This window comes from Halomonas gemina, assembly GCF_023554995.1.
In the GTDB taxonomy this organism is placed as follows: Bacteria; Pseudomonadota; Gammaproteobacteria; order Pseudomonadales; family Halomonadaceae; genus Halomonas; species Halomonas gemina.
The window spans coordinates 505063-561538 of record NZ_JAMJPK010000002.1; the positions used below are offsets into that span (position 1 = coordinate 505063).

General features: G+C 65.9%; 49 protein-coding genes and 4 pseudogenes (2 of these 53 running past the window's edge). 32 read left to right on the forward strand and 21 right to left on the reverse strand.

The window, feature by feature from the left end; translation table 11 throughout:
* Together M8009_RS06425 and M8009_RS06430 are read left to right on the forward strand one after the other, a co-directional pair.
* A protein-coding gene (locus tag M8009_RS06425; RefSeq protein WP_250059991.1) for a proton-conducting transporter transmembrane domain-containing protein crosses the window boundary here: on the forward strand, nt 1-86 show its 3' end. 1420 nt of this gene lie to the left of the window's left edge; the window shows 86 of its 1506 coding nt (coding positions 1421-1506); its start codon lies beyond the left edge, outside the window; its stop codon occupies nt 84-86.
* Complete coding sequence (locus M8009_RS06430) at nt 83-1912, forward strand: complex I subunit 5 family protein (protein ID WP_250059992.1); 1830 nt, start codon at nt 83-85, stop codon at nt 1910-1912. Before M8009_RS06425 ends, M8009_RS06430 begins: the two co-directional genes overlap by 4 nt.
* A 47-nt stretch (nt 1913-1959) precedes the next feature.
* Here M8009_RS06430 and M8009_RS06435 read toward each other — a convergent pair whose 3' ends face one another.
* Both M8009_RS06435 and M8009_RS06440 read right to left on the reverse strand, forming a co-directional pair.
* The gene (locus M8009_RS06435; protein WP_250059993.1) at nt 1960-3372 is read right to left on the reverse strand and encodes a PhoH family protein; all 1413 of its coding nucleotides are present in this window, start codon (nt 3370-3372) and stop codon (nt 1960-1962) included.
* A 226-nt stretch (nt 3373-3598) separates the two neighbouring features.
* A complete protein-coding gene (locus M8009_RS06440) occupies nt 3599-4633 on the reverse strand; it encodes a patatin-like phospholipase family protein (RefSeq protein WP_250059994.1) in 1035 nt (344 codons plus the stop codon).
* A 473-nt stretch (nt 4634-5106) separates the two neighbouring features.
* Between M8009_RS06440 and M8009_RS06445 the strand changes: the two genes are divergently transcribed.
* The 4 genes from M8009_RS06445 to M8009_RS06460 all read left to right on the forward strand — a co-directional run bounded on the left by M8009_RS06445 (nt 5107) and on the right by M8009_RS06460 (nt 8270).
* Nucleotides 5107-6261 (forward strand): hypothetical protein, encoded by a 1155-nt coding sequence (locus M8009_RS06445; protein WP_250060063.1) that lies wholly within the window; start codon nt 5107-5109, stop codon nt 6259-6261.
* Between the two features lie 108 nt (nt 6262-6369).
* Complete coding sequence (locus M8009_RS06450; RefSeq protein ID WP_250059995.1) at nt 6370-6798, forward strand: hypothetical protein; 429 nt, start codon at nt 6370-6372, stop codon at nt 6796-6798.
* A gap of 110 nt (nt 6799-6908) precedes the next feature.
* Nucleotides 6909-7553 (forward strand): C39 family peptidase, encoded by a 645-nt coding sequence (locus M8009_RS06455; protein WP_250059996.1) that lies wholly within the window; start codon nt 6909-6911, stop codon nt 7551-7553.
* Between the two features lie 15 nt (nt 7554-7568).
* On the forward strand, nt 7569-8270 hold the full coding sequence (locus M8009_RS06460; RefSeq protein ID WP_250059997.1) for a hypothetical protein: 702 nt from the start codon (nt 7569-7571) through the stop codon (nt 8268-8270).
* Between the two features lie 102 nt (nt 8271-8372).
* Here M8009_RS06460 and M8009_RS06465 read toward each other — a convergent pair whose 3' ends face one another.
* From M8009_RS06465 to M8009_RS06485, 5 genes are all read right to left on the reverse strand, one after another.
* Nucleotides 8373-9476, reverse strand: coding sequence for a transporter (locus M8009_RS06465; RefSeq protein WP_250059998.1), 1104 nt, complete (start codon nt 9474-9476; stop codon nt 8373-8375).
* Nucleotides 9477-9610: 134 nt separating this feature from the next.
* The gene (locus M8009_RS06470) at nt 9611-11026 is read right to left on the reverse strand and encodes a sigma-54 dependent transcriptional regulator (protein ID WP_250059999.1); all 1416 of its coding nucleotides are present in this window, start codon (nt 11024-11026) and stop codon (nt 9611-9613) included.
* A 454-nt stretch (nt 11027-11480) separates the two neighbouring features.
* Entirely contained in the window at nt 11481-11966 is a 486-nt protein-coding gene (locus tag M8009_RS06475; protein ID WP_250060000.1) for a peroxiredoxin, read from the reverse strand.
* 50 nt (nt 11967-12016) lie between these two features.
* Nucleotides 12017-12703 (reverse strand): SDR family oxidoreductase, encoded by a 687-nt coding sequence (locus tag M8009_RS06480; RefSeq protein ID WP_250060001.1) that lies wholly within the window; start codon nt 12701-12703, stop codon nt 12017-12019.
* A 190-nt stretch (nt 12704-12893) separates the two neighbouring features.
* A complete protein-coding gene (locus tag M8009_RS06485) occupies nt 12894-13628 on the reverse strand; it encodes a murein L,D-transpeptidase catalytic domain family protein (RefSeq protein WP_250060002.1) in 735 nt (244 codons plus the stop codon).
* Nucleotides 13629-13795: 167 nt separating this feature from the next.
* On the opposite strand from M8009_RS06485, the gene M8009_RS06490 reads away from it, so the two are divergent.
* A complete protein-coding gene (locus tag M8009_RS06490) occupies nt 13796-15409 on the forward strand; it encodes a L,D-transpeptidase family protein (protein WP_250060003.1) in 1614 nt (537 codons plus the stop codon).
* Nucleotides 15410-15431: 22 nt separating this feature from the next.
* On the opposite strand, the gene M8009_RS06495 is transcribed toward M8009_RS06490, so the two are convergent.
* From M8009_RS06495 to M8009_RS06505, 3 genes are all read right to left on the reverse strand, one after another.
* Nucleotides 15432-17285 carry an ABC transporter ATP-binding protein gene (locus M8009_RS06495; protein WP_250060004.1) on the reverse strand — a complete coding sequence of 618 codons (1854 nt, stop codon included), beginning with the start codon at nt 17283-17285 and terminating at the stop codon, nt 15432-15434.
* A 123-nt stretch (nt 17286-17408) separates the two neighbouring features.
* The gene (locus M8009_RS06500; RefSeq protein WP_250060005.1) at nt 17409-19142 is read right to left on the reverse strand and encodes a peptidoglycan DD-metalloendopeptidase family protein; all 1734 of its coding nucleotides are present in this window, start codon (nt 19140-19142) and stop codon (nt 17409-17411) included.
* Between the two features lie 236 nt (nt 19143-19378).
* The gene (locus M8009_RS06505) at nt 19379-20227 is read right to left on the reverse strand and encodes a pirin family protein (RefSeq protein WP_250060006.1); all 849 of its coding nucleotides are present in this window, start codon (nt 20225-20227) and stop codon (nt 19379-19381) included.
* A 98-nt stretch (nt 20228-20325) separates the two neighbouring features.
* Between M8009_RS06505 and M8009_RS06510 the strand changes: the two genes are divergently transcribed.
* Together M8009_RS06510 and M8009_RS06515 are read left to right on the forward strand one after the other, a co-directional pair.
* Nucleotides 20326-21240 (forward strand): LysR family transcriptional regulator, encoded by a 915-nt coding sequence (locus tag M8009_RS06510; RefSeq protein WP_250060007.1) that lies wholly within the window; start codon nt 20326-20328, stop codon nt 21238-21240.
* A gap of 100 nt (nt 21241-21340) precedes the next feature.
* Nucleotides 21341-22345 carry a glutathione S-transferase family protein gene (locus tag M8009_RS06515; RefSeq protein ID WP_250060008.1) on the forward strand — a complete coding sequence of 335 codons (1005 nt, stop codon included), beginning with the start codon at nt 21341-21343 and terminating at the stop codon, nt 22343-22345.
* A gap of 142 nt (nt 22346-22487) precedes the next feature.
* Here M8009_RS06515 and M8009_RS06520 read toward each other — a convergent pair whose 3' ends face one another.
* Together M8009_RS06520 and M8009_RS06525 are read right to left on the reverse strand one after the other, a co-directional pair.
* Nucleotides 22488-22607 carry a DUF188 domain-containing protein gene (locus M8009_RS06520; protein WP_430886893.1) on the reverse strand — a complete coding sequence of 40 codons (120 nt, stop codon included), beginning with the start codon at nt 22605-22607 and terminating at the stop codon, nt 22488-22490.
* 51 nt (nt 22608-22658) lie between these two features.
* Nucleotides 22659-23108, reverse strand: a complete 450-nt coding sequence (locus M8009_RS06525; RefSeq protein WP_250060009.1) for a YaiI/YqxD family protein — start codon at nt 23106-23108, stop codon at nt 22659-22661.
* A 423-nt stretch (nt 23109-23531) separates the two neighbouring features.
* Between M8009_RS06525 and M8009_RS06530 the strand changes: the two genes are divergently transcribed.
* On the forward strand, nt 23532-25235 hold the full coding sequence (locus tag M8009_RS06530) for a DEAD/DEAH box helicase (RefSeq protein ID WP_250060010.1): 1704 nt from the start codon (nt 23532-23534) through the stop codon (nt 25233-25235).
* A gap of 90 nt (nt 25236-25325) precedes the next feature.
* Here M8009_RS06530 and M8009_RS06535 read toward each other — a convergent pair whose 3' ends face one another.
* Both M8009_RS06535 and argE read right to left on the reverse strand, forming a co-directional pair.
* Nucleotides 25326-26069 carry a glutamine amidotransferase gene (locus M8009_RS06535; RefSeq protein ID WP_250060011.1) on the reverse strand — a complete coding sequence of 248 codons (744 nt, stop codon included), beginning with the start codon at nt 26067-26069 and terminating at the stop codon, nt 25326-25328.
* A 37-nt stretch (nt 26070-26106) separates the two neighbouring features.
* Complete coding sequence (gene argE, locus M8009_RS06540; RefSeq protein ID WP_250060012.1) at nt 26107-27261, reverse strand: acetylornithine deacetylase; 1155 nt, start codon at nt 27259-27261, stop codon at nt 26107-26109.
* A 117-nt stretch (nt 27262-27378) separates the two neighbouring features.
* Here argE and M8009_RS06545 point away from each other — a divergent pair, with 117 nt between their 5' ends.
* The gene (locus M8009_RS06545) at nt 27379-28116 is read left to right on the forward strand and encodes a FadR/GntR family transcriptional regulator (protein ID WP_250060013.1); all 738 of its coding nucleotides are present in this window, start codon (nt 27379-27381) and stop codon (nt 28114-28116) included.
* Between the two features lie 282 nt (nt 28117-28398).
* Here M8009_RS06545 and M8009_RS06550 read toward each other — a convergent pair whose 3' ends face one another.
* Together M8009_RS06550 and M8009_RS06555 are read right to left on the reverse strand one after the other, a co-directional pair.
* Nucleotides 28399-29358, reverse strand: a complete 960-nt coding sequence (locus M8009_RS06550; protein WP_347709833.1) for a homocysteine S-methyltransferase family protein — start codon at nt 29356-29358, stop codon at nt 28399-28401.
* A gap of 185 nt (nt 29359-29543) precedes the next feature.
* A pseudogene (locus M8009_RS06555) lies at nt 29544-29630 on the reverse strand (antibiotic biosynthesis monooxygenase); the annotation flags it as partial.
* Nucleotides 29631-29728: 98 nt separating this feature from the next.
* On the opposite strand from M8009_RS06555, the gene mntR reads away from it, so the two are divergent.
* From mntR to M8009_RS06590, 7 genes are all read left to right on the forward strand, one after another.
* The gene (gene mntR / locus M8009_RS06560) at nt 29729-30175 is read left to right on the forward strand and encodes a manganese-binding transcriptional regulator MntR (protein ID WP_250060015.1); all 447 of its coding nucleotides are present in this window, start codon (nt 29729-29731) and stop codon (nt 30173-30175) included.
* Between the two features lie 185 nt (nt 30176-30360).
* Nucleotides 30361-31335: a metal ABC transporter solute-binding protein, Zn/Mn family gene (locus tag M8009_RS06565; RefSeq protein ID WP_250060016.1), complete on the forward strand. Its 975-nt coding sequence runs from the start codon at nt 30361-30363 to the stop codon at nt 31333-31335.
* Nucleotides 31336-31369: 34 nt separating this feature from the next.
* Nucleotides 31370-32164, forward strand: a complete 795-nt coding sequence (locus tag M8009_RS06570; RefSeq protein WP_250060017.1) for a metal ABC transporter ATP-binding protein — start codon at nt 31370-31372, stop codon at nt 32162-32164.
* Entirely contained in the window at nt 32161-33306 is a 1146-nt protein-coding gene (locus tag M8009_RS06575; protein ID WP_250060018.1) for a metal ABC transporter permease, read from the forward strand. Before M8009_RS06570 ends, M8009_RS06575 begins: the two co-directional genes overlap by 4 nt.
* On the forward strand, nt 33306-34445 hold the full coding sequence (locus M8009_RS06580; RefSeq protein WP_250060019.1) for a metal ABC transporter permease: 1140 nt from the start codon (nt 33306-33308) through the stop codon (nt 34443-34445). The genes M8009_RS06575 and M8009_RS06580 overlap by 1 nt, the downstream gene beginning before the upstream one ends.
* Nucleotides 34446-34700: 255 nt before the next feature.
* Complete coding sequence (locus M8009_RS06585) at nt 34701-35120, forward strand: SpoIIAA family protein (protein ID WP_250060020.1); 420 nt, start codon at nt 34701-34703, stop codon at nt 35118-35120.
* Nucleotides 35121-35351: 231 nt separating this feature from the next.
* Entirely contained in the window at nt 35352-36212 is an 861-nt protein-coding gene (locus M8009_RS06590) for a TIGR02452 family protein (protein ID WP_250060021.1), read from the forward strand.
* A gap of 262 nt (nt 36213-36474) precedes the next feature.
* Here M8009_RS06590 and M8009_RS06595 read toward each other — a convergent pair whose 3' ends face one another.
* Both M8009_RS06595 and M8009_RS06600 read right to left on the reverse strand, forming a co-directional pair.
* Entirely contained in the window at nt 36475-39801 is a 3327-nt protein-coding gene (locus tag M8009_RS06595) for an AAA family ATPase (protein ID WP_250060022.1), read from the reverse strand.
* The gene (locus tag M8009_RS06600; protein ID WP_250060023.1) at nt 39798-41075 is read right to left on the reverse strand and encodes an exonuclease SbcCD subunit D; all 1278 of its coding nucleotides are present in this window, start codon (nt 41073-41075) and stop codon (nt 39798-39800) included. The genes M8009_RS06595 and M8009_RS06600 overlap by 4 nt, the downstream gene beginning before the upstream one ends.
* A gap of 75 nt (nt 41076-41150) precedes the next feature.
* Here M8009_RS06600 and nfi point away from each other — a divergent pair, with 75 nt between their 5' ends.
* Nucleotides 41151-41855 (forward strand): deoxyribonuclease V, encoded by a 705-nt coding sequence (gene nfi / locus M8009_RS06605; protein WP_250060024.1) that lies wholly within the window; start codon nt 41151-41153, stop codon nt 41853-41855.
* Nucleotides 41856-41925: 70 nt separating this feature from the next.
* Nucleotides 41926-42477, forward strand: a complete 552-nt coding sequence (locus M8009_RS06610) for a DUF1415 domain-containing protein (RefSeq protein WP_250060025.1) — start codon at nt 41926-41928, stop codon at nt 42475-42477.
* Here the strand turns inward: M8009_RS06610 and M8009_RS06615 are convergent.
* Nucleotides 42474-42782 (reverse strand): aldo/keto reductase, encoded by a 309-nt coding sequence (locus M8009_RS06615; protein WP_250060026.1) that lies wholly within the window; start codon nt 42780-42782, stop codon nt 42474-42476. The genes M8009_RS06610 and M8009_RS06615 overlap by 4 nt on opposite strands.
* Before the next feature lie 154 nt (nt 42783-42936).
* Here M8009_RS06615 and M8009_RS06620 point away from each other — a divergent pair, with 154 nt between their 5' ends.
* A complete protein-coding gene (locus M8009_RS06620) occupies nt 42937-43368 on the forward strand; it encodes an OsmC family protein (protein ID WP_250060027.1) in 432 nt (143 codons plus the stop codon).
* Nucleotides 43369-43491: 123 nt separating this feature from the next.
* On the opposite strand, the gene M8009_RS06625 is transcribed toward M8009_RS06620, so the two are convergent.
* Nucleotides 43492-44187, reverse strand: a complete 696-nt coding sequence (locus tag M8009_RS06625; RefSeq protein WP_250060028.1) for a gamma-glutamyl-gamma-aminobutyrate hydrolase family protein — start codon at nt 44185-44187, stop codon at nt 43492-43494.
* Nucleotides 44184-45179 carry an amidoligase family protein gene (locus M8009_RS06630; protein WP_250060029.1) on the reverse strand — a complete coding sequence of 332 codons (996 nt, stop codon included), beginning with the start codon at nt 45177-45179 and terminating at the stop codon, nt 44184-44186. The genes M8009_RS06625 and M8009_RS06630 overlap by 4 nt, the downstream gene beginning before the upstream one ends.
* Before the next feature lie 162 nt (nt 45180-45341).
* On the opposite strand from M8009_RS06630, the gene M8009_RS06635 reads away from it, so the two are divergent.
* From M8009_RS06635 to M8009_RS06685, 11 genes and pseudogenes are all read left to right on the forward strand, one after another.
* Nucleotides 45342-47630: a mechanosensitive ion channel family protein gene (locus M8009_RS06635; RefSeq protein ID WP_250060030.1), complete on the forward strand. Its 2289-nt coding sequence runs from the start codon at nt 45342-45344 to the stop codon at nt 47628-47630.
* 5 nt (nt 47631-47635) lie between these two features.
* Nucleotides 47636-49120, forward strand: a complete 1485-nt coding sequence (locus M8009_RS06640) for a hypothetical protein (RefSeq protein WP_250060031.1) — start codon at nt 47636-47638, stop codon at nt 49118-49120.
* Between the two features lie 122 nt (nt 49121-49242).
* Complete coding sequence (locus tag M8009_RS06645) at nt 49243-50268, forward strand: nuclease-related domain-containing protein (RefSeq protein ID WP_250060032.1); 1026 nt, start codon at nt 49243-49245, stop codon at nt 50266-50268.
* A gap of 902 nt (nt 50269-51170) precedes the next feature.
* Nucleotides 51171-51908, forward strand: a complete 738-nt coding sequence (locus tag M8009_RS06650; protein ID WP_488592965.1) for a hypothetical protein — start codon at nt 51171-51173, stop codon at nt 51906-51908.
* 599 nt (nt 51909-52507) lie between these two features.
* The gene (locus M8009_RS06655; protein WP_250060034.1) at nt 52508-52717 is read left to right on the forward strand and encodes a hypothetical protein; all 210 of its coding nucleotides are present in this window, start codon (nt 52508-52510) and stop codon (nt 52715-52717) included.
* The gene (tnpB, locus tag M8009_RS06660; RefSeq protein ID WP_250060035.1) at nt 52714-53070 is read left to right on the forward strand and encodes an IS66 family insertion sequence element accessory protein TnpB; all 357 of its coding nucleotides are present in this window, start codon (nt 52714-52716) and stop codon (nt 53068-53070) included. Before M8009_RS06655 ends, tnpB begins: the two co-directional genes overlap by 4 nt.
* A 76-nt stretch (nt 53071-53146) precedes the next feature.
* Nucleotides 53147-53533: pseudogene (locus tag M8009_RS06665) on the forward strand (IS66 family transposase); the annotation flags it as partial.
* A 40-nt stretch (nt 53534-53573) separates the two neighbouring features.
* Nucleotides 53574-53816 (forward strand): annotated as a pseudogene (locus M8009_RS06670) (transposase); the annotation flags it as partial.
* A 198-nt stretch (nt 53817-54014) separates the two neighbouring features.
* Nucleotides 54015-55337, forward strand: coding sequence for a tetratricopeptide repeat protein (locus tag M8009_RS06675; RefSeq protein WP_250060036.1), 1323 nt, complete (start codon nt 54015-54017; stop codon nt 55335-55337).
* 229 nt (nt 55338-55566) lie between these two features.
* Nucleotides 55567-56024: pseudogene (locus M8009_RS06680) on the forward strand (IS5 family transposase); the annotation flags it as partial.
* Nucleotides 56025-56153: 129 nt separating this feature from the next.
* Nucleotides 56154-56476, forward strand: the 5' portion of a protein-coding gene (locus M8009_RS06685) for a YybH family protein (protein WP_250060037.1). 112 nt of this gene lie beyond the right edge of the window; only the first 323 of its 435 coding nucleotides appear in the window; it begins with the start codon at nt 56154-56156; the stop codon falls past the right edge of the window.

Below are 56476 nucleotides of genomic sequence, written 5' to 3' on the forward strand. Positions count from 1 at the left end.
GCCTGCTGGCCGGCATGCTGGCGGGCATGCCCTTCAGTCCGCTGGAGTGGGCGAGCCGGGTGGTCAACGCGGAGTATCTGCCATGAGCGATGCACTCTTTACCTTCGCGCTGCCGGCAGCGCTGCTCTGGCCGCTGCTGCTGATGCTGTGGGTACCGCTGATGGCAGCCCTGGCCGATCGCGGCCAGCCGCGCACCCCGCTGGATGGGCTCTGGTGCAGCGCGCCGCTGCCGGCCTTGGCGCTGGCCCTGGGCGTCGAAGAGAGGTCGCTGGCGCTCGACTGGTGGCTGCTCGGCGGGCATTGGGCGCTGGACGGTACGCGGGGCCCGCTGGTGGCTGTCACGGCACTGCTGTGGCTGTTGGCGGGGGTCTATGCCCGGGACTATCTAGCCGGCGAGCAGGCCAGGGCGGTGACCGGCGATGGCGCCGCCGAGGCCCGGCTGAGACGTTTCGCGCTGCTCTGGCCGCTGACGCTCTCCGGGAACCTGCTGCTGCTGGTCGCCGAGGACATCGCCAGCTTCTACCTGGGCTTCGCCGTGATGACCTTCGCCGCCTACGGCCTGGTGGTGCATGCGCAGACCCGGGATGCCCGCACCGGCGGCCTGGCCTACCTGGTGATGGCGGTGCTGGGCGAGGGCTTGATCCTGGCCGGGCTGCTATGGGGCGCGGGCAGTGCCGGCACCACCACGCTGGGCGGCCTGCGCGAGGGGATGCTCGAAGCGCCGGGTGGCGTCTGGATGGGCCTGCTGCTGTGGCTGGGCTTCGGGGTCAAGGCGGGGGTGGTGGGGCTGCACCTCTGGTTGCCCCTGGCCCACCCGGTGGCACCGACGCCGGCCAGCGCGGTGCTCAGTGGGGCCATGATCAAGGCGGGCCTGGTCGGCTGGCTTGTCACCCTGCCGCTGGGGGAAACGGCCGCCGGCGAGGCCTTCGCCTGGTTGGGGCGGGCCATGCTGGTGGCCGGCCTGGCGGCCGCCATCGGGGCGGCCCTCTACGGGGTCTGCCAGCGTCACCCCAAGGCGGTGCTGGCCTACTCCAGCGTCAGCCAGATGGGCATGGTCACCGTGCTGGTGGCCATGGGCCTGGTCGCCCCGGCGCTGTGGCCGGCGCTGTCGGCAGCGGTAGTGCTGTTCGCCGCCCATCACGCCCTGACCAAGGGGGCGCTGTTCCTCGGGGTGGGCATCGGCGAGCACCCGCCGCGCCTGCCGGCCTGGCTGCTCTGGACCCTGCTGGCGCTGCCGGCGCTGTCGCTCACCGGCGCCCTGGCCTCGGGGCTGGCCGGCAAGTGGGCCTTCAAGGCGGTGCTCGACGACGGCGGCTACAAGGTGGTGGTGACCTGGCTCTCCCTGGCGGCGGTGGGCACCACCGCGCTGATGGCCCGCACCCTGTGGTGCCAGTGGCAGGGCGAGCGACAGGCGCGTGAGGACGGCCTGGCGCCGCTGGTATCGCCCATGCCGCTGGCCTGGCTGGGGGCCCTGCTGGCCGCGCTGACGCTGCCCTGGTGGCTGGGCGGAGAGCTCGTCGACCGGGGCTGGCCACCGCTGGCTAAGCTCCCCGGGCTGCTGTGGCCGTTGGCCCTGGGCCTCGCGGTCTCGGTCATGGCCTGGGCCGTGGCGCGTCGTCGACCGCCGAGGGCCAGTTGGCGGTTGCCGCCCGGGGATCTCTGGTGGCCACTGGTGAGTGGCGGGCAGCGGCTGCGTGTCTGGGGGCAGGGGAGCCTGGCCCGGCTCGGCAGCGCTCAGCACGCCTGGGTGGCCTGGTGGGTGGCACGCGAGCGCGACGCCATCCGGGCGCTGGACGGCATGACCCGCGGCGAGGGGTGGTTGCGCCACCATGCGGCGGTGCTGATGATCGGCGTGGCCGTGGGGCTGGCCCTGCTGATGCTGTTCGGCATGGCCTCTATTGGCCCGGCCTGACCGTCGGCACGAGGCTCGGGTCAGGCCGGGGCGGGAGGATCAAGGGGTCAGAGCAGCTCCTCGCCGGCCAGGGCCAGGCGCGAGCGCTCCACGCTCTTGAGGGTCACGTGGCCGGCATGGGGCCAGTCGCGGAAGTGCTGGACCACCGCCGCCATGCCACAGGTGTTGGCGGTCAGATATGGCGTGTCGATCTGACCGACGTTGCCCAGGCAGACGATCTTGGTGTTGCGCCCGGCTCGGGTGATCAAGGACTTGAGCTGCTTGGGGGTGAAGTTCTGCGCCTCATCGATGATCAGGAAGGTGTCATTCAGTGTGCGCCCGCGCATGAAGCCCGGGGCGCGGATCTGCACCCGCGAGCCGAGCAGCTGGCGGGTGGCGTCCTGGTTCCAGGTGCTGCTGCCGTCGTGCTCGTCGCGCAGCAGGTTGTCCATGTTGTCGTGGAAGGCCCCCATCCAGGGTGACATCTTCTCCTCCTCGGTGCCCGGAAGGAAGCCGATGTCCTCGCTCATCGTGATGGGGGCCCGGGTGAAGACGATGCGCTCGAAGCGCTTGGTATCCAGGGTCTGCTGGAAGGCCGCGGCCAGGGTCATGAAGGTCTTGCCGGTGCCCGCGCTGCCGGCGATGGTCACCAGGTCGATGTCGTCGTCCATCAGCAGGTTGAGGGTGAAGTTCTGCCGGCTGTCGTGGGCGTGGACCCCCCAGACGCTGGTGCCGTGCCGGTAGTTGGTGAGCAGCTCGAGGTGGGCATGCTTGGGGCCCGACTCGCGCACGATGGCCTCGAAGCTGGCGCCGTTGTCGCTGTCGGAGACCAGCATGCCCAGGTGCCACTCGCGGGGGATGTCGCCGGCCAGGCGGTAGACGACCCTGTGATCCCGGCGCTCGACCTTGACGTCCACCGCCAGGCTGTCCCAGAGTCCGCTGCCGTCGTGGCCGGCATCGGGATAGATGCGGGCGCCATCGATCATGGCGTCGCTGTCGTCGAAGGCGCGATCGGTGAGGTAGTCCTCCACCGGCACCCCCAGCGCGGCCGCCTTGACCCGCAGGTTGATGTCCTTGGTGACGAGTATCACCGAGGCATCCGGTCGCTCGTCGCGCAGCCGGCAGGTCTCGGCCAGCAGGCGATTGTCGGGGCTCTCCTCCAGCGGATCCAGCGGTTTCAGGTCGGTGTAGCAGAGCAGGCGCAGGCGGCCCTCGGGGCCGGTGAGTCGGGGAATGGGAATGCCGTCGCGGATCTGGTCGATATCGACGTTGGCGGTGAGGTCGGACAGGGTGCGGCTGACCTGGCGGGCGGTGCGGGCGATCTCGCGGATGCCGTTCTTGTGCTTGTCGAGCTCCTCGAGCACGGTCATGGGGATGACCACCTCGTGCTCGTCGAACTGGTAGAGGGCGGCAGGGTCGTGGATCAGGACATTGGTGTCCAGCACGTAGAGCCGGGTGGCCTTCTTGTCGATGCGTACCATCGGCGCAGTTCTCCTTGTCGTCATAGTGTCGACACTGCCGGCGCACGATGTCAGCGACGTGACAGCAGCCCCGCGGTGTCGTCCCGCTCGGTATGACGTTCACCTCCTTTGCTGTGGCCCTGCCTGGTTGGATGCCTGTCGGATGGCGAGGTGCCCTCCTGCTTGGAGCATGGACGGTGCCCGGGCATGCTGCAAAGCAATATTGCGGCGCACACTCAACGCTGACTCATCGAGTCGCCTCGATCTCCTGGTAGAGGCCTTCCACGTCCAGGGTGGAGCGCTGGCCCAGGTCATCGAAGTGCTCGGTGAGCCAGGCCTCGGTGGTCGCCCGCCCCAGCTCATGCAGGTGGCAGAGGAAGGCCCATTCGGCATTCAGCTTGCTGGAGACGGAGAGGTGCGAGAGGGGCTCGTCGCCGCTCAGGTGGTGGAGCCGGGCATTCCGGTAGCAGCCGATGTCGATGTCATGCTCGCCGAGCAGTTTCTGCAGCATCACGATCATGCGGACCTCCTTGATCAGCGCGGCGTTGAAGGTGATCTCGTTGAGGCGGTTCAGGATGTCCGCGGCGCTGGTCGGCACCTCCTGGCGATGCATGGGGGTGATCTGCACCACCAGGATGTCGCCCGCCGTGCAGTCGTGCAGCAATGGCGAGAGCGAGGGATTGCCCATGTAGCCGCCGTCCCAGTAGGCCTCGCCGTCGATCTCCACCGCCTGGAAGACGGTGGGCAGACAGGCCGAGGCCATCACCGCATCGAGGCTCATCTCCTCGCGGTTAAAGATTCGCTGCTTGCCGCTGCGCACATTGGTGGCGGTGACGAAGAGCTTGAGCTCCTCGCAGGCCCGGACCCGCTCGAAATCGACCCGTTCGGCGACGATCTGGCGCAGCGGATTGAAGTTGAAGGGATTGAAGTGGTAGGGCGAGACCAGCCGGCTCATCAGGTCCAGGGCGATGTAGCCGGGGGAATGGTCGAGGCTCCAGTTGCCGGTGAGCACGTCCAGCGGGGTGCGGCGTACGGGGCTCGCCATGCCCGCCCGGCTGACGGCCCGCCAGAAGTCACGCAGGGCCGCGCGGGCGGTGGACTCGTCGCCACGGGTCAGGGCATCGGCCATCACCACGCCGTTCATGGCGCCGGCACTGGTCCCGCTGATGCCCTCGATCTCGATCCGCTCGTCCTCCAACAGGTGGTCCATCACGCCCCAGGTGAAGGCGCCGTGGGCGCCGCCACCCTGCAGCGCCAGGTCGATCCGTCGTCTCTCGCTCATCTTCGCTCCTAGGCTCGTTGCAGCCCGCCCAGGCCGCCGCTGCAGTGCATCAACTCCAGCATAACGGCAGCAATGGGGAGCGGCCAGCCGACTGCCGGTCGGTCTGGTGTTTTTTCGATGGCTGACTGTAACGCTGCCGAGTCACATCTCGTGAGACCAGTAATCCTCTGTTTCTGATAAGAATGTACGCTACGCCAGGCTTTATTAGCGATTAAGTGTTTCATGAATGAATCACTAACCGTTCAGTTACAAAGTTCAGCGGCAATGTTTCCGCTGGTTTGGAAGTGTCTGGCATTTATAAATTTTCTGTTTTTACAGTCTATTACATACAGGGTTTTCTGAACTGGCATGGATCATGCCTCTTGGTTGGTGACTGCGAGCAGGATGCGTCATTCAAGGGTCCAGAATTGAACATTAGGGACGATGGCGCAGGTTCGCAGGCTGCAGCAGACACAACACATGGAGACATGATCATGAAAAAGTATCTCGTAATTGCAGGTACCCCTCTGCTGGCGATGGTGATGGCCATCTCCACGGCGCATGCCAACCCGAGCGCTGGTTATGCCGACGACGTTGACCAGGACGTGGATTCCAAGGCCATGGCGACCGGCGGCAATAGCGGCAACGCCGATGGTGGCAATGGCTATGGCAAAGCCCACGGTGGCAACGTCTATGCCAATATCGACGGAGACTTCGACGAGAGCTCCGACGACAACCAGCTTACCAGCGGGAATGGCACTGGCGGTGCCGCTACCGGAACTGGTACGGGTGGAGCCGGGGGCACTACCGGGCGTGGTGGTGATGCCTGGGCCATGAGCGAGTCCTACAACACCTCCACCAACGTCATTTCAATGCAGGAGATGAGCTCCAAAGTCAGTGGCGCTCACATCCACATCAATGGCGGCTATGGCGCCGCCGGGGCTGAAGGCGGTGCCGGTGGTGAAGCCTATGCTGGCAGCTATGGCAAGGGTATCGGCGGCGCAGGCGGCGAAGGCGATGGCGGCGATGGCGGCCTCGCTGAAGCTGATGGTGGCTATGGCGATGATGGTGGCAATGGCAAGGGCTACGGCAAGGGCTATGGCAAAGGCTATGGCGAAGGTGGTGACGCCGATGCCACCAACGACGATACCGATGCCCAGGGTGGCACTGCTCAAGGCTATGCATCGGTGACTGCCGATGACTTCGACGACGACAACGCTAACACGGCCACCAACGGTGATAGCACCAATGGTGACGCCAACGCCAGCTCCGCAGTGGCGGGGGGAACCGCTGGTAACGGTTCCGGTTCTGGTTCCGGCAACGGTTCCGGCTCGGGTACCGGCGGTGACGGCGGTGACGGTGGCCTGGCCACGGCAGCCGGTGGTAACGGCGGCGCCGGTAACGGCGGCGGCGGCGGCGGCGGTCAAGGTACCGGCGGTGCTGCAACCGCGATGGCCGGTAACGGCGGTAACGGCGGCAACGGCGGTAACGGCGGGGCTGCAAGCCTGGCCACCGGCGCGGCCAACGTGGCCGTGGCGGCCGGGGTGTTCGGTGGTATCAACAACATGAACGTATCCACCGGCCTCTACAACTCCCAGGTGGCTGGCACCAACGTCGCGGCTCACAGCAACGTGAGCATCGGCAACTGATGATCCAGGGCGCATGATGCGCTCTTAAGACCCGGGAGCTGGTGGGGGCAACTTCACCGGCTCCCTTGATGAACTGCCACAACGGATCGGATACCGGGAGTCAAGGCCATGAAGGTGTCATCAGTCAGTTCAACTCTAACAAGATTGCCTCATCCACAGCTGAAGTTGATGGGTATCGCTTTCTCCGTGGTGCTCATCACGCTAGGGGCGTCGCAGAGCCAGGCAGAGGATCGCCACTTGCCCAAGGCGGAAGGCTTTGCCGCGATGGAAGGGATGGACATGGAGGCGATGGGCAAGGCTCGGGCCAGGGAGGGGGAGGCAATCGTCAACTTCAATTCGGTAAAGAGCGTCCAGAACATGAAGGCCTCAGTGACGGATACCTCCTTTGATATCGGGGGAGATATGACTTCGGGCAATATCAGCTTTGCCCCTGATGCGCTGGGAAGCTATAGCGGTACGGGAATCTTCAGCGCCGTGACCGGCAACGGGAATTCCATCAACAATGCGGTGGGCATCAGCGTGTTTATTTCCAACTGAGCCTTGATCGGGTCTACATACACGATTTTCCAGCCAAGGGAAGACTTGCCATGAAACTGACCAGGCAACTCTGCTGTGGCATGGCGTCACTCGTTCTCATAGGGAGCACTGTGGCAGCCCATGCCGGCCAGGTGGCCATTGCCAATCGTTTCGGCAGCTTTCAGGTCGAGGCCAAGAGCCTACAGGAAAAGAGCTGGGACAGGGTGGTCAGGCAGCAGTACGACTTCAGCTGCGGTTCTGCATCCGTCGCGACCCTGCTGACCTTCCACTATCAGCGTGAGACCACCGAGGCAGAGGTCTTCGAGAGCATGATCCGTGCCGGGGATGCCGAACAGATCCAGCGTCATGGCTTTTCCATGTTGGACATGAAGCGATACCTGGATGCCCAGGGGCTCAACGCCGATGGATTTAGGATCAGCCTGGATGACTTCATTCGAATCGGGGTGCCTGCCATTACCATGGTGGACACCGGGGGCTACAAGCATTTCGTCGTCGTCAAGGGCATCGATGACGACAATATCCTGGTGGGCGATCCCGCGGCAGGTACCCAGGTAGTGCCGAGAGAGCACTTCGAGTCCCTGTGGAACGGCACGGTTCTGGGGGCGCGCGAGGAGATCGAGATTGCCCGTAACCACTTCAACCATGAGCAGGACTGGGCCGTACGCCCGGATTCACCGCTGTCAAGAGGCGTGAATCGCTCCAGCATCGGTGCCAGTTTGCTCACCCTGCCCGCCAGAAATGAGATGGGCCGGTGATGAGGAGATATGACGATGCCATCTCGAGCCAGGATGATGCGTAGGCAAGGTGGGGTGCGATGGATCGGCGCACTGCTGGTGCTGGTAACTGCCGGAACTCAGGCGGCCTCCGTGGCAGAATACGACGCACCGCTCAATGGCCAATGGGTACAGTACGTGAGCGCTCAGGAACCAGCGAGGCTCTATCCGCCGGTGTCGTTACCGTCTTCGACGAGGGATGACTTCCATCGAGGGGAGGTCATCGCCGAGGCGGAACTCGATCAGATGCGGGCGGGCTTCAATATCGGTGGACTCGACGTGGATTTCGGGGCGAGACTGCAGACGATGATCGACAACAGTATCGAACTGGTGTCGGTGGTGAACTTCACGAAAGCGGGTGCCGATATCGTCTCGCAGACATTCCGCGATCCCACACGTTCAGCTAGTCAGGTAGGGCCCGGTACCGGGCTGTCTGTTACCGACATGACCCCCGGTAGCGTCGATCTCTCGGGACTGGCGGACTTTTCCGGTGTTGCCTTGAACGATACCAAGGGCTTCACGGCAGCCCTGCAGAATATCACGCGCAACGCCATTGTCAGTGGCGTGGTGAGCAATGCCTCAGGGCGGGATATCCAACAGCGGATCGATATCGATGTTCGGCTCAATAATGTTGGTGCTCTGAAAGCAGCCAAGCTGCGCGCATCTATTGTTGACTCTTTCTCGGGTATCCTGCGTTGATATAAATCAGCCATTTTCATGCTTTTTTGATGAAACTTAAATAACACGGCTGCCAATTGGCAGCCGTCTTATCTTGCATGATGTTTATTTCACATTTCTGGCTTAGAAGGCGTCCATGCCGATGGGCATGCGCAGGGTCAGGGTCGTGTCCGGGGCGTCATCGGTGATACCCAGCTCCAGCCCCAGGTTGACGGCGACATCCTGATTCAGCTGGTAGGACCATCCGAGCAGCAGGGAACCGACATTCAGGGTATTGGAGCTGACACGAGTGATGCTGCCAGTGTTGTTGTTGACATATTCGGTCTCGGTCTTGCCGATGAAGTCGTTCTTGTAGCCCAGCGTAAAGGAGGTCCTTGGGTTGATGGAGTAGGCCATGCCGAAGCTCAGTCGTACCGCATCTCCTGGATCCACATCGCCGATAAAAAGGTCCTGGTCATTATCGTCAGTCAGTCTCTGATTGACGCTATCTTTCAGATGAAAAACATAGCCGAGGTTGGCGAAGTAGACGGCCGGCGCAGAGGGGAGCAGCATGGTGATGCTGGGCTCGATGGAATGGAAGCCTGTGCCCGTAGAGAGTTCAAGTGGATTTCCGGCACTGTCGCGGCTTACATCAAACGGGCCCTCGCCGGTGGTGCTCTTGTAGCGCAGGTTGCCGATGAAGTAGGGCATCCCATCGAGCCCACGGTTGAACTGGTAGTGGGCGCCCAGTTCGATATCGCCTAGCGCATTATTGGATAGTTCACGGTCCAGAGTGAAAACATTATCCTCACTATCTTCAATCGGAACGTTGACCCTTTCCGATTCATCTCGATAGACATAGGGCACCTTCATCTCGAGTTCCAGGCGGTCGGTGAAGCCCAGCCGCCCCGTCAGGGAGGCCGTATAGTTGTCACGGTCGACATCCTGTGCCGTGAATACCCCGATCAGCAGGGTACTCAGAACGCTTACCCCCTCGAACGTCATGCGGTTGATGCTCTCGTGGGAGTACTGGAACTCCGGTTCCAGTACCAGCCTGCCCTTGGGCGTCAGCACCCCGCCATATTCGGCGAGGGCCTGCACTTCCGGCTGGACCTCCTGCTGCTCGGGCTCCTGGCCGACCGGTTGGATCTGTGCCGTCTGTGCTGCCTCCTGGGCCAGTGCCGGCGCGCAACCGATCAAGGATACCAGGCCAGCAGTGTAGAGGATGCTTGTGCCTCGTGGAGTCATGGTTCCCTTCCTTTTTTCTTGCTTAATTAAGTAGTGTCCCGTCCGCACCGGGAGAGACATGGACTGATCCGGATCACGACACCCCTATCGGATACGAAAAGACCCAGCTAGCAGGCGCCTGTGACCGTCTTCCATCATGTTGAGGTTAGTTGAATAAGTCCTGATGTCGATGGCTCATTCTTTTTTCCATCATCCGAATCTCCGTTCTTGTCGATACAGTGCTTATCGAGAAGCCGATACAGGGTGACGCGGGAGACGCCGAGCTCACGGGCTGCATGCAGCACCTTGTACTTGTTGCGTGCCAGGGCGCCCCTGATCGCCTCGTATTCTGCCATGTCGCGTACCTGCTGAAGGGTATCGGTGTCCCGGGAAAGGCTTTGGCGTCGTTCCAGCCCCATATCGGAGGGTGTGATGAGCCGTTGTTCGCACATGACCATGGAACGTCTGACTCGGTTGACCAGTTCGCGTATGTTCCCTGGCCAGGGGTACTGGCGCATGACAGTCTTGCAATCGCAGTTGAAGCCTCGGACCCGAGATGGCTTCTCAGCAGAGAACTTCTCGAAGAAGAAGTGTGCCAGGGGCTCGATATCCTCCGGGTGTTCCCTCAGCGCCGGTGTCCTGACTTGAAGCACATTTAGCCGATGATAGAGGTCCTCGCGGAACTCTCCTCTCTCCACTGCCTTCTCGAGGTCGACGTGGGTGGCGGCCAGGACCCTGACATCCACAGGGATTTCCTGGAGTCCACCGACGCGGAATACCTTGAGGTTCTCCAGGAAGCGAAGCAGGTTCACCTGCATGTCCAGAGGCAGGTCACCGATCTCGTCGAGAAAGAGTGTGCCTCCTTGCGAGCTCTCTATGATACCTATCTTGCGTTGATTGGCACCGGTGAAGGCACCCTTCTCATGACCGAAGAGCTCGGACTGGATGAGACCGGAGGGAAGAGCCCCGCAATTGACCACGTTGAACGGGCCACGGTGTCTGGATGAATGGGTATGGATTGCGTGGGCGGTGAGCTCCTTCCCCGTGCCTGACTCTCCGGTAATCAGCACGGGAGCATCGGCAGCGGCCACCTTGCGGATGGTTCGGAAGAGTTGTTGCATGATCGGGCTCTCGCCGACCATATGGTAGTCGTCGTCCGGGCAGGAAAGCGTCGGAACGGGGTGAGCTTCATGGAGGCCTGCCATCTTTAACGCGCTCTCAAGCAAGGTATTGAGTTTTTCCGCATCGGCGGGATGGGCTTGATAGGCATAGCAGGCGTTGTAGATCAGGTCACGAGCCTTGTCGTGCCGCAATACGTCATGCTCGACGATCGCCACCCACTGGACCTGCGACAAGCCGGGCCTGGTATCGACTTCCAGGGGGAGCGAGGTCCCAGACGGGTCGATAGCGGTCAATCCAACCCTGCAGGCTTCCCTGTTCAATAACTCCATCGCTTCCTGCGCATTATCGGCATGGTGTATCGACCAGCCATAACCTGAGAGCTGATTCAGCGTTTCCTGAAGAGAAGTTATGTTCCCTACGGTCATGAGTTGCCTGGACGGCTCCATCATCTCGTTCCCTCATGGTTGCTGACAACCATTGCTGATGGTGTTCATTCCCTGCGACAGGCGAGTGCTTGCCACGGGTCTTGGTCCGGGAGTCATGATTTTGCTTCCTCCACAGGCAGCAGTCCCGTTGCTGTCCTCCTGGTTGGAAGATGAGCGAAGTACTACCTCGGGACTACGGGACCATCGCGGGGCTTGAGGCGACGCGGTAAGTGTTGGTCGTCCCAGGACAATTGTAAAGTCATGTTACAGATTCGTTGGGTGATGCATACGTCATATGAGTCTTCTCAGTATTTTTAGGAAACTCTATGCTTAACAATACGTTGTATGAAAGTTGCGACGGGTTAGGGGGAGGGAGGAACGGCAGTCGCATCAAGAAAATAGTACTCGAGCCACAGGACCTGGCTGCTGTAGCGGGCGTGAGCAGCCAGGCAAGAAGGCAGGCGGTAGGGCAGGGAGTCTAGCCAAGCCTGTCGAGGATGGTCTCGGCACTGCTCTTGTCCACCACGCCCTTCTCGGTGTCGACGCCGAGGTACTCCACCACGCCGTCATAGGCGATCAGGGCATAGCGGTGGCTGCGAATGCCCATGCCACCGGCCGTGGCATCCTTGTCCATGCCGATGGCGCGGGTGAACTCGGCGTTACCGTCGGCGAGCATGGTGATCGCCTCGGCATTCTGGTCCTTCTGCCAGGCGCCCATCACGAAGGCATCGTTCACCGAGAGGCAGGCGAGGGCATCGGCCCCCTTGGCGAGGATGTCATCGGCGCGGACCACGAAGCCGGGCATGTGGGTGTTGGAGCAGCCGGGCGTAAAGGCGCCGGGCACGGCGAAGAGCACCACGCGACGGTCGGCGAAGAACTCGCCGGTGGAGAGGTCCTGTGGCCCATCGGGGCCATTGGTCTTGAGGGTGATGTCCGGAATCCTGTCACCGATCGAGAGTGTCATGGGGTAGGCCTCTGGTTGATGTAAGCGTTAATCGTGTATTGAGCTGAGGGTCATTCCAGCGGCGGCGTGGGGCGAATCAGGATCTCGTTGACATCCACGTGCTCCGGCTGCGCCAGGGCATAGGTCACCGCATTGGCGATGTCACGGTCTTCCAGGGCGTGCTCCGGGGGCTCATCGAAGAACGGGGTGTTGACCATGCCGGGTTCGATCAGGGTGACGCGGATACCGCTGCCCCGCAGTTCCTCGCGCAGGTTGTAGCCGATCCCGCTCACCGCCCACTTGGTGGCCCCGTACATGGAGCCGGGGATGGTGGCACGGCCGGCGGCCGACCCGGTCAGCAGCACATGGCCACGGCTGCGACGCAGTGCCGGCAGGGTGGCCTGCAGGGTCAGGCCGACGCCGTAGATGTTTGTCAGGATCATCTCGCGCCAGGCCTCGTGGTCGGCGCCACTGAAGCCTCCCGGCGAGCCGCCGCGCCCCGCGTTGGCGAACACGGCATCGATGCGGCCGAAGCGTTCCATGGCCTGCTCGACCATGGCCTGCTGGTCCTCCATGGCGGTGACGTCGCAGCCGATGGCGAGCACGTTCTCCGGGCCCAGTTCCTCGGCCAGGGCCGTCAGCTTCTCCCGGGAGCGGGCGGCCAGCACCAGCTTGTAGCCCTCCCGCGAGGCGGCCCGGGCCGAGGCTGCCCCTATCCCGCTCGACGCCCCGGTAATCAGTAATACACGATGCTGCATCGTCCTCTCCTGTGCCTGTGAGCCGCCGATTTCCAGCATGGCCCAGTCCACGACATGGCTCAATCCCGGCGCTCAACGCAACACCGCTGCCCCGGCCTTGCAGTCGGTATCGAGGATATCGGACGCCGCGCTCGGTACCGGTGTGCCCTGCCATGGTGCCGCCCGCGGTGGCACCATGGCAGGACGCGGGTCAGTTCAGGGCCAGTTGCGCCTCGTCACGGTCGCAGTGGAAGTAGTCCGAGCTCGCCAGCCACGCCGGATCGGGATAGTAGGTGAAGAGGTACTGATCCTCCTTGATGCTGTCGATCAGCGGCGCGGCGACCTCCTGGCGAACCGCCGGGCAGCCATGGCTGCGGCCGAGGCGGCCGGTCTGCTCGATGAAGGCCTCGCTGACGTAGTCGGCACCATGGATGACGATGGCGCGCTGGTAGGCCAGGTCGTTGACGCCGGGCTCGAGGCCCTCCAGGCGCAGCGAGTAGCCGTTGCGGCCCTGGTAGCTGTTCATGGTGCGGAACAGGCCGATGCTGGACTGGTGGCTTTCCGGGACGTTGGAGAAGGTATCGGCCATGGCATTGCCGGAGCCCTGGCCGTGGGAGACCAGCTCCTCGAACAGCAGCTGGCGGCGCTGCAGGTCGAAGACCCAGAGGCGCGGCTCGGTGGAGGGCAACGAGAAGTCGATCACCGCCAGGCGCTCGGCGTCGGGGTCGGCGCAGGAGAGCGCGCGGGCCGCCAGGCGCATGACCCGGGGGTCGGCATCGGGTGCCAGCCGGGTCAGGGTCTGGTCGAGAGGTAGCTGGCTCAGCGTACCCGGCTTGTAGGCCTGGGCCAGGAAGTCGTCGCCGGCCAGGGCGGGTGGTGTGCCCAGCAGCAGCGCGGCGCAGAGGGCGGTGCCGGGAAGCCATCGATTCGGGAAGGGAGTCGGCATTCGGGAAACCTGTCGTGTGGCATGCTGGGCCCGGTCGTCGGCCATTCCAGACGGTAGGGCGCTCAGTCGGAAAAGGGGCGGCTTCCCTGCGGCGCCCTGTCGGGCACTATTATGAACAAGGGAAACACGATGACCAGACCTCATTCTCAACGCAGGAGCCAGGACCCATGCCCTCAGCCAAAGGATTGATGCCACTGATTCTCGTGGTGGGGATGCTGCTCTCGATGAGTGGCTGGGCGCTCGCCGAGGAGGGGGAGGCCGCCGTGGCCGATGCCCTCGCCGAGCGGTTAGCCGAAAAGGAGGCTGGCCTGCGGGACTTCTACGCTGCCCGTGAGGGGCGGCCCGCCTGGCAGGAGGCCGAGACCGTCGGCGGCTTTGCCGCGGCCCTGCGCAGCCTGGAGGCCGATGGCCTGACCCCGCAGGACTACCGGCCGGATGCCCTGGTAGCGGGGTACCGCCAGGTGCAGGCCGAGGAGCAGGCGCCGGCCGCCCGGGCACGCTTCGACCTGCAGGCCAGCCGTATCCTGCTGACGGCCCTGCGTCATCTTCAGCGCGGCAAGGTGGATCCGCATAGCATCGACCCGGACTGGGAGGTGCCCATCGACGCGCCTCCCCTGGATCTGGCGGCGGTGTCGCGGGCGGTGGATGGCCAGCGCTTCGAGCAGGCCTTCGCCCTGGCACGTCCCTCGGCGGCCCCCTACGAGCGCCTGCGCGCGGGGCTGGCCCGCTATCGCCACATCGAGCGGCAGGGTGGCTGGCCAAAGCTGCCGCAACGCCAGCAGTCGCTGCGTCCGGGCGATATCCATGATGATGTGCCGCTGCTGCGCGAGCGCCTGGCGATCATCGGCGAGCTCGAGGTGATGGTGGCCGACCTCTTTCCCGGGGTCGAGTCGGGCGCCGCGGATCCACGCCGCTACGATGACGCCCTGGTGGAGGCCGTGAAGCGTTTCCAGCGCCGCCACCTGCTCGAGGTGGACGGCATCATCGGCCCCCGGACCCAGGAGGCCCTGAACGTGCCGGTGGGAGAGCGCATCGCCCAGATCCGGGTCAACCTGGAGCGCGCCCGCTGGCTGCTCCATGGGCTGCCGGACTCCTTCGTGCTGGTGGACATCGCCGGTTACCGGATCAGCTACTTCCGTCCCGACGGGCGGGTCTGGCGCTCGCGCATCGTGGTGGGTCGACCCTATCGCCGCACCCCCTCGCTGCGCTCGGCGATCACGCACCTGACGCTCAATCCCACCTGGACGGTGCCGCCGACCATCCTGCGCGAGGATGTGCTGCCCAAGGTGCGCCGCGACCTCGGCTATCTCTGGCGGGAGGACCTCATGGTGCTGGGGCCCTCCGGCCAGCGTCTCGATCCCCGCGAGGTCGACTGGTCGCGGCCGGGCAATATCATGCTTCGCCAGCGCCCCGGTCCGCAGAATGCCCTGGGGCGCGTCGTGCTGCGCTTTCCCAACGAGCATCTCGTCTACCTGCACGACACCCCCGCCCAGGGGCTCTTCGCCAGCGAACAGCGGGCCTTCAGCTCCGGCTGCATCCGCGTGCAGGGAGTGCTGGAACTGGCCCAGCACCTCTTCGATGACACCGGCACTCCCGCCCATGTGGCCTCGCTTGTTGCGAAGGGGGCGACCCGCAACATTTACCTCGAGCGTCCCGTACCGGTGATCCTGCACTACTGGACGGTGCACCCTGGTGAGGATGGCGAGCTGGTCTTCCGGCCGGACATCTACCAGCGCGATGCCGCCCTGTTATCCGCCCTGGACCGCCCCCTGAGCGGGTAGCGCGGTCGCTGCGGTGGCCGTCTCAGCGGTAGCCCCTGGCTTGGAGCCGGAACAGCCGCGCATAGCGGCCGTTGGCGGCCATCAGGCGCTCATGGTCACCCTGCTCGAGGATCTCGCCGCCGTCGATCACCAGGATCCAGTCGGCGGCACGCACCGTCGAGAAGCGGTGCGAGATCAGGATGGTCATGCGGTCGCGGCTGTGCTCGCGGAAGTCGGCATAGACGGCCGCCTCGGCCGCGGCGTCCATGGCCGCCGTGGGCTCGTCAAGCACCAGGATGTCGGCGCCCTCGCGCATGTAGGCCCGGGAGAGGGCGATCTTCTGCCACTGGCCGCCGGAGAGCTCCTGGCCGCCCTTGAACCAGCGCCCCAACTGGGTGTGGTAGCCGCCGGGCATCTCGGCAATGAACTCATCGGCCAGCCCGCGACGGGCGGCCTCCTGCCAGCGGGCCTCGTCGGTGAAGGCTGCAACGTCACCGGCCCCGAGGTTCTCGCCCACCTTCATCTGGTAGCGCACGAAGTCCTGGAAGATCACTCCGATGCGCCGGCGCAGCGCCTGGACCTCCCAGTCGCGCAGGTCACTGCCGTCGAGCAGGATGCGCCCCTTGGTGGGCTCGTAGAGGCGGGTCAGCAACTTGATCAGGGTGGTCTTGCCCGAGCCGTTGGCCCCCACCAGGGCGAGGCTCCCGCCCGGGCGCAGGTGCAGGGAGATGTTCGAGAGGGCCGGCGACTCGGCGCCAGGGTAGGTGAAGCCGACGCCCTCGAAGCGGATGCCGTCGCCGGGCCTCGCGCCCGCGGTGAGGGTGCCGCGCTCGGCGGGCACCGGCTGTTCCAGGTACTCGTAGAGGTTCGAGAGGTAGAGGTTGTCCTCGTACATGCCGCCGATCGCCGTAAGGCTCGCCGAGAGCGCCGCCTGGCCCTGCTTGAAGACCATCAGGTACATGGTCATCTCGCCCAGGGTCAGTCTCCCGGTGATAGTCTCCGCCACCACCCAGGCGTAGGCGGTGTAGAAGGCCAGGGTGCCCAGCAGGCCGAGCAGGAAGCCCCAGGTCTCGCGGCGCAGCGTCAGGCGGCGATCCTCGTCGTAGAGGGTTTCGAAGATGTTCCGGTAACGCTCCAGCAGCAGCGGCTCCAGCCCGAACAGCTTGACCTCCTTGATGCTGTCCTCGCGGGCCAGCACCGTCTCCAGGTACATCTGCATGCGAGTCTGCGGCGAGCGCCAGCGGAACAGCCGGAAGGCATCGCCGGAGAACTTGGCCTCCGAGACGAACACCGGCAGGGCGCCGATCACCAGCACCAGCAGCGCCCAGGGCGAGAACTGCACCAGCAACACACCGAAACTGGCCAGCGAGATGGCGTTCTGGGCCAGGCCAAAGGTCTTGTTGACCAGGCCCAGCGGCCGCACCGAGGCCTCGCGGCGGGCGCGGGTCAGCTTGTCGTAGAATTCGGAATCCTCGAACTGCTCGAGCGAGAGGGTACCGGCCTTCTCGAGGATCATCACGTTGACCTTCTGGCCGAGCAGCGCCCGCAGCAGCGACTGCTGGGCCGAGAGGCCGCGCTGGGCCAGGGCAATGGTGGCGATCACCCCCGCCTCGGCCAGCACGTAGCGCAGCACGCCCCACCAGTCGACTTCCCCGCTGTCGCGATGCAGTTCCATCGCCGCGACCACGGCATCGACGATCAGCTGGCCGATCCAGGCCGCTACCGCGGGCAGCACCCCGGCGACCAGGGTGCAGAGTGCGAGCCCCAGGGTCAGCGGACGGGAGGTCTGCCAGACCAGTGCCAGGGCCCGGTGGCTGTAGCGGAAGACGCCGAGGAAGCTGGCCAGACGGCGCTCGGGCGGCGCGGCCGGCCGGGGATGGGCATGGGGTGAGGACACGCCGAGGGTCTCCGATCCGTGGGGGCGCCAGTGTACCCCGGCGGCGCAGCTGGCAGTAGGCGGTACCCCGAACGACCGCGCCCCGCTCGAGGGCGGGGCGCGAAGAGACGGTGGTGGCGGGGCTCAGCCCTCGTCGTCGGTCGCTTCCACCTCGCCGGTGCTGGCCACCACGGTGCCGGTCTCGCCGCTCTGCAGGGCAGCCAGCACGGGCTCTGCCTGGCGCTGGAAGGCCACCAGCCGCTCGCCCTGCAGGCTCTGGTTCTCGGGCAGCGCCACCTTCATGGCATTCACCTGGCTATTGTTGACCAGGACCTCGTAGTGCAGGTGAGGCCCGGTGCTGCGTCCGGTATTGCCGGACAGCGCAATGCGCTCGCCCATGGTGACGCGCTGGCCGTTGCTGACCAGGGGCCTGGAGAGATGCAGGTAACGGGTCTTGTAGCCGTTGTCGTGGCGGATCACCACGTAGCGGCCGGCCGCCGGATGGTTGCCGACCTTCTCCACGCGGCCATTGGCGGGGGCCTGGATGGCGGTGCCGATCGGCATGGCGAAGTCGGTGCCCTTGTGGGGGCTGATGCGACCGGTCACCGGGTGCTTGCGCCGTGGATTGAAGTGCGAGCTCAGCCGGTAGCGCCCCTCGAAGGGGTAGCGGTTGAAGGCAGGGTCGAGACTCGCGCCGTCCGGGGTGTAGAAGCGGTTGTCTTCCGGATTGCGCACCAGGGTCAGGTCCATGCGCTCGCCGTCGTACTCCACCGCCAGCACCCGCGGGTCGAGGCTCTCGCCGTCGATGATGTCGGACTCCACCAGGACCTGAAAACGATCGCCGCGACGGGTGTCGCGGCGGAAGTCGAGTTTCTTTTCCAGGACCCGGGAGAGCTCCGAGACCTCGGCGCTGGTCAGGCCGGTGGCCTTGGCCGAGCGCGCAAAGCTGCCGCTGATGGTGCCGGCGAAGAGGCGCTGGGTGGCCTCGCCGGCGCGCTCGATGGTGGCGACCTCGAATCCGTCCTCCTGGCGCTCGATCAGGTAGCCGTCCCGGGCGTTCTTCATCAGGCGCAGGGAGAGCAGGTGGCCCTCCTCGTCGAGCTGGTACTCGAAGCGGTTGCCCTGCCGCCAGTGGGATAGGAGCCGAGGCTCGGGCAGGCGCTCCAGCAGATTCATTACCTCGCGGTAACCCATGCCGAGGTGGTTCTGGGCCATGATCGCGAAGGTATCGCCAGCCTGGACCTCGTAGGTGTTCCACTCCGGCACATAGGGCTCGCTGGCGGCGATCTCCTCCTCCAGCTGGATCGGTCCCTCGTCGAACAGCGCAAGCTCGTCCTCGGAGACCTCCTCGTAGGAGGTGGCATCGGCCACCAGGCTGCCGTCGTGATCGAGCATGCCGCCGGCGATGGTGCCGATGACCACCGCCATGTGCAGGGCGCCATCATCGAGACTGGGAACGCCATCCGTCGGTACCCCGGCATCCCCTTGCGGGGCGTCGGAGCGCTGGGCGGGCAGGGCAAGGGTCTCGGGAATCCCGGATTCGGCACGACTGGCCTTGGCCGTGGTGACGAGGTCGATATCGACGATCTCCGAGGCGGTGAGCTCGGAGAGCGGGACATGGTTGCGGGTGGCATCGAGGGCCCGGCTGGCCATCTCGATGGCATCGGCCACCGGTGTCCGCTCCGTGCGCAGCGAGGGCAGGCCGGGGCTGGCATCGGCTTCGAGGGGAACGAGGACGGTGTCGAGCGTCTGACTGTCACGCTGGACATCTTCGAAGGAGGTGACGATTTTCTGTGCGCCCAGCACGGTGACCATGGTGGCAACGGGTAACAGCAACAACTTGTGGGTGCGGGGCAGCGAATGGAGGATTCGCATCATGGGTAACAGGCCGTGACAGATGAAAAGGAGATAAATAAGTGGCATCAGAACCATACCCCATGATGTATGGGATGCCTAGTCTGTACGGACATACAGGAAACGCCCGCGCCTGCATTCCTCGCAGCGAGGGGGCATCGGTGCAGGGGCGCGAACGCTGTTTGTTAAGTGGGCATTGGACACGCCGCGTCGGAGAATTTCAACCCCGGCCCGGGTGGATGGCGTTCAGCGAGTGCCGTTCAACCGGTGAGGGTGCCGTCGCGGTAGTCCCTCAGCGCCTGCTCCAGTTCGGCGTGCTCGTTCATCACGAAGGGGCCGTATTGGGCAATCGGCTCGCCATGGGGTTCGCCGGCCAGCAGCAGGGCCTCGGCACCCTCGCGGCTGGTCAGCGCGAGCCGCTCGCCGCTACCCAGGCGGGCGAGCCGCCCCTGGGCCACCGGGGTGCCGGCGATCTCGAGGCTGCCCTTGAAGACGTATACCAGCAGGGTGGTGGCCTCGGCAGCCAGCGCAAGCTCTCCTCCGGCCGCCAGCCTGGCATGGGCCACGGCGCCCTGGCCGGCCAGGGCCTCCAGGGGGCCCGTGACGCTCTCGCCGGCGGTGGCCTGCCAGCGCCCACCCAGAGCGGTGAGGGTGGCGTCCCGGCCGTTCAACGTCGGCATCTCCGCAGCGCGCACATCGCGGTAGGTGGCCGGGCTCAGCTTGTCCCTGGCCGCCAGGTTCAGCCACAGCTGGAAGGCGTGGAGGCCCTGTTGGTCGGTCAGCGGCATCTCCGAGTGGATGATGCCGCGGCCGGTGTGCATCCACTGGGCGTCGCCGGCGCGAATGGTGCTCGAGTGGCCCAGATGGTCCTCGTGGGTCAGGCCGCCGTGGATCACGTAGGTCAGGGTCTGGATGCCGCGATGGGGGTGGGGCGGAAAGCCGCCGATGTAGTCGTCGGGGCGGTCGGAGCCCAGCTCGTCGAGCATCAGGAAGGGGTCGAGCCCTCCGCCGAAGTCATGGAGGCGCTGGATCCTGACGCCGTCGCCATCCTGGCTCGGCTGGCTGGTCACCAGGTGGTTTACCTGTCGGGTGGTCGGGGTGTAGGTCATGAAAATTTCTCCAGCGGTATAGGTTTGACTGGCATTTTAGGTCGGATTTTTCGAAGATTAAGCGCAATGTTTCGCTCTATAGATTCGAGGAAATCGAAATGTCCCGTGTCACCCTGGCCCAATGGCAGATGCTGGCGGCGGTGGTCGACCATGGCGGCTTCGCCCGTGCCGCCGAGGCGATCCACAAGAGCCCCTCGACCCTGAATCACGCCGTGCACAAGCTTGAGGAGCAGCTCGGGGTGGCGGTGATGGAGCCGGTGGGCCGGCAGGTGCGTCTCACCGAGGCTGGCGAGCTGCTGCTGCGCCGCGCCCGCCAGCTGCTCGAGAATGCTTCCTCGCTGGAGGACGTGGCGAGCCGCCTGGCCGAGGGGCTAGAGGCGGAGGTGGTGCTGGCCGTCGACCAGATCTTTCCCCCCGACGCCCTGGCCCGGGCCCTGGAGGCCTTCTCGGCGGCCTATCCCCATGTGCGCGTGCAGCTCCACGAGACGGTGCTCAACGGCGGCATCGAGATGCTCTATGACGGCGGTGCCGACCTGGTGGTCTCGGGCATCTCGGCCCAGGGCTTCCTGGGCGAGCCGCTGGTCAGGGTGCACTTCGTAGCCGTGGCCCACCCCGACCACCCGCTGCACCGCCTGGGGCGCCCGCTCGATCTGCGCGACCTGGAGCAGCACCGGCAGCTGGTGGTGCGCGACTCCGCCCTGCGCCAGTCCATGGACGCTGGCTGGCTCAAGGCAGAGCAGCGCTGGACGGTGAGCCACCTGCACACTTCCATCGACATGCTCGAGCGTGGCCTGGGGTTTGCCTGGATTCCCGAGACCCGCCTGCGCCAGGCACTGGCCGAGGGGCGCCTCGCGCGCCTGCCGCTGGCTGCCGGTGGCAGCCGCGAGTACCCGGTGCAGCTGATCCATCGCGACCCGGACCGGGCGGGACCGGCGACCCATTCCCTGGCCGAGGCCTTGAAGGCGGCGGTGGCGACCTGCCCGGCGGCAGAACCATTCGAAGCCATCGAATGATGGGGCGCAAAACCTGCGCTTGAGCGTCGATGATTTCGCCTTATGCTGGGGGCATCCTCGTTATCGAGCACTCGCTCACCGGCATATAAGGAGATGACCCATGGGGCTTCTGATCGACGGCACCTGGCACGACCAGTGGTACGACACCGACAAGCACGGCGGCGAGTTCGTGCGTGAATCCTCCAAGCTGCGCGACTGGATCACCCCAGACGGCGGCCCGGGACCCGACGGCCAGCCGGGCCTGCCCGCCGAGGCGGGCCGCTTCCACCTCTATGTGTCACTGGCCTGTCCCTGGGCGCATCGCGTGTTGATGATGCGCCGCCTCAAGGGGCTCGAGTCGGCCATCGAGGTCTCCCACGTCAGCCCGCTGATGCTCGACCAGGGCTGGACCTATCGCGAGGACGAGGGCTCGAGCGGAGACCCGGTCAACGGCGCGGACTTCCACCACCAGCTCTATACCCTGACCGACCCCCACTACACCGGGCGCGTCACCGTGCCGGCGCTCTGGGACAAGTCCTCGGGGCGCATCGTCAATAACGAGTCCGCGGACCTGCTGAGCATGCTCAACGGCGCCTTCGACGGGCTGGCCGGCAACCGCCTGGACCTCTATCCCGTGGACCTGCGCGAGACCATCGATGCCGTCAACGCCGACGTCTACGACCACATCAACAACGGCGTCTACAAGTCCGGTTTCGCCACCGAGCAGTCGGTCTACGAGAAGCACGTGGTGGCGCTCTTCGAGGCGCTCGACCGCATGGAGTCGCGCCTGGCTGAGCACCGCTACCTGGCCGGCGAGTGGTTCACCGAGGCCGACATCCGGCTGTTCACTACCCTGATTCGCTTCGATGCCGTCTATCACGGCCACTTCAAGTGCAACCTGAGGCGCATCGAGGACTACCCGAACCTCGCCAATTATGTCCGTGAGCTCTATCAGTGGCCGGGCATCGCCGAGACGGTGGACTTCGACCACATCAAGCGCCACTACTACGCCAGCCACGCCAACATCAACCCGACCGGCATCGTGCCCTACGGCCCGCTGCTCGGCCTCGACCGGCCCCACGACCGCGAACGGCTGCCGGGCAAGGGAATCCGCGAGAAGGGGTAAGCTTCAAGCGCCGAGCGCCAAGGGCCGTTCAGCCGGCCATTGCCTGGCTCATTACGAGTGGGATTGTCGAGCCTTTGTGGGAGCGCTGCTGGCAGCGCGATCCGCCGCGAAGCGGCGGCCGGGTCAGTACAAGGTGGCTGATTCAGCCGCGTGCTTTCTTTGCCAGCCAGCGATCCAGCGCATTGGCGAACTCGCGGCGGTCGCTGTCGGAGTAGCCGCCGGGGCCACCGGTATGTTCGCCGCTGGCTCTTAGTGTCTCCATGCTGCCCTTATGTAAGCCGCATCTGTACCTCGGGTGCAGATGCGTCATGGGTTAGACGTTCTTTGCCAACCACCGATCCAGCACATTGGCGAACTCTCGGCGGTCGCTGTCAGAGTAGCCGCCGGGGCCACCGGTATGTTCGCCGCTGGCACGGAGGGTCTCCATGAAGTCCCGCATCTGTACCCGTGCGCGGATATTGTTGGCATCCAGCGTCTCGCCGCGGGTGGTCATCACCCTCGCGCCGCGCTCGATGGCCTCCAGCGCCAGCGGCAGGTCGGAGGTGATCAGCAGGTCGCCTCGCGTGATGCGCTCGACGATCTCGTTGTCGGCGGCATCGAAGCCCTGGCTCACCGCCAGGCCCTTGACCCATCGCGAGGGCGGCAGCGGCACCGCATGGTTGGCCACGAACCAGGTCGGCGTGGCGGTGCGTTCGGCGGCGCGCACGATGATCTCGCGCGCCACCCTGGGGCAGGCATCGGCATCGACCCACAGATTCGGCATGCAGTACTCCCGGCAGGGTAGGGATCTCGAAAAGGCTGGTCAGTGGCAGTCGACGATGGTAGCATGCGCGCTCCTCGCATGTGTTGACCCCACCATCATGACGACGCCACGCTGCCTCAGGCAGGTGGGCGCCGAAACGCCGGGCCCAGTGACGCAAGCACTGACCCACACGCGTTCGAATTGTGTAGATGGAGCGCCACCGAGATCACGCCACCTGGGCGAGATCGGCGCAAACGGTCGCCACAGCGGTTCACGGGCCATCCCCGATGGCGTGAACCGAATGCCAGGTGCGACCGGCGTCCCCGACTCCGATTTGCTTATCTGATGATCCTTAGTACGGACCGCAGATGCTTGAGCGTGTTGCACGCGTCAGGGACGCCATTGAATTTCTGCCGACTCCGTCGGCTTACCAAGGTGTGATTAATGACCTCGACTTCTGTCGCCTCGCCGAGCTTCGGCGATCTGGCCCTGCTGCCTGACGTTCTCTCTGCCGTGGAATCCCAGGGCTACGAGACCCCGTCACCGATCCAGGCACAGACCATCCCTGCGCTGCTGGAAGGCCGTGACATGCTGGGCCAGGCCCAGACCGGCACCGGCAAGACCGCTGCCTTCGCCCTGCCGCTGCTGTCTCGTCTCGACTTGACTCGCCGCGAGCCCCAGGTGCTGGTGCTGGCGCCGACCCGCGAGCTGGCCCAGCAGGTGGCCGTCTCCTTCAGCAAGTACGGCCAGAACCTCAAGGGCCTGGAAGTCGCCACCCTGTGCGGCGGCCAGGAGTACCGCGAGCAGCTCTCCGCGCTGCGTCGTGGCGCCCATGTGGTGGTGGGCACGCCGGGCCGTGTCATCGATCACCTGGATCGCGGCAGCCTCAAGCTCGACGGCCTCTCCGCCCTGGTGCTCGACGAGGCCGACGAGATGCTGCGCATGGGCTTCATCGATGACGTCAAGCGCGTGGTGGCCGACACCCCGAAGAACGCCCAGCGGGTGTTCTTCTCCGCCACCCTGCCGACCGAGATCGAGCGCATCGTCAATCGTTACCTGGTCGATCCGGTCAAGGTAGCCATCGCATCCCAGGTGGGCACCGCCGCCAGCATCGAACAGCGCATGGTGCGTGTCGATGGCGGCGCCAAGCAGGAGGCGCTGGCGCGCATCCTCGAGGTCGAGCCCGTCGACGGGGCCATCGTCTTCGTGCGTACCCGGGCCGCCTGCACCACCCTGATGGAGCAGCTCTCCGCCCGTGGCATGAACGTGGCCAGCCTCTCCGGTGACCTGGATCAGAGCCTGCGCGAGCGCACCATCACGCGGCTCAAGCGCGGCAAGATCGACATCCTGATCGCCACCGACGTCGCCGCCCGCGGCCTGGACGTCTCGCGCCTGACCCACATCATCAACTACGACCTGCCCCAGGACGCCGAGGCCTACACGCACCGCATCGGCCGTACCGGCCGTGCCGGGCGTACCGGCATCGCCATCACCTTCGTCGGCTTCCGCGAGGGCCGCAAGGTGGGCTGGCTCGAGCAGGCTACCGGCCAGAAGATGAGCGAGATGGCCGTGCCCGACGAGGCCGCCATCCGCGCCCATCGCGACGAGATGTTCCACCAGCGCGTGATCGCCGCCCTGACCGCCGGGGCCGACGAGCAGCGTGGCCTGGTCGAGCGGATGGTCGAGGAGGGGCACGACCCCATCGAGCTGGCCTGCGCCTTCGCACGCATGGCGCGTGCCGACGAGGCCCCCATCGGTCGCCTGCAGGCACCGCGCGCCGAGCGCAGCAGTGACCGCAATCCGCGTGATGCCAAGCCGAAGCGTCGCGACAGCGCGCCGCGGGAAGGCATGACCCGCTATCGCGTTGCCGTGGGCCACCAGGATGGCGTCAAGCCCGGCCAGCTGGTCGGGGCACTCGCCAACGAGGGCGGCATCGAGGGCAGCCGCATCGGTCGCATCGACATCCGCACCGCCTTCTCGGTAGTCGAACTGCCGAGCTCGCTGCCTGAGAGCATCCTGAGCAAGATGGCCCGCGCCCGCGTCGCCGGTCGTCCGCTGGAGATCAGCGAGGATAAGGGCGCACCCGAGCGTGCCCCGCGTCGTCGCCAGGACGCTGACGCACCGATTCGCCGTCGCACCAGCGCCTGATCGCGGCCGGGCATAAGCCCGGTCTCGGAACGCCAAGGCCCCCGCACCGCAAGGTGCGGGGGCCTTGTGCGTTCAGCGCCTCGCCCGGCCTCAGGCCTGGGGCGTTGCCTCGCGGGCCCTGGCTGCCAGGGAGGCGAAGCGCAACAGCAGGCCGGTTGCATCGGGCGTGGCGGTCACATCGGCGATCAGGCGCTCCGGCGCTTCGCCCTGGTCCTGCAGGGCCTCCCGCTGGTGGGCGAGATAGGCGCGCATCACCGCCGGGGTGAACTCGGGATGGAACTGCACGCTCCACTGGCGGGGGCCATGGCGCAATGCCTGGTTCGCATCGTGGGCGTTGGCGGCCAGCACGCAGGCCCCGGGCGGTGCCGTCAGGACCGTCTGGGCATGGCTCAGGTGAGCGTGGAACCTGGCCGGCAGGCCGCCCAGCAGCGGATCCCGGCGTCCGGCCTCGGTCAGGGTGACCTCGCGGGTACCGGACTCCCGGCCGGCGGGGTGGAAGTCGCTGCTGCCACCGAAGGCCGCGGCCATGAGCTGGTGGCCATAGCAGACGCCGAGCATGGCGATGTCGCGGGCACGCGCCTCGACCAGCCACGGCTTGAGCGCCTCGCTCCAGGGTTCGGCGTGGCTGACCATGGCGTGGGAGCCGGTGATCAGCAGGCCGTCGATGTCATCCAGCGCCGGCAGGGCCGCGGCGCGCGGGGCATCGAGGACCGCCACCTGGGTGTCGGCCGGCGCCGCCGCGAGGGCGCGCCGGAAGAGGGTCTCGAAGTCGCCGTGGTCGCGGGCTACATCGGCAAAGCTGTCTCCGGTCTTGACGATCAGCAGGCGGGGCATGGGGGCTCCAGGCAGCGGTGGGCAGGGAGCCGGCATTCTACTTTCGTTGCAGCCGATCGCCCAGTGCTGTCATGAAGGCCGCGCCCGCCTCGAGCTGCTCGATGTCGATGTACTCGTCGGGCTGGTGGGCCTGGCCGATGCTCCCCGGGCCGCAGATCACCGTGGGCAGTCCCTCGCGCTGGAACTGGCCGGCCTCGGTGGCGTAGGCCACGGCACCGGCAGGGCGCTCGTCGAGCAGCTCCCGGCACAGCGCGAGCACCTCGGCGTTGTTGTCGTCGGCCAGGGCCGGCACCGTGGTGTTCAGCGCCTCGGTGACGATGGCGGCGTCCGGCGCGCGCTTGCGCATCTCCGCTTCCAGCCCGGCCGCGGTGTCGTTCACCCGCGCGAGCAGTTCCTCGAAGCGATCCGACGGCAGGTGACGGATCTCCCACTCGAAGCTGCACTCCCGGGCCATGATGTTGATGGCCGTGCCGCCCTGGATCTTGCCGACGTGCAGGCTCGAGTGCACCACGTTGAAGGCCTCGTCCACGCGCCCCTCGGCGCGCAGCTCGGCCATCACGTCCTCGATGCGCGTCACCAGGCGGGCGGCCACGTGGATCGCCGAGACCCCCTGGTTCACCTGGCTGGAGTGGGCGGCACGGCCGGTCACAGTGGTGCGCAGATTGGTCGCCCCCTTGTGGGCCACTACCGGATGCATCATGGTCGGCTCGCCGACGATCACCGCTGCCGGGCGAGGGTGGTCGGCCAGCAGCCGCTCGATCATGCGCGGGGCGCCGATGCAGCCCACCTCCTCGTCGTAGGAGAGCGCCAGCCAGATGGGCGTCGCCAACTCCTGCCCCACCCAGCGCGGGACTTCCGCCAGCGCGCAGGCGATGAAGCCCTTCATGTCGCAGGTGCCGCGGCCATAGAGCCGGCCGTCGCCCTTGTTGACCAGGGTGAAGGGGTCGGTGGACCAGGGCTGGCCGTCCACCGGCACCACGTCGGTATGGCCGGAGAGCACCACGCCGCCGGCCACGGCGGGGCCGATGCGCGCCAGCAGGTTTGCCTTGCGCCCGTCGTCGCTCTCCACCCGCCAGTGCGCCACGCCGTGGTCGTCGAGCCAACCCTCGACCCAGTCGATCAGGGCCAGGTTGGAGTCCCGCGAGACAGTGGCGAAGCCCACCAGGCGGTCGAGTATCTCGGCGGCGGTCATGATCAGGCTCCCGGGTAGCTAGTGTCGGCCAAGCCTAACACGGCCGGACGGGCAGCTGGACCGCTCCTCTCCGGGCGAGGGGTGGCTTATGCTGTGGGAAAACCGCAGGAGACGACCATGGATTCACGGGTGGGGAAACGCGCCTCCGACGACTCGCCGGGTAGCGAGCCAGGCCGCAGGGGAGAGAAGCTCAGCGATCGGGTCTACGGTGACATCATCGATCGCATCATCAACCGCGACTTTGCGGAGGGCGAGCGCCTGCCCTCGGAGGAGCAGCTGGCGTGCCGCTACGGCGTGTCCCGGCCGATCGTGCGCGAGGCCCTGGCCCGGCTGCGTGACGATGGCCTGGTGCGCTCGCATCGCGGCTCCGGCAGTTACGTCCAGCGCCGCCCCGATCAGGCCATGCTCGAGTTCGCCCCGCTGGATAGCCTGGCGGACATCCAGCGCTGCTTCGAGTTCCGGATCGCCGTCGAGTCCGAGGCCGCCCGCCTGGCGACACGCAAGGCCACTCGTGAGGACCAGGCGGTGCTCACGCGGGCGCTGGCGCTGCTCGAACAGCGCATCCGCGACAACGCCCTGGGGGTGGATGCCGACTTCGGTTTCCATCTCGCCATCGCCAGGGCCACCCACAACCGCTTCTTCTCCGACACCCTGCTATCGCTCGAGGCAGCGATCACCTATGGCCAGAACCTGGCACGAGGACTGGGCCTGAGGCGTCCGGAGCACCATGTCCCGGAGGTCCAGCAGGAGCATCGCGACATCCACGACAGCATCCTCGCCGGCGATCACGAGCGGGCCGGCCAGTGCATGCAGCGCCACCTGCGAAATTCGCGGCGGCGGGTCTTCGAGGGGTAAATGACTTGACAACTTTTACAACTCGGCCAGCTTCAGGACAGGGCGTCAGCGACGGGGTGCGATGCGCTGGAGCCCGGTAGCCGGGCGGGACAACACGACAACGACGGTCTCTACGACACCCCCGAGGACCTCGTCGAGGGCGCCAAGGAGAACCCCGAGGCGATCACCCTGGATGGCGTGGTGGGTTTACACATCCAGGCCCTTTCCTGGCCGACTGATTCGACCGCCACGCGCTATTATGCACGTACATCGATGAGTCACACCGGCTCGGTCATCTGATCTTCACGCATCCGCAGGCTCCAGTGAGGACACCAGGCGGTATCCCCCGGCGGTCAAGCGCTCGGCCAGGGCGGCAATATGCGCTGGGCTGACCTCGCAGCAGCCGCCCACGATGGTCGCGCCTTGCTCGATCCAGCGACAGGCGTGCTCGGCATAGCCCTCGGGATCCAGGTCCTGGCGCGTCTCCAGTGCCTCCACCGTGCCGCCGGGCGCGAGATCCGCCGCCGCCGTGAAGCCGTTGGCGTACCCGCCGAACGGCACGCCGAGATCGGCCAGCGCCTCCGTGGCGGTGGTGACCGCCTCGGGCACCGAACAGTTGACCAGTACCGCCTCGGCGCCGGCCGCCACCACCGACCGGGCGGCCTCGGCCAGCGGCTCGCCGGAACGCAGGCGCGTGCCGTCGCTGTCGTCCACCGTGAAGGCGACCCACACCGGAATGCCGTGCTCCACCGCCGCGCGGGTCGCGGCCAGCGCCTCGCGGGCCAACGTCATGGTCTCGCAGATAAAGAGGTCGACCCCGTCGGCCTGGACCTGGACCAGCCGACGATAGTCGCGCAGGCAGGTGGCATCGTCCGGCACGACCTCATGGTGGTAGCTCGCGACCAGCGGGGGCAGGCAGCCGGCGATGCGCACCGCCTGGCCGCTCTCCTCGCGGGCCTGGCGAGCGGCATTCAGCGCGGCGGCCTGCAGCGGCGCGAACATGGCGGGATCGCCGTCGCGCGCCAGGCGCTGGGGTGTCGCGCTGTAGTTGTTGGTGGTGATGATCCGGGCGCCGGCATCGATGAAGTCGCGGTGGACGGCGGTGACCAGCTGCGGTTCGTCCAGCATGACCTGCGCGGACCACAGCGGAGTGGCAGGGCGATCGCTGCGCCGCCTGAGCTCCTGTCCCATACCCCCGTCCAGCAGCACTATGCGGTGTTTTTCAGAGCTCATCGGGTCACTGTCCCTCTTCGGAATGGCCATGGCGCCGCCCGTCTTGGTTCGGCATGTGGACCCTAGCCGTTAATGACGACCCGCTCAAGGAGGCGCCTCCCTCCTGGCCAGCCGTCTCCCGTTGCGCTACCGAACCATTCGCCCCGACGCCATCGCGACGAGCAGATGGCGTCGGGACGCTGAGGCGTCGTCATGCTCCGCGCTGGTGCAGGCGGCGGAGTGACCCCGCCGCGCAGCCACGGCCCCAGCAGGCGCATTGAGAAGGGGATGAACACGAAGACCATCACCGGGGTGAGCATCAGGGCGCCGCTGCCCAGGTGAGTCGCCAAAATTGCATTCCTGGTGCCGCAAGTCATCATGGGGCCAAGCCCCATTCTTACTCTTGTCAGGTCACAATCCGATGACATCAGCGCTTCAGCATCGCCATGGGCGACTCATCGAGCCGGATAGCCACGTGCAGGGCTTTCGCAAGGCGCGCGATGCGCGGCGCACCGAGCTGGTGGAGGACTACGTCGAGCTGATTTCGGACCTGATCGCCGATAGCGGCGAAGCCAGGCAGATCGATATCGCGCGTCGTCTTGGCGTTGCCCAGCCCACCGTGGCCAAGATGCTCAAGCGCCTCGTCGAGGAGGGGCTGATCATCAAGCGGCCCTACCGGGGGATCTTCCTGACCGAGGCGGGGGAGCGCCTCGCCGCAGAGAGTCGGCGCCGCCATCGCATCGTCGAGGCCTGCCTGCGCAAGCTGGGGGTCAGCGCCGAGACCGCTCGTCTCGATGCCGAGGGCATCGAGCACCACGTCAGTAGCGAGACCCTGGCGGCCTTTGAGCGTTTTCTCGGAGACGGCTGAACCGCTCTCCCGCGGCGAAAAAAGCGGGCGCCGTGCCGCCGGACCGCGCCACTTCAAGCACGACGGACGCCATCACGACGAGGCTACCCAGGGGGTGGTGGGATCGGGATTCGATTTGTGCTCTCCTGTCGTATAGCAAAGGCTATATTGATGAGCACTGTGGTCACGTTCATGGGGAAGGGCATATGAAACGCTGGAAGATGACGCTGGGCATGCTGGTGCCGCTGGCGCTGGGCGGTCAGACGATGGCGGCAGAGCCGCCGGTGACCACCGTGACTACCATCGGCATGATCGCCGACGTGGCCGCCCAGGTGGGCGGCGAATGTGCCGACGTCTCGGCCATCATGGGGCCCGGGGTCGACCCCCACCTCTACCAGGCCAGCGCTCGGGATGTGGCGACCCTGCAGCAGGCCGAGCAGATCTTCTATTCGGGCTACTCCCTGGAGGGCCAGCTCGGCGAGGTGCTGGCACGCTTCGCCGATATCACGCCCACGGTGGCGGTGGCGCCGTCCTCCATCGACACGGCGAGCCTGATCACCGTGCAGGACGTCTACGGCATCGACCCGCACCTGTGGATGGACGTCTCGCTGTGGGCCCGGATCATTCCCACCCTGGCTGAGGCCTTCGTCGAGGCGCGCCCCGACTGCGAGGCGGCCATCCGCGCCAACGCCGACACCTATGACATCCAGCTCGAGGCGCTGCACGGCTGGATCGAGGAGAGCATCGCCAGCATTCCCGAGGCGCAGCGCATCCTGGTCACCGCCCACGACGCCTTCAACTACTACGGCCGTGCCTACGGTATCGAGGTGGCCGGCATTCAGGGCATCAGCACCGAGACCGAGACCGGTGTGGCGGATATCCGCCGCATGACTCAGGTGGTGATCGAGCGCGAGGTGCCCGCGGTGTTCATCGAGAGCACCATCAATCCACGCACCGTCCAGGCGGTGATCGATGCCGCCCGCGACCAGGGTCACGCCGTGGAGATCGGCGGCCAGCTCTACTCGGATGCCATGGGTGAGGCGGGGACCGCCGGCGGCACCTACATCGGCATGCTCCACGCCAATACCCGGCATATCGTCGAGGCGCTCGGCGGCGAGCTGGCCCCGCTGCCCGCGCCCCTCGAGGCCTGGGCCGAACGCTGGGACATCCCCGCCTCCTGATCTCCTCGATGGCCACCCACCACAGGAGTGTCCCATGACGCTACACGAACCGGATCTGGCCCTGCACGTCGAGGACCTGACCGTGAGCTACCACAGCAAGCCGGTGCTGTGGGACATCGACTTCGACGTACCGCCCGGGGTGATGGCCGCCATCGTCGGCCCCAACGGCGCCGGCAAGAGCACCCTGATCAAGAGCGTGCTGGGGCTGGTGCCCACGGTGGCGGGTCACATCACCCTGCACGGTCGCCCCTACAAGGCGCAGCGCCGCCGGGTCGGCTACGTGCCTCAGCGCTCCAGCGTCGACTGGGATTTCCCCACCACCGCCCTGGACGTGGTCACCATGGGGCTCTACGGTCGGCTGGGCTGGCTGCGCCGCCCCGGGCGGCGCGAGCGGGAGGAGGCGCTGGCGGCGCTGGAACTGGTCGGCATGGCCGACTTCGCCCGGCGCCAGATCAGCCAGCTCTCCGGCGGGCAGCAGCAGCGGGTGTTCCTGGCCCGGGCCCTGGTGCAGAAGGCCGACGTCTACTTCCTCGACGAGCCCATGGCGGGGGTCGACGCCACCACCGAACGGGCCATCGTCGACATCCTTCGCCGCCTGCGTGACGCCGGCAAGACGGTGATCGTGGTGCACCACGACCTGCAGACGGTGCGCAGCTACTTCGATTGGCTGCTGATCCTCAACGTGCGGGTCATCGCCCAGGGGCCGGTCGCCGAGGTCTACACCGCCGACCACCTGCGCCAGGCCTACGGCGGCCAAATCGCCCTGCTCGACGAGGCTACCTTCCTGTCCGGGGAGGGGGTCGCCGAGGCTGAGGAGCGGGCCGGATGAACGTCGTCGAGCTGCTCTCCGACTACACCATCCAGAACGTCGTCGCCGGGGCGGCCCTGCTGGGGCTGGTCAGCGGCGTGCTGGGCAGCTTCGCGGTGCTGCGTCAGCAAAGCCTGCTCGGCGATACCATGTCCCATGCGGCGCTGCCCGGGGTCTGCCTGGGCTTCATCATCGCTGGCACCCGGGAGATCGGCAGCATCCTGCTGGGGGCGCTGGCCACCGGCGCGCTGGCCGCTTTGGTCATGCTGCTGCTGACGCGCATGAGCCGGCTCAAGACCGACGCGGGCCTGGGCATCACCCTGAGCGTCTTCTTCGCCATGGGGGTGGTGCTGCTGACCCATATCCAGGGCATGAACAACGCCTCCCAGGGTGGGCTCGACGCCTTCCTGTTCGGTCAGGCGGCGGCGACCCTGCGCTCCGACCTGTGGATCATGGGCGGCATCACCGCCGTGGCCCTCGCGCTGGTGGCGGCGCTGTGGAAGGAGTTCAAGCTGGTCTCCTTCGACCCCGAGTTCGCCACCTCCCTGGGCCTGCCGGTGGCGTGGCTGGAGGTGCTGCTCACGGTGATGGTGGCGCTGGCCGTGGTGGTCGGCCTGCAGATGGTCGGGGTGGTGCTGATGGCGGCGATGATCATCGCCCCGGCGGTGGCCGCCCGCCAGTGGAGCCGTCGCCTAGAGGACATGGTGCTGCTGGCCGCGCTGATCGGCGTGGCCGGCGGGGTGTTCGGCGCGCTGATCAGCGCGCTCTCCCGGGGGCTCGCCACCGGGCCGCTGATCATCCTGAGCGTCTCCGGCGTGGTGCTGGTGTCGCTGACCCTGGCGCCGGAGCGCGGCTTCCTGTGGGAGGCGATCAGGCGCGTGCGCGCGCGGCGCCGGCTGCGCTACCAGCAGGTACTGACCACCCTCTACCGGCTCGCCGTGCACCACGCCGACCCGGTCTATCGCTCCGAGCAGGGCATGCTCGACACCTACCACGGCCAGCGCACCCGCGCGGTGCTGCGCCAGCTGATGCGCCGCGGCCTGGCCGAATGGTGCGATACGCCGCCCGATGAGCCGGGACCGCCCCGGCGCTGGGTGCTGACCCCGGCGGGCATCGCCGAGGCCGAGCGAGTGCTGGCGGCCCTTGGCCGGGAGGACCTCTGATGCTGGCGGCCCTGCTCGACAACGTGGCCCTGCAGATCATGCTGGTGGGTGCCCTGGTGGGGATCGCCTCCTCGCTGGTGGGCACCTTCCTGGTGCTGCGCGGCACCAGCATGCTCTCCGACGCCATCGGCCACTCCATCGTCTTCGGCATCGTCATCGTCTGGCTGCTGACCCACCAGCAGAGTGGCCCGCTGCAGATCCTCGGCGCCGCCCTGACCGGCGTGCTCACGGTCTTCCTCACCGAGCTGCTGGTCAGCACTCGGCGGGTCAAGAAGGACGCCGCCATCGGCTTGGTCTTCCCGGTGCTGTTCTCGATCGGCGTGCTGCTGCTCAACCTCTACGCCCGGGACGTACATATCGACACCCACACCGTGCTGCTCGGCGAGATCGGCTTCGTGTGGCTCGACACCGTGACCCTCGGCGACTATCGGATACCGCGCTCGCTGCTCTCCATGGGCGCCATGACGCTGCTCAACGCCGCCTTCGTGGTGCTGTTCTTCAAGGAGCTGAAGCTCGCCACCTTCGACGAGGCGCTGGCCCGGGCGCTGGGGCTGGCGCCGGGCGTGCTCTTCTACGGCCTGCTGCTGCTGACCAGCGGCACCGCCGTGGCGGCCTTCGACGCGGTTGGGGCGGTGCTCTTCGTCGCCTTCGTGATCGTGCCGCCCTCCACGGCCTACCTGTTGACCGACCGGCTGTGGCTGATGTTCCTCTACGGCATCGCGGTCTCCATCGCCTCGAGCGTCAGCGGCTACGCCCTGGCGGTGGCCTGGGACGTCTCGATCGGCGGCATGATGGCGGTGATGACCGGGGTCTTCCTGATGCTGGCCTTCCTCGCCGGGCCGCGTTACGGCCTGGTCGCCCAGCTGCTGCGCCGCCGCGGTCAGCGCCGTCACAACGAGATCCGTACCCTCGCCGTGCACCTCTACAACCACGAGGGGGGGCCGGAGCAGGGCGTGGAGAACGTCATTCGCGCCCTGCGCGAGCACCTGCGCTGGGATGCCGCCAAGGCCGGCCGGGTGGTGCAGCGCAGCAGCGACCGGCGGCTGATCGTGCGCGAGGGCGAGGCCCTGCGGCTCACCCCGCAGGGGCGCGAGATGGCCCGGGAGATCCTCGACCCGAGCGGCCGCTCGTCCGCGTGAGCCGCGAAAGCGGCTCTCGTGGGAGCGCTGCCGAATGGCGCACGCTGTGCACCATTTCCAGCACTGCCATCCTGCATCGTGACAAGATGCCACAGGACGTAGCGAACAGGGTCGTGAAAACTGAGTTCGTGGCCAGATAGGTGAGCTCGCCTTATTCATGAGGCAGGCTGAGCCGCCGCGGCTCAGGCGAGCCCATCGCGGCTATGCTGAAGGCACTCAGGGCATTCTCATCCTCCACGATCCAGGGAGATCACCATGTTGGAGTTCATCACCCACTCGGCGGACCACGTCGTGGCCATGAAGATCGGCGGTGTGGTCTCGGCCCGAGAGCTGCAACAGGCCATCGATGCCATCGAGGCCGCCAAGCGCAACCATCCCCGCATCAGCCTGTTGGCCGAGCTCGATGGCCTGCGCTGGATGACCCTGACGGCTCTGCTCAAGGACGTCGGCTATGGCCTGACCCAACTCGGCGACCTCGAGCGCTATCAACGTGTCGCCGTGATCACCGACAAGGAGTGGATCAAGCATCTCGCCCATCTGGAGGATCACCTGTTCAAGTCGGTGGATATCCACACCTTTCCCCACCGGGAATACGTCGGCGCCCTGTCGTGGGTCGGCGAGCTGCCCCGGGGTGAGCACGAGAACCCCGAGGAGGATGGCTACCACGGCGCGTGATGCCGAGAGTCGCCGCTGACAAGCCGGTCCGGGGGCAAGGCCTGACCCCCGGCCAGGCGGCAGGTCAGAGCCACGCCGTCGACGTGCTCGACCAGTACAGCCCTTGGCGTTGCTGATTCGGGTGTTCGATGATTTTCGGTAGGGAAAGGCGGTTCAGCCGCACCCGAGGCGTGGAATCTCAACGAGCGGCATCGGCAATCCTCGGAGGCGGTACATGGATCAAACCGAAACATGAATCGGAAAGCGAGATCTCAACTGGCCGAGAAGACGCTGGAGATTCTCGAGGCGGGAGGATACCAACTAGGCGACGACGGTTACGTCGATATCAGCGATGCCCTGCGGTGCTGTCTGGCCGGCACTCGGTCATACACTCCGGACGAGCTCCAGCATTTGCGGGAGCGTGTTCTGTCGCGGGCAACTCCCTCGAAAAAAACGGACATCGAGGTGGTCAACCAGAGCACGCTCGCCGCTGCGGCCGAGCTGCGCCGTCGCTTGCCGGATCGGCCCATAGGCGTACTCAACTTCGCCTCGGCGAAAAAACCGGGCGGCGGCTTCCTCGGCGGGAGCCAGGCGCAGGAGGAGAGCCTGGCACGCAGCTCGGGGCTCTACCCGAGCCTGCGTCGGTGTCCCGACTATTACCGCTATCACCGTGCCATGACGTCCCCGCTGTATTCCCACCGCGCGATCTACTCCCCGGACTGTCCGGTGTTTCGCAACGACACCGGGGTGCTGCTGGCTGCGCCGTACACCGTGGCGTTCATCACTTGTCCCGCGCCCAATGCCGGCGCTGTACGGGCGCATCAGCCGTCACAGGCCAACGACCTCCGGGCGGTGCTCCGCGAGCGGGTCACCCTGATCCTGGGGCTCGCCCTGTACCATGAGCTGACGGACCTGGTGCTCGGAGCCTGGGGCTGCGGGGTCTTTGGCAATGATCCTCGCGACGTCGCAGCCGCATTCCGGGATGCGCTGGGGAAAGGCGCCCCTTTCGAGGGTCGCTTCCGCTCGATCCGCTTCTCAGTGCTCGATCGCTCCCGCGAGCGGGCCACCTATCGGGCCTTCGCCGAGGCCTTCGAGATCTGCGCGGCGCCGTGAGGTGCGCTGACGGCCGGAGAGGGCGCTACATCATCGCCCTCCTGTCCTCCACCAACTGTCCATTAATGGTGCCCTGTATAGAGACCGTCGGTGACCTGCCGACCATGCTGGCGCTCTACGAGAAGACCGAGAGCAAGGAGCAGGAGTGTCTGGATGTCGCTAAGTGGATACCTTGCCGAATGTGGACAAATTGAGCCAGGAAAAGCGGCTCGCTATCGATAGGATTCCATAACCATCGCGATAGCGAGTTATTTCTCGGGCCTTATTGGCTCACCAGCCTCGCCCTGCTGGTGCCGTTGCCCAGCGGTTCCACCTGGATCTGCACCGGGATGCGCTCGTGCATCTCCTGGACGTGGGAGATCACCCCCACCCGGCGCCCCAGCGCCTGTAGGCCGTCGAGCGCTTCCATGGCGAGCGCCAGGGATTGCGGGTCGAGGCTGCCGAAGCCCTCGTCGATAAAGAGTGACTCGATGGTGAGCTCCCCGGATGCCATCGAGGCCAGCCCCAGGGCGAGGGCCAGCGATACTAGGAAGGTCTCGCCGCCGGAGAGGGAGTGCACCGAGCGGCGCTCGTCACCCATGTCATGGTCCTCCACCAGCAGGCCCAGGGGGCTGCCGCCGCGCACCAGCCGATAGCGGCGGCTGAGGCCGGCCAGGTGGGCGTTGGCGTGCTCCAGCAGCTGCTCCAGGTTGTATGCCTGGGCGATGCGCCGGAAGGCCTTGCCGTCGGCGGAGCCGATCAGCTCGCTGATCTGGCCCCAGCGGCGGTATTCGGCCTGGGCGGCGTCCAGCTCAGCCTGGCCGGCCTTGCGGCGCTCGCGCTTACGCTCGTCGTCGCTCAGGGCGAAGGCGGCGCTGTCGCGGGCCCGCTGGGCCTCCTCCAGGCGCGGGGCCAGCTCGGCCTGGGCCTCCTCCAGGGTCTCCCGGCGGCGGTGCAGCTCCTCGGCTACGGCATCATTCAGCAGCGCCGCGTTGTTGTGTTCCTCGCTCTTTCCCTCGCTTTTCCCCTCGGTCAGGCCCCGGTCGCGGCGGTGGCGCAGCAGGGCGTCGCGCCGCTCGGCCAGGGTGGCGGCGGCGCGCTGGCGGGCCTGGTCGGCCGCCTCGATGCGCCGCTCCTCGCGGCGGGCGTCCTCCTCGGGCTGGGCCAGCAACCGCGCCAGGGTGGCATCGGTCAGCTCGGGGTGCGCCTGGCGCCAGTCGGCCAGCTCGCGGGCCAGGGTCTCTTGCTCGTCGCGGCGCTGCTCGAGCTGGCCGGCCTCATGCTCGGCCTGCTGGGTGAGGCGCTGGTGTTGCTGCTGGGCGTCGTGCCAACGCGCCTGGGCGCCATCCCGCGCCTGGCGGGCACGCTCCTGGTCCGCGTCGAGCTGCTGCTGCCAGGCGTCCGGCGAGGCGTGCTCGCCTAGCCGGTCGGCGAGGGCGCGGGCGAGTTCGTCGCGCTGTTTCCTTAGCGGCGGCAGCTGCTCGTCCAGCTCGGTCAGTTGCCGTTCGGCGCTGGCCTTCTCGGCCTCCAGGCGTGCCAGCGCCACCCGGCCCTCCTGCAGCGCCTGCTCCAGCGGGGCCAGCTCGGCCTCGGCCCGGGCCAGCGCATCCAGGCGCTGGCGCTCCTGGCGGCGCCGGGTGTCGCTCTGTTCGCGCTGGGCCTGCAGCCAGTCTTCCCGCTCGGGCGCATCGATGGCGGCGAGTTCCTGCTGCAGGGGGTGGGCCTCCAGGGCGTGGCGGGCCGTATCCCGCTGCCGCTCGGCCGTCTCCAGGTCCTGTTGGTGCCGAGTGAGCGAGGCCTCCACGGCGCGGTACTCGCCCAGCAGTTCATCGCGCTGCTGCTGGGCCGTGTCGCGGGCCTGCCGAGCCTCGTCGAGCTGGCGCGTCTCTTCCGCTTCCTGGGCGTTGATCTGGGCGGCCTCTGGGGTAGCCGGCGGGTGCTGGCGCCAGGGGTGGTCGAGGCCGCCGCACACCGGGCAGGGCTCCCCTTCCTGCAGGGCCTCGCGCAGGCGCACCACGCTCTCGCTGCGCACGGCGCGGCTGCGCTCGACCAGCGCGGTCACCGAGTCGAGGTGGCTCTGGGCCCTGTCCAGGCGCTTACGGGCGCGATGGCCCTCGGCCAGCAGCCTGTCCCGGCGGGCCCGGTCGTCGCTGACCTGCCTGGCCAGCCGGTGCCGCGCCTGCTCCGTGCGGTCGAGCTCCTGCCAGCGGCTGGCCAGCTCGCCCAGGGCCAGGTGACGACGGGCGGCCTGGTCGTGGTGCTGCTGGGCGGCCTGGCGGGCGTCGTCGAGGCGAGAGTGAGCGCCCACCCACCGCTTGAGGGTCGCCTGCCAGTCGTCGCGTTGCCGCGCTCGGGCCTGCTGTTGCGCTTCGGCCTTGCGCTGCTCACGGGCAAGCGTATCGGCCTGCGCCTGCTGTCGGGCGCGGGCCGCCTCCAGGTCGGCGAGCTGTTTCTCTCGGGTGGCCAGCTGCTGGGCCTCCTCGCGGGCCTCGCGCAGCTCGGGCTCGGCCCGGCGGCGCGCCTCCGAGGCCTCGCTCAGCGCCTGCTCGGCCCGCACTCGCGCGCTCCCTGCCGCCTGCTGCTCGGCGCTGGCGGCCTCTCGCGCCTTGCGGGTCTCGGCGTGGCTCGCCTCCAGGGCGGAAATCTCGCCGGGGAGCTCGGTCTGGCGGGTGAGGGCATGGCGCTTCGGGGCGATCAGCCGGCGCCACTCGCGGTCGGCGCGCAGCTCGGCGAGCGCCTGCCAGTCGGTTTCGGCGCTCTGCTGCTGCGTCAGGCCCTGGTGGTAGGCCTCGTGCAGGCGGGCATCGTCGTCGTGCCAGCGCCACTTCGCCTGGAGCGACTCCGCCTGGGCCTGCAGGTCTGTGAGCGCTTGCCGGGTGGCCGTGGCGGTGCGCTCCAGCTCGGCACGGGTCTCGGGCTCGGCGGGCAGGTCGTCGGCAAGCCTCGCCTCCAGGGTGTCCACGGCCCTCTTCGCCTCGCTGGCGCGGCGGTAGGCGGCCATGGAGATCGCCGAGTACTCGGCGGTGCCGGTGAGGCGCTCCAGCAGGTCGCTGCGCTCGTTGTCGTCGGCCTGGAGGAAGGCGGCAAACTCGCTCTGGGCGAGCAGCACGGCACGGGTGAACTGGTCGAAGCTGAGCCCGAGGCGCTCCGGCAGCAGGCGATCGAACTCGCGCTTCTGGGTGGTGAGCAGGCGGTCGTCCTCGAGGTCGCGCAGTGACTGCTCGGCCTTCTGCAGCTTGCCGCCGACCCTCTCCCGGGCGCGGCGCACCGCCCAGCGGGCGCGGTAGCGGCGCCCGTCGCGGCCCAGGAAATCCACCTCGGCGTAGCCGGCGGCGGTGCCGCGGCGCAGCAGGGTGCGCGGGTCGCTGGTGGTCAGGGTGGAGTCCGGGGTGTCATCGACCTGGCTGTCGCGGGCCGGCGCCTGGCGCAGCCGCGGCGTGCCGCCATAGAGCGCCAGGCACAGGGCGTCGAGCAGGGTGCTCTTGCCGGCGCCGGTGGGGCCGGTGATGGCGAAGAGACCCGCATCGCGAAGCGGGGCCGTGGTGAAGTCGAGTTCGAGCGGGCCGGGCAGCGAGGCCAGGTTCTCCAGGCGCAGGGAGAGGATCCTCATGGGCGACCCTCCCGGGGGCTGTCGTCACCGTCGTCGGCATCGAGCATGTCCTGGCGCAGCCGGTCGAAGTCGGCGAGCACGTCGTCCCCCGGCGGCCGGCCCCAGCGCGATTCCCAGGTGCGCTCGAAGAGCCTGCGCGGGCCGAGGCTCTCCAGGTCGACCCGTGCCGGCGTCGCCTCGCCTTCGGTCCGGGGCAGGCGGCGCTCGAGGCGCAGCAGGCGCAGCGCCTTGCCCTCGAGGGCCGCCTCCACCCGGGCACGCAGATCGGGGATCGGGGCGTCGAGCTCGACGCGCACCTCCAGCCAGGGCCAGCGCTCGCGCTCAAATACCGGCTCTTCTTCGAGCGCCTCGAGCTCGGCCAGCACTTCATCCAGCGGAGCGGGGCCGATGCGATGCATGGCCACCGGGCGTGGCACGGGGAGCGACTCGGTCGCGGTCAGCGCCTCGCCGTCGAGGGTCACCGCCACCACCTGGTGAGGGTAGCTGACCTCGCTGAAGTCCAGCGGCAGGGGGCTGCCGCTATAGCGGATGCGCGCCTCGCCGACCTGCTGGGCGCGGTGCAGGTGACCCAACGCCACGTAGGCGATCTCCGGCGGGAAGAGGGCGGCCGAGATCGACTCCTCGCCGCCGATCACGATGGGCCGCTCGCTGGCCTCGGAGACGGCTGCGCCGTGCAGGTGGGCGTGGCTCATCGCCACCAGCGCCTGGCCGGACTCGCGACGCGACTTTGCGGCCGCGATCAGCTGGGTGTGGACCTGGCTAATGCCGCTGACGTAGTAGTTCGGTGCCTCGTCGGTCGCCTCGTTGGTCAGCGACGCGCCGGTGACCTCGGCGGGGCGCAGGAAGGGCAGCGCCAGGCACCAGGCGCGGGTCTCGCCGGCGGCGTCGGTGAGCGGCACCAGCAGGCGTTCGGCGTCGAGCGTGCCGTCGTCCAGCCAACGCACCCGGCCCAGGGCGTGGGTGCGCAACCGGCGCATCAGCGGGGCGGGCAGCTCGATGCGGTTGCCGCTGTCGTGGTTGCCGGCGATCAGCACGATGTTGAGGCTCGGCAGTCGCTCGTGGGCGCCGACGATGAAGTCATACAGCAGTTCCTGGGCGCGCAGCGAAGGGTTGACCACGTCGAAGATGTCGCCGGCCACCAGGAGGGCATCGGCACGGCGCTCCACCAGGGTGTCGAGCAGCCAGGCGAGGAAGGCGCGGTGCTCGGCGTGGCGCTCCTGGCCATGGAAGCTCTGCCCCAGGTGCCAGTCGGCGGTATGGATCAGTGTCAGCATCGGCTCCCCGGTGTTCCGTCGCGCGGCAAAAGCCGTAGTCTAACCCGAGCGACGCCGACGAATCAGGGAGCCCCGATGCCCAATTCCCCCTTGCACGACTGGGACCTCGCCCCCCGCGAGGCCATCGCCCTGCAGAAGCGCCTGGCCGGGCAGGTGGAGCGCGAGGACCGACTCGACCCGGTAGGCCGCATCGCCGGCGTGGATATTGGCTTCGAGCAGGATGGTGCGATCACCCGGGCGGCGGTGGTGGTGCTGGCGTGGCCGCCGGGCGCCGAAGGCGAGTTCGAGCCGACAACCCTTGAGATAGTGGAGCAAGTCGTGCATCGCGAGCCGACGCGCATGCCATATGTGCCGGGGCTGCTGTCGTTTCGTGAGGTGCCGGCGGCGCTGGCGGCCTTCGAGCGGCTGGAGGTGCGCCCGGAACTGGTGATGGTGGATGGCCAGGGCATCGCCCATCCGCGGCGCATCGGCGTGGCCAGCCATCTGGGGCTGTGGCTCGACCTGCCCACCATCGGCGTGGCCAAGTCGCGGCTGTGTGGCCGCCACCGCGAGCCCGGGCCGGCGCGAGGCGACTGGACGCCGCTGGTGGATGGCCCGGATGACGAGGTGATCGGCGCAGTGCTGCGCTCGCGGGTGAAGGTCAAGCCGATCTTCGTCTCGCCGGGGCATCGATTGACCCTGCCCACGGCGCTGGACTGGGTGATTCGCTGCCTGGGGCGGACCAAGCTGCCGGAGCCGACCCGACTGGCCGATCGCCTGGCCTCGCGGCGGGGTCGATAGGGTAGGGTGGCCGCCTGGGCTATACTGCCGCTCCCTTTCTATACGATCCCTTACCCTTACCGAGGCGACCATGACCGCATCCCCCGATCCGCTTGCTGCCACCCGTGCCTGGGTCGAGACCTTCGTGGTCGCCCGCGATGTCTGTCCCTTCGCCGGCCGCGAGGTGGCCCGCGATACCATCCGCTATGTGGCGGTGCCGGCCTCGGACCGCGAGGCGGCGCTGCTGGCGCTGTTCGATGCCTGCCGCCACCTTGACGAGACCCCCGAGGTGGAGACCACCCTGCTGGTGCTCACCGAGGGGCTCGACGACTTCGACGACTACCTGGACCTGCTGGAGATCGCCGAGGCGCTGCTGGCGGAGCAGGGCTATGAGGGCACCTACCAGCTGGCGAGCTTCCACCCGGACTACGTCTTTGCCGACGCCGAGCCGGAAGATCCCGCCAACTTCACCAACCGCTCGCCCTTCCCGATGTGGCACCTGCTGCGCGAGGAAGGCCTTGAGCGGGCCCTGGCCCACCACCCGGACCCGGCGGGGATTCCTGCGCGCAATATAGCGGCGATGCGCGAGCTGGGCCATGAGGCCCTCTCCGATGCGCTGGCCAAGTTGCGAAGCAGCTCCTAGACGATATCCAGCGGCGTCTTTCGGTGGGGCGCCGGGAAGGCGGCATCCAGGCGGGCCAGGCTCTCGGCATCCAGCTCGACCGACAGGGCGGCGGCGTTCTGCTCCACGTGCGCCAGGCGGGTGGCCTTGGGAATGACGATCACGTCCCTGTTGCCATCGAGCGGGCGGATCGCCCAGGCCAGTAGCAGCTGGGTGGGCGTGATGCCGAGCCCCGCGGCGACCTCCGCGACCTCGGGGTGGCCGAGCAGGTCGCGGGCCGCTTCCCGGTCGGTGGCGGCGAGTCGCACGCTGGGCGGTGTCGGCATGGGGATCTCCCGGCGGAATTATCTGGAAATGTTTTTCATTTAGTCTGGTCGCTGTCGCTCGTCAATGCAATCGCCCTTGTGCCGCGAGGGGGGCATCCCCATGGTGTATGTTGTAGGGGCAACGCTTCACCCCTGACAACGAGAAGGAGTCGACATGAGCATCAAGAAATCCGGCAGCGCTGTCTGGCAAGGCGGCCTCAAGGATGGCAAGGGGACGGTATCCACCCAGAGCGGCGTTCTCCAGGACGTTCCCTACAGCTTCGCCAAGCGCTTCGAGGGCGAGGCGGGCTCCAACCCGGAGGAGCTGATCGGTGCCGCCCATGCGAGCTGCTACTCCATGGCCCTGTCGCTGATCCTGGGCGAGGCCGGCCTGACCGCCGAGCGCATTGCCACCGAGGCCAAGGTGTCCCTGGAGGAGGTCGAGGGCGGCTTCGCCATCTCCGCCATTCACCTGGATACCGTGGCGAAGATCCCGGGTGCCGACGAGGCGGCCTTCCAGGATGCGGCCGACAAGGCCAAGGAAGGGTGCCCCGTCTCCAAGCTGTTCAACGCCGAGATAAGCCTGTCGGCGAAGCTGGAAAACTGAGCCCGGCGCCGGCCTTGACGGCCGGGCCGGACAGTATCCGCGCCGGGGCCACCGCAGGGTGGTCCCGGCGTCTTGTTGTGGCTGTCGCTCTTGTCCCGGAGGCAGCTCTCTCCCCGGGCCGTGCTACGGCGAGGGCGAGGCGATGCCGCGCTGGGCGGCCTCCACCAGCGCGCGGATCAGCCGCTGCTGGGGGCGGTTGAAGACTAGCCACTCGGGGTGCCACTGCACGCCAATCAGGAATTCGTGGTCGTGGGACTCGATGCCCTGCACCAGGCCATCGCGGTCCCGGGCGACGATCTCGATGCCCTTGCCGGTCCGCTGCACCGCCTGGTGGTGCAGGCTGTTGATGCGACACCAGCTCACCTCGAGTATGCGATGCAGCTGGCTGTCGGCGACGATATCCACGGTCTTGCGGGGCAGCACGGTACGCCGCTGCTTGAGCCCCTCATGGGTGGTGTAGATGTCCGGATCCAGGGTGCCCCCCTGGTAGACATTGATCAGCTGGGCGCCGCGGCAGATGCCCAACACCGGCTTGCCCAGGGGAATGAAACGCTCCAGCAGTTCGAGTTCCAGCTCATCGCGCTGCGGGTCGACGCGCACGTCCAGGCTCAGCATCTCGTCGTCGTAGAGGTGGGCCTGGATGTCGTCGCCGCCGCCGATGATCAGGCCATCGAGCGCCTCGGGGAAGGGGCGCGAGGGCGACAGCCGCCGCGGCCGGCCGCCGTGGCGCCAGACGGCAAACCAGTCGAACCACCAGGCGATCCGGCTCTTGGCGTCGGAGGTGGTGATGCCGATCAGCGGGCGTGTCTTGCGGCTCATCGGCGTGACACCCAGCGGCGCAGGCGGGTCAACCAGCGGCGTGGCGCCGAGGGGCGATGGCGGGCGAGGAACTGCGCGCTGCGCTCGGCCAGGGTCTCCGGGGTAGCGGCCAGGCGCTCGACCTCCAGCCAGCGATTCCACTCCGTCACCGCGCCCCAGCCCGGTTCGGAGAGCTGGGCATTGGGCAGGCGATAGTGGAAGGTCGGACGCGCCTTGACCAGCTTGTTGCGTAGCAGCTCGTGGGGATGGTCCGGACGCAGGTGAGCAAACAGCGGGAGCATGTCCAGCTCGCGGTTACGGGTCGGGTTGTCGGCCAGGTAGTCGTCGATCAGGGTGTCCAGGTCAGGGGTATAGTCCGGGTCGAGCACCCTCAGGGCATAGGCCCGGGGGAAGGGGTTGGCATGGGGCAGCACCTCACGGGTGATGTCCACGTGGATCTGCTCGCGCAGCCAGGCGGCGCTCAGCAGGTAGGCGCGCAGGTAGGCCAGCAGGCTCTCGGCCTCGAGGCTCGGCACCTCGGGATTGAGGTGCAGGCCGAAGCCGTAGAGCAGGCTGGCATCCGTGCCCTTGGCGCCATGGTGGCGCAGCGCCTCGAAGAGCGCGTCGAGGTCTTCCAGCTCGTCCCAGGGTACCGGTGGGCAGACGATCTCCGTGGGCACCAGGCCGGTGACCACGTCGCCGATCAGCTCCCGGGTCCGGGCGTGGAAGTCCAGGCGCATGCGTTCCCATTCGCTGTCGCCGGCGGCCTCGGCATCCACCACGGTCTGGTCGGGGTGGGCGTACTGGGTGTCCAGCTCGATGCCGAACTCGCCCCAGCGGGTACCGGTCACCTTGAGGCGATGGGGGCTGAGCACCTTGATCTCGCCGCCGAATAGCTCGCGCACCAGCTCGGCCGTCTCCCGGGGGGGCAGGCCGGCGAACTCTATCTCGACACCGACGCGGCGCGTCTCGCCATCGGCGTTGCGGGGTTCGGGTGGCGGTTGCGGCGTCATGACGGCATCCTGTAGGGCGTGGTGTCGGCAGCCTATCACACTGCCTCGGGGATCATGGATGCGGCCCGGTCCGCCATTCGTTCACCAGAGAGACGAGAGACCAGGGAGACAAGATGCCAGGGAGTCGAGAGAGTGCCTGAAGCGAACCGGATGCGAGTCGTCATGCGAGGCCTGCTGACGTGGCTGTTGCTGACGATGCTGCTGTCGACGGCGGCCTCGGCCCAGACCACCCCCCTTTCTGCCCTGACTCCGGGGAACGGGGACGAGTCGGCCTCCCACGATCCCCAGGCCTTCCAGGCCTCGCTGGAAGAGGTGATCACCACCCTCGAGGATGCCGAGCAGCGCCAGGCCTTGCTGGAGAGCCTGCGCCAGCTGCAGCAGGCCCACGACCCGGCCGCCGAGGAGGCCGGCATCACCCGTCCCCAGGGCTTGCTCGGCGCCCTGGCGGAGACCATCAGCGACCTCGGCGAGCAGGCCGAGGCCGGCGGGTCGCCGGTGGACGAATGGCAGCGCCAGCTGCGGGAGGGCGCGTCCGACCTGGTGGCGCTGGTGGTGCAGACCGGCAATGCCGAGCTGCTGCGCTTCGTTATCGAGCTGACCGTGCTGCTGGTGATCTGGGCCGGGCTGCTGGTGATCCTGATTGCCCTGGGGCGGCTGCTGGCCAGGCGCCGGGGCTGGCCCCTGGACCTGCCCCGCGAGCCTCGGGCCTGGCTGCTGGTGGTGCACTTCCTGCGCCGCATGCTGCCCTGGGCGCTGGCCTTCCTGCTGGTGCTGGGCATCGCCCAGCTGGTGCCTGAGAGCTCGGGGCGTACCGCGACCCTGGTGATCGCCTATGTGGCGCTGTGTGGGCGCACTCTCTCGGTGGTGGTGGAGACGGTGATCTCGGTCTTTACCAGCGGTCATCGGTTCATCGCCGTGCAGATCCTGCAGCAGCAGAGCCTGAGGCCGCTGTTCATCATCGGGGCGCTGATCGCGCTGGGCGATGCCTTCAACTCCACCCGCCTCTCGGGCATCATTGGCGGCGACCTGGCGAGCCTGATGTCGGTGCTGGCCAACATGCTGGCCGCTCTGATCAGCGGGCGCTTCATCCTGCGCTTCAAGCGCCCGATCAAGCATCTGATTCGTAATCGTCCCTATACGCTGCGGCGCGACAGAGGTAGCTCCACGGAGGTGGTACGGCTGGTGGGCGGCCTGTGGCACGTGCCGGCCCTGCTGCTGGTGGGGGGCTCGCTGCTGGCGATCTTCATCACTGTGGGCGACGTCGGCACGGCGCTGGCTCGCTCGATCATCTCGGCCGCGCTGCTGGTGCTGACCCTGGTCGTCACCGGCCTGATCCGCCGGCACGGCGAGCGTCGCTCGAAGCGCCGGCGGCTGAGCGACTATCGCCGGCGCCTGGAGCGCTTCGGTTATGCCCTGGCCCATGTGCTGGCCTGGATCGCCTTCGCCGAGCTCTCGCTGCAGGTGTGGGGGGGGTCGCTGATCGGCATCGGCCAGCAGGGGGTGGCCAGCGTGCGCATCGGGCAGGCCCTGCTGGCCATCGGCTTTACCGTGCTGCTGGCCTGGCTGATCTGGATCTTCGCCGACACCGCCATCCAGCGCGCCCTGACCAGCCCGGCACGCGCCCGGGGGCGGCGGGTCAACCTGGCCCGGGCGCAGACCATCACGCCGATGATCCGCAACATCATCTTCGCCACCATCGTGATCATCGCGGCCATCGTCGGCCTGGCCAACCTGGGGGTGAACGTCACACCGCTGCTGGCCGGTGCCGGCGTGATCGGCCTCGCCGTGGGCTTCGGTGCCCAGACCCTGGTGCAGGACCTGATCACCGGCATCTTCATCCTCATCGAGGATTCGCTGGCGGTGGACGACTTCGTCAAGATCAACGGCCATATGGGCACCGTCGAGGGGCTGACCCTGCGCACTGTTCGCTTGCGCGATCTCGACGGCATCGTGCACATCATCACCTTCAGCCGCATCGAGTCCATCCACAACATGTCGCGCCAGTTCGGCATCGCCCTGATGCGGGTCCGCATCCCCTTCGACATGAAGATCGACGATGCCACCACCCTGATGCAGGAGACCGCCCTGGAGCTGCGCCAGGACCCCATGATGCGCCACTACATCTGGTCGCCGCTGGAGATGCAGGGCATCGACAGCTTCGAGGACGGCTGCGCCATCCTGCGCATGCGCTTTCGCACCGCCCCCGAGATGCAGTGGGACGTGGCGCGGGCCTTCAACCTGCTGCTCAAGCAGCGCATGGAGACGCAGTCAGTCGACCTCGGCGTGCCGCGGCTCAGCGTCAGCATGGAGGGGCGTGGTGGCGGCCGCCTGGACGGCACCGGCGAGGGCGCCGAGGCCCGCGATGCCAGCGGCCGGCGGCCCGGCGAGGCGGGCATCGCCGACCCCGCGGGCGACACCAGTGCCCGGGGCGGTTCCCCGGATCCCGCCTAGTCCCCATGGCGAGCCACCCGATCACGGTCGAGCGCCGGGACAGCCTGCACCTCAAGGTCTCTCGCGTGCTCCGCGAGGAGACCTCCCACCGGCTGGATGTGTTCCTCTTCGTGCCCGCCGAGCTGGGCCTGAACCCCCACGTACTCTCGGAGGAGGCGTTCTACCACGGCGGCATCCATGTCAAGCGCACCTACTACAGCGACCGTCACCGGCTGCCGCTGGTGATGAGCCGCCTGGCGGGCAAGCGCCTCGACGCCGGCCAGTACCGCCTGGGGCTGAGCCTCTACGCCTACCAGTACGTGGTGGCCCTGGAGCGCTCCACCCAGGCGCTGCTGGAGCTCTCGCGTCGTGTGCGGAAGGCGGAGAAGCGCGGCGACGACAGTGCCAAGAAGGACCCGGCGCCCGCCCAGAGCGCCATGGCGCAGGATGACGAGCAGGCCGACCAGTTGCGCACCCGGCTCGAGGAGACCGCCGACCTGGCCCGGGGCATCCTGGGGCGGCTGCGCCGCCAGGAGCCGGACGACGAGAGTCTGCATCGCTACTACGCCAACATCGACAACTATCTCTCCTGGTTCACCGAGCAGAGCCTGCTGGCGCTGATCGCCCAGCTGCCGCGGGGCAACGGTTACCGGGCGATCCGCGAGCGCCTGCTGGCGATATGCCGCGTCGAGATCGAGCATCGCCGCGCCCGGGAGTACAACTCCGAGCGGGTCACCCGTGACCCGACCCGGATGTCCAACAAGATGCGCCTGCTGCGGCGGCTGATCGAGTATCCCGTGACCCTCAAGCAGCGCAGCCAGGAACTCGGCGGCGGCGAGCAGAAGGCGGTGAAGGCCTTCGCCACGGCGGTGGTGATGGTCTTCGTCTCCCTGGGCCTGCTGCAGGCCCGGGCAGCCCTGGGCGACATCACCGCGCTCTTCGTGCTGACCCTGGCGGTGATCTATGCGCTGCGTGAGGTGTTCAAGGACGACCTGCGCATCACCCTATGGCGCTGGCTGCGACGCGGTCGTCCCAAGTGGCGGCGCCGCTACCTCGACCCCACCAGCAATGCCGTACTGGGCCGCCAGCTCGAGTGGTTCGACTACCAGCGCTACGCCCGGCTCGACGAGGAGATCCGCCGGGTGCGCAAGCGCAACCTGGCCCAGCGCGAGGAGGTGGTGCTGCACTACCGCTCCAACTCGCGCATGTCGCCGACCCGCTTCCTCAGCGGCTATGACCGCACCCGCGAGACCCTGACCCTGGACCTCTCGCCGCTGGCGCGACTGATGGACAAGGGCAGCCATCATGTCTACCGGCTCGAGGAGAAGGGGCAGGTGGTCCGCGAGCCGGTGGAGAAGCGCCACCTGATCAACCTGGTGATCCGCGAGGTGGAGGGCGATGGCGCGCCAATGCTGCAGCGCTGGAAGATCGTCATGAGCCGCTCGCGGATCGTCGACGTGGAGCTGGTCCACGAGGAGGGGCCGGGGCATGAGGCGTCGCGGGATGCCTGACCCGTGGCGCTTCGGGCTCAGGTCAAGATCACCCTTAAGGTCACTGGTTGTTCAGCTTATTTAGTGGCAGGCTGTTTGACAGGGCGATGCCGGTAGACTGGCCGCAAGCAGGGAACGTCACAATGATACTTAAGGAAAAGGAAGCCTATTCCGGGGGCGATGAGCGGGGCTTCTATGGCCACAAGCAGGAGCAGGACGTTGCTTTCCACCTGCGCCGGGAATTCGGGGACAGCGAGCAGGTTCGCATCATCCACGACCTGGTCATCGAGCACGGCGGCGAGCGCGCCCAGATCGACCACCTGGTGATCCATCCCTACGGCTTCATCATCATCGAATCGAAAAGCATCGTCGGTGAGGTGACGGTCAATGCCGAGGGGGAGTGGTCGCGCAGCTACAAGGGCACCTGGACGGGCATACCGTCACCGATTCGCCAGGCGGAGTTGCAGAAGCAACTCTTGCATAGGTTGATCAGGGCCAATGTAGAGTATCTTCTCGGCAAGATGTTAGGTATCCAAGCGAAAGTAGGTGGCCGCGATTGGCAGGTCCTCTGTGCCGTCTCTAGCACCGCGATCTTGCATCGCAACAAGATGCCGAAAGATGTTGCTCGCAAGGTCGTAAAGACGGAGTTTGTGGCCAAGAAAATTCGGGAGATTGTGGGTAACGTCGTTACGGAGTACCTCAAGGCCAAACCACGCTTTACCATGAAAGAGCTGGAGAACCTTGGCAATTATCTGGTCGATCACACGATGAATCTGCAGGGGAGCTCGAATAACCCCGAGCTGGAAATCGAGGCTCAGCAGCCCTCGTCCCTGAGCGCTGATTCGGTCAGCGACTCCCCGAGTCCAAGCTACATGGCCACTTCAGAGGCAGACAGCAAAGCGCCATCTGCCCCAATCAAGCCCTCGCTAAACAGCTTGATGGCCTGCAAGAATTGTGGAGAGGACAATAACCTGACTGGCATGTATGGTCAGTACGGCTACTACGTGAAGTGTGGCAGCTGCAGCGCCAATACTTCGATGAAGCAGCCATGCCCCGCCTGTGGTTGGAAGAGCGTCAAGGTATCCAAGGGCGGCCCGGATTACACGGCGACTTGTCGAAAATGTGGTCATCAATATCTAGTCTACCGACAGGCGGAAGGTGAGGTGTGATGGCTGGAAACGACCTGAAGCATCAAAACACACTCCGCACCGAAAAGGGCCCTTGTGGGAGCACTGCTTGCAGCGCGAAGGAAGGAGGCATAATGGTATAAATATGTCGAAAATCCATGCCGGCTATTGCGCGGGATCGTTGGTACCTGGCCGGCCGGTATCGACCCAAAGCCGACGTGCCAGAGAATGTTACAAGTATGCGCATCGGTGTGGGAGCGGGAAATTAGGGTCTGTCTCTGATTGTGATTTGATTGTAATTCCTGATTGTAGTTATAAGCGAATGGTATGAGCGCGTTGTCAGAGATGTTTCCTAATGGAAATGATGCCGGAAGCCTGTTCGCCATGCCATGGTGGTAGCGGCACCAGCGTATTTTTCTTTAATACTAGGCGGTGCTAACAGGATTCGGAATCTTGCCGTTGAACGTTACCTATAATCTTGGGTCAAAAAAAATTGACGAGAGTATTGATCTTGCGAACCTTCATCATGTTGTTGGCAGGCAGCCTTCTGATTCCGGCTGGCGCCTTAGCGCAGGATCGCCTGTATGTCTACCAGGAAAGCAATGTTCGTTCGGAAATGATATTGATTGCACCCTGCCCGGAAGAGGAGGCGCGGATGGAGAGGCTATAGGAATGTTAGTCTATGCTGATAAATAGGTTTTGTGCCGGAATTGACATGCTGGAAAAGCTAGCGAGTACGTTCATTGGGCATATGCAGCATGCACGATGATTGGCAGTTATACTGCCGAGCTATACTTAATACTTAAGGATTTCAATAGGATGAGAGGTGGCTAAACGCGAAGCATAACATTATTTAATACGATAAAGGCGCGTTCAAGTGAAATTTCGAGCATGCCGCCTAATACCTGTAGCCCTGACAACAACGGAGTAGCGATCCATTTGATATGGTAATCAATCAAATATCACTGAATCCGTCTACAATTGCTCGCGTATTAGGAGCAGTGGCTTGTCTTCTGGCTCTGGCCAGCATCGGAGGGCAGTTGACGACATATCTGACTGGGAATAACCATGTTAATGGGGTTGTTCGGCTCTTTTACGTCGACGATGAGAAGAATATCCCGACCGGTTTCTCTACGTTTCTATTGCTTTTCGCAGCTCTACTTCTTGCGGTCATTACCGTGCTTAAAAGGAAGAAAACCGGTTCTCCCGTGTCGCATTGGGCAATCCTTTCATGCGGATTCTTGTTCATGGCAGTTGATGAGGCATGGTCATTTCATGAGAGATTGATTAAGCCGGTAAGCCAGCTGTTGGGTGATGACAATCTCGGCATCTTCTATTACGCTTGGGTCATTCCTGGCATCGCACTTGTACTCGTTCTCGCGTTGTTCTTCCTGGGGTTCTGGTTGCGTCTTCCTGCGAAAACGAGACTCACTTTCTTGATGGCTGCGACCCTCTACATCGGGGGGAGCATCGGTGTCGAGCTTATCGGGGGACACTTCGCTGAAATGCACGGCCAACGTAATTTTACTTACAGCATGATAGCAACTGTGGAGGAAAGTCTTGAGATGGCAGGTGTTATTATATTTATCTGGGCGCTGCTGGTATATATCGCTGACAGCTACAAAGAAGTGCGATTTCGGTTTGATGGAGTTTGTGGGAACGAAACGATCGACGCCACCTAATGCATTCTCAGTAACATGTCCGTAACCAACGATTTTGAAAGGATATCGGTTTTTGCTGTGCTGGATATCAGGGAACGCTCCTACCCGACAAGTTACGTTATGACATCTCGCAGCCGCAGGCAGGGTGAGGGCTAATAAAGCGCTCCACTGGACGGGGACTCCGCTGCGCTCTATCCCCGCCAGTGAGCTTGGGCGTTATACATCAGAAAAACTTCAATGGCCGCTTCTGGACGCTGCAATCACCGCCAACGTTAGCTGAGGATGTGCATTGCCGAATGGAAGCATTACCAATCCAAAACGACAAGCCTTTAACCGTCTTCATCTTTGGAGCTGGCGCTTCTTATGCTGATGGAGTGCCTCTGCAATCGGATATTTTGCCTCAAATAATTCAAGACTCATACCCTCAACTCAAGCAATCAGATACAGCAAGACGATTGCGTAACTTTCTGATCGAATATTTTGCACATGGGAAGAAAGCACCTGTAATGACCCCCTGGTTTCTGCATAGCCTACGCAGCTGTAAGCGCTCCACAAACCCCATCTTCTGCAGCTGAATAGTGTCCGTCAGACTGGTGTCACCCGATTCCAAGGAGGACACCATGACCGACCTCACCTCGACACAGGCCTTCTGGCTGGGCCATCTGTTCCATGCCTCCTCTCGGCAACTATCGCTGAGCGAGTACGCAGACGAGCAAGGGCTGGAGCTGTCGTCACTGCTGGCGTGGGAGCAGCGCCTGGTCGTGCAGGATGTGCCTGTGCCACCTCGCCATCGGCCGCAGCGCTTCGTCGCCGTGGAGGTGGCCCGATGATTCGGCCGGACACCGGATTGCGGGTCTACCTCTGCCGCGAGCCCGTCGATATGCGCAAGCAGATCGACGGGCTGGCCCTGCTCGTTCAGGAGGCCATGGAGCTCAATCCCTTCGAGGAGGCAGTGTTCGTGTTCGGCAACCGCCAGCGCGACAATATGAAGCAGCTGTTCTGGGAACGTAACGGCTTCGTGGTCTGGTATAAGCGCCTGGAGCGCGAGCGCTTCAAGTGGCCTGACCGCCTGGAAGGCGACACGGTCTCGCTGTCGGGCCAGGAGCTGAATTGGCTTCTTGATGGCTATGACCTCAGCGCCATGCAGCCCCATAAGGCCTTGGATTTTCAGGCAGTTGGTTGATGTTTTTGCTGCCTGCGGTGGCACTGCTTGGTAAAATATCGGCATGACTTCGTCGGCCTCACCTTCCTTTGCCAGCGTCTCCCAGCTGCGCACCTGGCTCGACAAGTCGCTGACGCAGGTGCTGCCAAAGAGCGCGCTGGGCAAGGCACTGCACTACCTGGATGGCCAGTGGCAGCGGCTGACCCGCTTCCTCGATGATGGGCTGATCCCGCTGGACAACAACGCAGTAGAAAATGCCATTCGTCCCTTCGTGGTGGGTCGAAAAAACTGGCTATTTAGCCAAACACCGAGCGGCGCGCAGGCCAGTGCGGCGATCTACAGCCTGGTCGAGACGGCGAAGGCCAACGGCCTGTCACCCTACGACTACCTGCAATTCGTGTTCGAGACCCTGCCGACACTCGGCGAGGATGATGATCTCGACACGCTGCTCCCCTGGCGCTGGAAAGAGACTCGACCGGTCTGAGTCAGGCCGGAACAGATGGGGTTGGTGGAGCGCTTACGCGATCAAGGAGATGGACGACAGCCCGATGAAAACGCTACTGCTGGCGATTGAGAAGGAAAAGGTCAGTACCCGCGCCACGGCTGAGCACCCGTTTCATGTCCTCAAGAATCTCTTAGGCTACCGGAAGGTGTGCTACAAGGGGTTGGCCAAGAACCAGGCTCACCTGTTCACCCTTTTGGCTCTCGGCAATCTGGTGCTGGCAGGACGGTGCCAGGGCCGTGCTGACGGGGGCAGTGTGTCTTGAATCTGGCCTGGCGGCCGGATAATCCGGCTAACAGGCAAAAATGCCACCTGAGGTGGTCAGCAAGTGATCGCTGACACGGTGCTTGAGCCTCGCTGATCGCTTGAGGCACCCGTGCTGAATTGTACAGCGGCTCCCTAGATGAACAGCAAATCGCCTTCTTGCGCTAAAATACATGATAATCGATGGAGTAGCCGCGCTATGCCTTGTCATGACCGCTATGGTTTGCCTCTCTCGACAAGCTCCGATTTCGCGGCCGAACAGTACCAGACGGGCCTCGATCTCCTCCTCTCGCTCTGGCCGGGGGCATCACAAACATTGGAGGAGGCGATCACCGCTGATCCGTCCTTTGCCTTGGCGTATGCGGCGCGCGCACGCCTTCATGCCATTCAAGCCGAATCTGCGGAGGCGCTTTCTAGAATCGCTACCGCCGAGGAACTCGTCGCCCGGCATGGGACCGAGCGGGAGCGGAGTCATGTTGGCGTCCTGTCTCTCGCGATCAACGGCCAGGCCGCCATGGCACTCGACGGCGCGCTTGCGCACGCCGACCGCTGGCCACGGGACATTTTGATCTTGTCGCTGCCCCTTGGAGCCTTTGGTCTCTTTGCGTTTTCCGGCATGGCGGATCATGACCAGGCACGGGTGGATCTCTGCGAGCGTCACGCTCGACACTTCGAGGCCGATGACTGGTGGTTCCTGACCTACCGGGGCTGGGCCCATGGCGAGAATGGCAACGTGACGCTCGGCCGGGAGCTGACGCAGCGTGGCCTGGAGGTACGTCGAAACAATGTAAATGCTGCCCATGCCTTCGCCCATGTGCTCCATGAGTCCGGAGCCAGCGATGAGGCCGAGGCGCATATCACCGACTGGTTGCCGGGATACGACCGAAGCGGAATTCTGCATGGCCATATCGCCTGGCACGGTGCGCTGGTTGCGCTGGAGAAAGGCGATGCAGAGCGGGCGTTGACTATCTACGGGGAGCATGTCGCGCCTTCCGCCTCGACGGGGGTGCCGATCAACGTGGTCAGTGACACCTCGTCGTTCCTGTGGCGTCTCCAGGCCTATGACCATGCCGTCCCGGCGGGACTATGGGATGAGGCGGCGTCGTATGCGTCCAATTACTTCCGTCAGGCCGGCTTCCCCTTCGCCGATTTCCATATGGCACTTATCGCAGCGGCGACCGGCGACTTTAGAGCGCTGGAGAGCCGTGTGGCGGCGCTGACCGATCTGGTCGAGGCCGGATCACTCGCCGCTGGGCCTGTGGTACCTGCGATCTGCCGAGCCGCCCGGGCCTTCGCTGAGGAGGACTACGCCGGCTGCGCGCGCCTGCTGGAACACATGGCAAGCGAGGTCGTGCGGATTGGCGGCAGCGGCGCCCAGCGGGAGATCGTCGAAGATACCCTGCTCGTGTCGCTGATGCGCAGCGGCGAGGCGGACAAGGCACGGGCCCTGCTCGACAAGCGATTGCACCGTCGGCCGTCGCCGCGCGATACGCACTGGCGCAATTCCCTCGTGTCCGGATAGGCCTGCACCGCAGGCATTCCCTGTTTCCCTGAGTCGAGCCGAGTCTTGCATTCGCGTCTGCAAAGCTCGGCCATCTCGGCTCGATAGTTCTGAGAGAATATGCAGATGGCATCACTAATCGAGGTGCTGATGGCCACGGCAGGCAAGGCCTCATTGAGGACATCAGCGACATGAACTCGAGCGTGGCTCTGTGGATGCTCGCCCTGATGCAAAGGCCTGCTGGTAGCTAGATACCATCTACAACAGCCAGACGATGCGCAACTTCGTCGGTATCGATCTGGCCGTCGAGAGCGTGCCGGATGCCACCACGCTGCTGCGTGTCAGCCACCTGCTGGAAAAGCATGTCCTAACCCAACGGATCTTCGAGGAGATTAACGCTACCCCGGCCGAGCAGGGCCAGTTCATGCGCGAGGGCACCATCGTCGACGCCACCATCGTGGCGGCCGGACCTTTAACCAAGAACAAGGCCAAGCAACGCGATTCGGAGATTAAGCAAACCAGGAAGGGCAAGCAGTTTTACTTCAGCATGAAGGCCTAGATCGGCGTCGATGCGGTCACCGGCCTGATCCACAGTGTCGCTACGACCTCGGCCAATGTGGCCGAGGTCACCATGGCCGGCGCACTGGGCTGGGAGGACGACGAGCTGGTATACGGCGATGCGGCTATACTGGAACGTGGAAGAGCTTGTGAAAAGGAAAGGATGCCCCTGACTCTCTCGTTGGCATATAGGGTGCGAAGCATAACGATAGAATCGAAGATAATATTAATGTACTGCCAAATACAACATTAGCTTGTTCTGCAACAAGGAAAGTCAACATGAGCGCGAAAGACGAGGTTCGTAAAGCATCAGAAGATTTCTACGTGGCATTGAATCGCATGGCGAACGGAGATGCCAGTTCTTTGGCGGATATATGGTCTCATAGCGCGGAGGTGACGGCCATGCATCCGGTTGGCGGTCGGCACGTTGGTTGGGATGCGATCAGGGAATCGTTTGACAAAGTGTCTCAACTCGCTTCAGGCGGAAATATTGCGTTGCACGATCAACTGATCCAGGTTGCTGGGGATGTTGCCTATGAAGTAGGTGTCGAGCAGGGAGAGCTTACAATGGGTGGGCATCAGGCCAGCATCGATCATCGCGT

Bases quoted from the DNA above. Each gene is read 5' to 3' on its own strand.
- M8009_RS06505 (WP_250060006.1), bottom strand. From the start codon at position 20,227: ATGACCTACACCCCGACCACCCGACAGGTAAACCACCTGGTGACCAGC.
- M8009_RS06570 (WP_250060017.1), top strand. From the start codon at position 31,370: ATGACGCTACACGAACCGGATCTGGCCCTGCACGTCGAGGACCTGACC.
- M8009_RS06585 (WP_250060020.1), top strand. From the start codon at position 34,701: ATGTTGGAGTTCATCACCCACTCGGCGGACCACGTCGTGGCCATGAAG.
- M8009_RS06565 (WP_250060016.1), top strand. From the start codon at position 30,361: ATGAAACGCTGGAAGATGACGCTGGGCATGCTGGTGCCGCTGGCGCTG.
- M8009_RS06510 (WP_250060007.1), top strand. From the start codon at position 20,326: ATGTCCCGTGTCACCCTGGCCCAATGGCAGATGCTGGCGGCGGTGGTC.
- M8009_RS06430 (WP_250059992.1), top strand. From the start codon at position 83: ATGAGCGATGCACTCTTTACCTTCGCGCTGCCGGCAGCGCTGCTCTGG.
- M8009_RS06595 (WP_250060022.1), bottom strand. From the start codon at position 39,801: ATGAGGATCCTCTCCCTGCGCCTGGAGAACCTGGCCTCGCTGCCCGGC.
- M8009_RS06440 (WP_250059994.1), bottom strand. From the start codon at position 4,633: ATGAGCGAGAGACGACGGATCGACCTGGCGCTGCAGGGTGGCGGCGCC.
- M8009_RS06535 (WP_250060011.1), bottom strand. From the start codon at position 26,069: ATGCCCCGCCTGCTGATCGTCAAGACCGGAGACAGCTTTGCCGATGTA.
- M8009_RS06515 (WP_250060008.1), top strand. From the start codon at position 21,341: ATGGGGCTTCTGATCGACGGCACCTGGCACGACCAGTGGTACGACACC.
- M8009_RS06575 (WP_250060018.1), top strand. From the start codon at position 32,161: ATGAACGTCGTCGAGCTGCTCTCCGACTACACCATCCAGAACGTCGTC.
- M8009_RS06500 (WP_250060005.1), bottom strand. From the start codon at position 19,142: ATGATGCGAATCCTCCATTCGCTGCCCCGCACCCACAAGTTGTTGCTG.
- M8009_RS06550 (WP_347709833.1), bottom strand. From the start codon at position 29,358: ATGGCCATTCCGAAGAGGGACAGTGACCCGATGAGCTCTGAAAAACAC.
- M8009_RS06520 (WP_430886893.1), bottom strand. From the start codon at position 22,607: ATGGAGACACTAAGAGCCAGCGGCGAACATACCGGTGGCCCCGGCGGC.
- M8009_RS06525 (WP_250060009.1), bottom strand. From the start codon at position 23,108: ATGCCGAATCTGTGGGTCGATGCCGATGCCTGCCCCAGGGTGGCGCGC.
- M8009_RS06470 (WP_250059999.1), bottom strand. From the start codon at position 11,026: ATGATGGAGCCGTCCAGGCAACTCATGACCGTAGGGAACATAACTTCT.
- M8009_RS06675 (WP_250060036.1), top strand. From the start codon at position 54,015: ATGCCTTGTCATGACCGCTATGGTTTGCCTCTCTCGACAAGCTCCGAT.
- M8009_RS06580 (WP_250060019.1), top strand. From the start codon at position 33,306: ATGCTGGCGGCCCTGCTCGACAACGTGGCCCTGCAGATCATGCTGGTG.
- M8009_RS06615 (WP_250060026.1), bottom strand. From the start codon at position 42,782: ATGCCGACACCGCCCAGCGTGCGACTCGCCGCCACCGACCGGGAAGCG.
- M8009_RS06460 (WP_250059997.1), top strand. From the start codon at position 7,569: ATGCCATCTCGAGCCAGGATGATGCGTAGGCAAGGTGGGGTGCGATGG.
- M8009_RS06480 (WP_250060001.1), bottom strand. From the start codon at position 12,703: ATGCAGCATCGTGTATTACTGATTACCGGGGCGTCGAGCGGGATAGGG.
- M8009_RS06475 (WP_250060000.1), bottom strand. From the start codon at position 11,966: ATGACACTCTCGATCGGTGACAGGATTCCGGACATCACCCTCAAGACC.
- M8009_RS06655 (WP_250060034.1), top strand. From the start codon at position 52,508: ATGACCGACCTCACCTCGACACAGGCCTTCTGGCTGGGCCATCTGTTC.
- M8009_RS06590 (WP_250060021.1), top strand. From the start codon at position 35,352: ATGAATCGGAAAGCGAGATCTCAACTGGCCGAGAAGACGCTGGAGATT.
- argE (WP_250060012.1), bottom strand. From the start codon at position 27,261: ATGACCGCCGCCGAGATACTCGACCGCCTGGTGGGCTTCGCCACTGTC.
- M8009_RS06490 (WP_250060003.1), top strand. From the start codon at position 13,796: ATGCCCTCAGCCAAAGGATTGATGCCACTGATTCTCGTGGTGGGGATG.
- M8009_RS06485 (WP_250060002.1), bottom strand. From the start codon at position 13,628: ATGCCGACTCCCTTCCCGAATCGATGGCTTCCCGGCACCGCCCTCTGC.
- M8009_RS06530 (WP_250060010.1), top strand. From the start codon at position 23,532: ATGACCTCGACTTCTGTCGCCTCGCCGAGCTTCGGCGATCTGGCCCTG.
- M8009_RS06630 (WP_250060029.1), bottom strand. From the start codon at position 45,179: ATGACGCCGCAACCGCCACCCGAACCCCGCAACGCCGATGGCGAGACG.
- tnpB (WP_250060035.1), top strand. From the start codon at position 52,714: ATGATTCGGCCGGACACCGGATTGCGGGTCTACCTCTGCCGCGAGCCC.
- M8009_RS06640 (WP_250060031.1), top strand. From the start codon at position 47,636: ATGGCGAGCCACCCGATCACGGTCGAGCGCCGGGACAGCCTGCACCTC.
- M8009_RS06435 (WP_250059993.1), bottom strand. From the start codon at position 3,372: ATGGTACGCATCGACAAGAAGGCCACCCGGCTCTACGTGCTGGACACC.
- M8009_RS06620 (WP_250060027.1), top strand. From the start codon at position 42,937: ATGAGCATCAAGAAATCCGGCAGCGCTGTCTGGCAAGGCGGCCTCAAG.
- M8009_RS06650 (WP_488592965.1), top strand. From the start codon at position 51,171: ATGGTAATCAATCAAATATCACTGAATCCGTCTACAATTGCTCGCGTA.
- M8009_RS06445 (WP_250060063.1), top strand. From the start codon at position 5,107: ATGAAAAAGTATCTCGTAATTGCAGGTACCCCTCTGCTGGCGATGGTG.
- mntR (WP_250060015.1), top strand. From the start codon at position 29,729: ATGACATCAGCGCTTCAGCATCGCCATGGGCGACTCATCGAGCCGGAT.
- M8009_RS06635 (WP_250060030.1), top strand. From the start codon at position 45,342: ATGCGAGGCCTGCTGACGTGGCTGTTGCTGACGATGCTGCTGTCGACG.
- M8009_RS06610 (WP_250060025.1), top strand. From the start codon at position 41,926: ATGACCGCATCCCCCGATCCGCTTGCTGCCACCCGTGCCTGGGTCGAG.
- nfi (WP_250060024.1), top strand. From the start codon at position 41,151: ATGCCCAATTCCCCCTTGCACGACTGGGACCTCGCCCCCCGCGAGGCC.
- M8009_RS06545 (WP_250060013.1), top strand. From the start codon at position 27,379: ATGGATTCACGGGTGGGGAAACGCGCCTCCGACGACTCGCCGGGTAGC.
- M8009_RS06645 (WP_250060032.1), top strand. From the start codon at position 49,243: ATGATACTTAAGGAAAAGGAAGCCTATTCCGGGGGCGATGAGCGGGGC.
- M8009_RS06625 (WP_250060028.1), bottom strand. From the start codon at position 44,187: ATGAGCCGCAAGACACGCCCGCTGATCGGCATCACCACCTCCGACGCC.
- M8009_RS06465 (WP_250059998.1), bottom strand. From the start codon at position 9,476: ATGACTCCACGAGGCACAAGCATCCTCTACACTGCTGGCCTGGTATCC.
- M8009_RS06450 (WP_250059995.1), top strand. From the start codon at position 6,370: ATGAAGGTGTCATCAGTCAGTTCAACTCTAACAAGATTGCCTCATCCA.
- M8009_RS06600 (WP_250060023.1), bottom strand. From the start codon at position 41,075: ATGCTGACACTGATCCATACCGCCGACTGGCACCTGGGGCAGAGCTTC.